Annotated in this window: 50 protein-coding genes (2 of these 50 running past the window's edge); 29 read left to right on the top strand and 21 right to left on the bottom strand. The window is 75.1% G+C overall.

Annotated features, from left to right (window positions below; translation table 11 throughout):
* On the top strand, nucleotides 1-94 hold the end of the coding sequence (locus tag AC3EVP_RS16255) for a DUF6296 family protein (protein ID WP_335972315.1). Its footprint begins 134 nt before the window's first position; the window shows 94 of its 228 coding nt (coding positions 135-228); the start codon falls outside the window, past its left edge; it ends in the stop codon at nucleotides 92-94.
* 75 nt (nucleotides 95-169) lie between these two features.
* On the opposite strand, the gene nhaA is transcribed toward AC3EVP_RS16255, so the two are convergent.
* Complete coding sequence (gene nhaA / locus AC3EVP_RS16250) at nucleotides 170-2,161, bottom strand: Na+/H+ antiporter NhaA (RefSeq protein WP_435130675.1); 1,992 nt, start codon at nucleotides 2,159-2,161, stop codon at nucleotides 170-172.
* Between the two features lie 295 nt (nucleotides 2,162-2,456).
* On the opposite strand from nhaA, the gene AC3EVP_RS16245 reads away from it, so the two are divergent.
* From AC3EVP_RS16245 to AC3EVP_RS16235, 3 genes are all read left to right on the top strand, one after another.
* Nucleotides 2,457-2,690, top strand: a complete 234-nt coding sequence (locus tag AC3EVP_RS16245) for an NfeD family protein (RefSeq protein ID WP_335972313.1) — start codon at nucleotides 2,457-2,459, stop codon at nucleotides 2,688-2,690.
* A gap of 90 nt (nucleotides 2,691-2,780) precedes the next feature.
* On the top strand, nucleotides 2,781-3,983 hold the full coding sequence (locus AC3EVP_RS16240; protein WP_435130674.1) for an SPFH domain-containing protein: 1,203 nt from the start codon (nucleotides 2,781-2,783) through the stop codon (nucleotides 3,981-3,983).
* Between the two features lie 209 nt (nucleotides 3,984-4,192).
* Complete coding sequence (locus AC3EVP_RS16235; protein ID WP_335972311.1) at nucleotides 4,193-4,447, top strand: DUF6480 family protein; 255 nt, start codon at nucleotides 4,193-4,195, stop codon at nucleotides 4,445-4,447.
* Nucleotides 4,448-4,477: 30 nt separating this feature from the next.
* On the opposite strand, the gene AC3EVP_RS16230 is transcribed toward AC3EVP_RS16235, so the two are convergent.
* The gene (locus AC3EVP_RS16230) at nucleotides 4,478-5,278 is read right to left on the bottom strand and encodes an IclR family transcriptional regulator (RefSeq protein ID WP_435130673.1); all 801 of its coding nucleotides are present in this window, start codon (nucleotides 5,276-5,278) and stop codon (nucleotides 4,478-4,480) included.
* 478 nt (nucleotides 5,279-5,756) lie between these two features.
* Here AC3EVP_RS16230 and AC3EVP_RS16225 point away from each other — a divergent pair, with 478 nt between their 5' ends.
* Genes AC3EVP_RS16225 through AC3EVP_RS16195 form a run of 7 tightly spaced genes read left to right on the top strand, consistent with a single transcriptional unit; the run spans nucleotide 5,757 to nucleotide 12,777 of the window.
* Nucleotides 5,757-6,806 carry an ABC transporter substrate-binding protein gene (locus tag AC3EVP_RS16225; RefSeq protein WP_335972309.1) on the top strand — a complete coding sequence of 350 codons (1,050 nt, stop codon included), beginning with the start codon at nucleotides 5,757-5,759 and terminating at the stop codon, nucleotides 6,804-6,806.
* A gap of 42 nt (nucleotides 6,807-6,848) precedes the next feature.
* On the top strand, nucleotides 6,849-7,871 hold the full coding sequence (locus AC3EVP_RS16220) for an NrtA/SsuA/CpmA family ABC transporter substrate-binding protein (protein ID WP_435130672.1): 1,023 nt from the start codon (nucleotides 6,849-6,851) through the stop codon (nucleotides 7,869-7,871).
* Nucleotides 7,868-8,728 (top strand): ABC transporter permease, encoded by an 861-nt coding sequence (locus tag AC3EVP_RS16215; RefSeq protein WP_335972307.1) that lies wholly within the window; start codon nucleotides 7,868-7,870, stop codon nucleotides 8,726-8,728. The genes AC3EVP_RS16220 and AC3EVP_RS16215 overlap by 4 nt, the downstream gene beginning before the upstream one ends.
* The gene (locus AC3EVP_RS16210) at nucleotides 8,725-9,582 is read left to right on the top strand and encodes an ABC transporter ATP-binding protein (RefSeq protein ID WP_435130671.1); all 858 of its coding nucleotides are present in this window, start codon (nucleotides 8,725-8,727) and stop codon (nucleotides 9,580-9,582) included. Before AC3EVP_RS16215 ends, AC3EVP_RS16210 begins: the two co-directional genes overlap by 4 nt.
* On the top strand, nucleotides 9,579-10,493 hold the full coding sequence (locus AC3EVP_RS16205; RefSeq protein ID WP_435130670.1) for an ABC transporter substrate-binding protein: 915 nt from the start codon (nucleotides 9,579-9,581) through the stop codon (nucleotides 10,491-10,493). Before AC3EVP_RS16210 ends, AC3EVP_RS16205 begins: the two co-directional genes overlap by 4 nt.
* Nucleotides 10,490-11,578, top strand: a complete 1,089-nt coding sequence (locus tag AC3EVP_RS16200; protein WP_435130669.1) for an LLM class flavin-dependent oxidoreductase — start codon at nucleotides 10,490-10,492, stop codon at nucleotides 11,576-11,578. Before AC3EVP_RS16205 ends, AC3EVP_RS16200 begins: the two co-directional genes overlap by 4 nt.
* On the top strand, nucleotides 11,578-12,777 hold the full coding sequence (locus AC3EVP_RS16195) for a M20 metallopeptidase family protein (RefSeq protein WP_435130668.1): 1,200 nt from the start codon (nucleotides 11,578-11,580) through the stop codon (nucleotides 12,775-12,777). Before AC3EVP_RS16200 ends, AC3EVP_RS16195 begins: the two co-directional genes overlap by 1 nt.
* On the opposite strand, the gene paaK is transcribed toward AC3EVP_RS16195, so the two are convergent.
* Nucleotides 12,743-14,059: a phenylacetate--CoA ligase PaaK gene (gene paaK / locus AC3EVP_RS16190; RefSeq protein ID WP_435130667.1), complete on the bottom strand. Its 1,317-nt coding sequence runs from the start codon at nucleotides 14,057-14,059 to the stop codon at nucleotides 12,743-12,745. The genes AC3EVP_RS16195 and paaK overlap by 35 nt on opposite strands.
* A 136-nt stretch (nucleotides 14,060-14,195) precedes the next feature.
* Nucleotides 14,196-14,957, bottom strand: a complete 762-nt coding sequence (locus AC3EVP_RS16185; RefSeq protein WP_435130666.1) for a CGNR zinc finger domain-containing protein — start codon at nucleotides 14,955-14,957, stop codon at nucleotides 14,196-14,198.
* A gap of 126 nt (nucleotides 14,958-15,083) precedes the next feature.
* On the opposite strand from AC3EVP_RS16185, the gene AC3EVP_RS16180 reads away from it, so the two are divergent.
* From AC3EVP_RS16180 to AC3EVP_RS16170, 3 genes are all read left to right on the top strand, one after another.
* Nucleotides 15,084-16,091, top strand: coding sequence for a quinone oxidoreductase family protein (locus tag AC3EVP_RS16180; RefSeq protein WP_435130665.1), 1,008 nt, complete (start codon nucleotides 15,084-15,086; stop codon nucleotides 16,089-16,091).
* Nucleotides 16,092-16,282: 191 nt separating this feature from the next.
* Complete coding sequence (locus AC3EVP_RS16175; RefSeq protein ID WP_435130664.1) at nucleotides 16,283-17,650, top strand: NAD(P)/FAD-dependent oxidoreductase; 1,368 nt, start codon at nucleotides 16,283-16,285, stop codon at nucleotides 17,648-17,650.
* Nucleotides 17,651-17,726: 76 nt separating this feature from the next.
* Entirely contained in the window at nucleotides 17,727-18,440 is a 714-nt protein-coding gene (locus tag AC3EVP_RS16170) for a ribonuclease H family protein (protein ID WP_435130662.1), read from the top strand.
* On the opposite strand, the gene AC3EVP_RS16165 is transcribed toward AC3EVP_RS16170, so the two are convergent.
* From AC3EVP_RS16165 to AC3EVP_RS16145, 5 genes are all read right to left on the bottom strand, one after another.
* Nucleotides 18,397-19,521 (bottom strand): PP2C family protein-serine/threonine phosphatase, encoded by a 1,125-nt coding sequence (locus AC3EVP_RS16165; RefSeq protein ID WP_435130753.1) that lies wholly within the window; start codon nucleotides 19,519-19,521, stop codon nucleotides 18,397-18,399. The two genes, AC3EVP_RS16170 and AC3EVP_RS16165, sit on opposite strands and share 44 nt — an antisense overlap.
* Nucleotides 19,522-19,804: 283 nt before the next feature.
* The gene (locus tag AC3EVP_RS16160; RefSeq protein WP_435130660.1) at nucleotides 19,805-20,710 is read right to left on the bottom strand and encodes a DUF4232 domain-containing protein; all 906 of its coding nucleotides are present in this window, start codon (nucleotides 20,708-20,710) and stop codon (nucleotides 19,805-19,807) included.
* The gene (locus tag AC3EVP_RS16155) at nucleotides 20,694-21,182 is read right to left on the bottom strand and encodes an RNA polymerase sigma factor (protein ID WP_335972987.1); all 489 of its coding nucleotides are present in this window, start codon (nucleotides 21,180-21,182) and stop codon (nucleotides 20,694-20,696) included. Before AC3EVP_RS16155 ends, AC3EVP_RS16160 begins: the two co-directional genes overlap by 17 nt.
* A gap of 83 nt (nucleotides 21,183-21,265) precedes the next feature.
* Nucleotides 21,266-21,949 carry a class F sortase gene (locus AC3EVP_RS16150; protein WP_335972294.1) on the bottom strand — a complete coding sequence of 228 codons (684 nt, stop codon included), beginning with the start codon at nucleotides 21,947-21,949 and terminating at the stop codon, nucleotides 21,266-21,268.
* 14 nt (nucleotides 21,950-21,963) lie between these two features.
* A complete protein-coding gene (locus AC3EVP_RS16145) occupies nucleotides 21,964-22,713 on the bottom strand; it encodes a DUF4232 domain-containing protein (protein ID WP_435130658.1) in 750 nt (249 codons plus the stop codon).
* Nucleotides 22,714-22,927: 214 nt separating this feature from the next.
* Between AC3EVP_RS16145 and AC3EVP_RS16140 the strand changes: the two genes are divergently transcribed.
* The 3 genes from AC3EVP_RS16140 (at nucleotide 22,928) to AC3EVP_RS16130 (ending at nucleotide 26,172) form a co-directional block, all read left to right on the top strand.
* The gene (locus AC3EVP_RS16140; protein WP_435130656.1) at nucleotides 22,928-24,187 is read left to right on the top strand and encodes a VWA domain-containing protein; all 1,260 of its coding nucleotides are present in this window, start codon (nucleotides 22,928-22,930) and stop codon (nucleotides 24,185-24,187) included.
* The gene (locus AC3EVP_RS16135) at nucleotides 24,187-25,023 is read left to right on the top strand and encodes a hypothetical protein (protein ID WP_435130654.1); all 837 of its coding nucleotides are present in this window, start codon (nucleotides 24,187-24,189) and stop codon (nucleotides 25,021-25,023) included. The genes AC3EVP_RS16140 and AC3EVP_RS16135 overlap by 1 nt, the downstream gene beginning before the upstream one ends.
* A 333-nt stretch (nucleotides 25,024-25,356) precedes the next feature.
* Complete coding sequence (locus AC3EVP_RS16130) at nucleotides 25,357-26,172, top strand: VOC family protein (protein ID WP_435130652.1); 816 nt, start codon at nucleotides 25,357-25,359, stop codon at nucleotides 26,170-26,172.
* Here AC3EVP_RS16130 and AC3EVP_RS16125 read toward each other — a convergent pair.
* Nucleotides 26,150-27,064 carry a helix-turn-helix transcriptional regulator gene (locus AC3EVP_RS16125; protein ID WP_435130650.1) on the bottom strand — a complete coding sequence of 305 codons (915 nt, stop codon included), beginning with the start codon at nucleotides 27,062-27,064 and terminating at the stop codon, nucleotides 26,150-26,152. The two genes, AC3EVP_RS16130 and AC3EVP_RS16125, sit on opposite strands and share 23 nt — an antisense overlap.
* Before the next feature lie 229 nt (nucleotides 27,065-27,293).
* Between AC3EVP_RS16125 and AC3EVP_RS16120 the strand changes: the two genes are divergently transcribed.
* Complete coding sequence (locus AC3EVP_RS16120) at nucleotides 27,294-28,064, top strand: SDR family oxidoreductase (RefSeq protein WP_435130648.1); 771 nt, start codon at nucleotides 27,294-27,296, stop codon at nucleotides 28,062-28,064.
* On the opposite strand, the gene AC3EVP_RS16115 is transcribed toward AC3EVP_RS16120, so the two are convergent.
* Nucleotides 28,058-28,678 (bottom strand): TetR/AcrR family transcriptional regulator, encoded by a 621-nt coding sequence (locus AC3EVP_RS16115; protein WP_335972287.1) that lies wholly within the window; start codon nucleotides 28,676-28,678, stop codon nucleotides 28,058-28,060. The two genes, AC3EVP_RS16120 and AC3EVP_RS16115, sit on opposite strands and share 7 nt — an antisense overlap.
* Before the next feature lie 85 nt (nucleotides 28,679-28,763).
* Here AC3EVP_RS16115 and AC3EVP_RS16110 point away from each other — a divergent pair, with 85 nt between their 5' ends.
* Complete coding sequence (locus AC3EVP_RS16110) at nucleotides 28,764-30,311, top strand: MFS transporter (protein WP_435130645.1); 1,548 nt, start codon at nucleotides 28,764-28,766, stop codon at nucleotides 30,309-30,311.
* A gap of 139 nt (nucleotides 30,312-30,450) precedes the next feature.
* Nucleotides 30,451-31,302 carry a helix-turn-helix transcriptional regulator gene (locus AC3EVP_RS16105; protein ID WP_335972285.1) on the top strand — a complete coding sequence of 284 codons (852 nt, stop codon included), beginning with the start codon at nucleotides 30,451-30,453 and terminating at the stop codon, nucleotides 31,300-31,302.
* A gap of 49 nt (nucleotides 31,303-31,351) precedes the next feature.
* Here AC3EVP_RS16105 and AC3EVP_RS16100 read toward each other — a convergent pair whose 3' ends face one another.
* The gene (locus AC3EVP_RS16100) at nucleotides 31,352-31,720 is read right to left on the bottom strand and encodes a VOC family protein (RefSeq protein WP_435130643.1); all 369 of its coding nucleotides are present in this window, start codon (nucleotides 31,718-31,720) and stop codon (nucleotides 31,352-31,354) included.
* Between the two features lie 52 nt (nucleotides 31,721-31,772).
* Nucleotides 31,773-32,546: an oxidoreductase gene (locus AC3EVP_RS16095; RefSeq protein WP_335972283.1), complete on the bottom strand. Its 774-nt coding sequence runs from the start codon at nucleotides 32,544-32,546 to the stop codon at nucleotides 31,773-31,775.
* Between the two features lie 75 nt (nucleotides 32,547-32,621).
* Here AC3EVP_RS16095 and AC3EVP_RS16090 point away from each other — a divergent pair, with 75 nt between their 5' ends.
* Nucleotides 32,622-33,203: a TetR/AcrR family transcriptional regulator gene (locus AC3EVP_RS16090; protein ID WP_435130641.1), complete on the top strand. Its 582-nt coding sequence runs from the start codon at nucleotides 32,622-32,624 to the stop codon at nucleotides 33,201-33,203.
* A 225-nt stretch (nucleotides 33,204-33,428) separates the two neighbouring features.
* Nucleotides 33,429-34,730, top strand: a complete 1,302-nt coding sequence (locus AC3EVP_RS16085; RefSeq protein ID WP_435130639.1) for an RICIN domain-containing protein — start codon at nucleotides 33,429-33,431, stop codon at nucleotides 34,728-34,730.
* 97 nt (nucleotides 34,731-34,827) lie between these two features.
* On the opposite strand, the gene AC3EVP_RS16080 is transcribed toward AC3EVP_RS16085, so the two are convergent.
* The 4 genes from AC3EVP_RS16080 to AC3EVP_RS16065 all read right to left on the bottom strand — a co-directional run bounded on the left by AC3EVP_RS16080 (nucleotide 34,828) and on the right by AC3EVP_RS16065 (nucleotide 40,106).
* On the bottom strand, nucleotides 34,828-37,329 hold the full coding sequence (locus AC3EVP_RS16080) for a hypothetical protein (protein ID WP_435130637.1): 2,502 nt from the start codon (nucleotides 37,327-37,329) through the stop codon (nucleotides 34,828-34,830).
* Between the two features lie 261 nt (nucleotides 37,330-37,590).
* Complete coding sequence (locus AC3EVP_RS16075; protein WP_435130635.1) at nucleotides 37,591-37,842, bottom strand: hypothetical protein; 252 nt, start codon at nucleotides 37,840-37,842, stop codon at nucleotides 37,591-37,593.
* A 200-nt stretch (nucleotides 37,843-38,042) separates the two neighbouring features.
* Nucleotides 38,043-39,137: an NAD(P)/FAD-dependent oxidoreductase gene (locus AC3EVP_RS16070; protein WP_435130633.1), complete on the bottom strand. Its 1,095-nt coding sequence runs from the start codon at nucleotides 39,135-39,137 to the stop codon at nucleotides 38,043-38,045.
* Nucleotides 39,138-39,257: 120 nt separating this feature from the next.
* A complete protein-coding gene (locus tag AC3EVP_RS16065) occupies nucleotides 39,258-40,106 on the bottom strand; it encodes a DUF3626 domain-containing protein (protein WP_435130631.1) in 849 nt (282 codons plus the stop codon).
* Nucleotides 40,107-40,353: 247 nt separating this feature from the next.
* Between AC3EVP_RS16065 and AC3EVP_RS16060 the strand changes: the two genes are divergently transcribed.
* Nucleotides 40,354-40,761: a RidA family protein gene (locus AC3EVP_RS16060; protein WP_335972277.1), complete on the top strand. Its 408-nt coding sequence runs from the start codon at nucleotides 40,354-40,356 to the stop codon at nucleotides 40,759-40,761.
* A gap of 75 nt (nucleotides 40,762-40,836) precedes the next feature.
* Here AC3EVP_RS16060 and AC3EVP_RS16055 read toward each other — a convergent pair whose 3' ends face one another.
* Nucleotides 40,837-44,172, bottom strand: a complete 3,336-nt coding sequence (locus AC3EVP_RS16055; RefSeq protein ID WP_435130629.1) for a lectin — start codon at nucleotides 44,170-44,172, stop codon at nucleotides 40,837-40,839.
* A 493-nt stretch (nucleotides 44,173-44,665) separates the two neighbouring features.
* Between AC3EVP_RS16055 and tdh the strand changes: the two genes are divergently transcribed.
* The 4 genes from tdh to AC3EVP_RS16035 all read left to right on the top strand — a co-directional run bounded on the left by tdh (nucleotide 44,666) and on the right by AC3EVP_RS16035 (nucleotide 48,654).
* A complete protein-coding gene (gene tdh, locus AC3EVP_RS16050; protein ID WP_435130627.1) occupies nucleotides 44,666-45,694 on the top strand; it encodes an L-threonine 3-dehydrogenase in 1,029 nt (342 codons plus the stop codon).
* Between the two features lie 112 nt (nucleotides 45,695-45,806).
* Nucleotides 45,807-47,018: a glycine C-acetyltransferase gene (locus AC3EVP_RS16045; protein WP_435130625.1), complete on the top strand. Its 1,212-nt coding sequence runs from the start codon at nucleotides 45,807-45,809 to the stop codon at nucleotides 47,016-47,018.
* A gap of 4 nt (nucleotides 47,019-47,022) precedes the next feature.
* Complete coding sequence (locus AC3EVP_RS16040; RefSeq protein ID WP_435130623.1) at nucleotides 47,023-47,943, top strand: LysR family transcriptional regulator; 921 nt, start codon at nucleotides 47,023-47,025, stop codon at nucleotides 47,941-47,943.
* Nucleotides 47,944-48,258: 315 nt separating this feature from the next.
* On the top strand, nucleotides 48,259-48,654 hold the full coding sequence (locus AC3EVP_RS16035) for a GNAT family N-acetyltransferase (RefSeq protein ID WP_335972272.1): 396 nt from the start codon (nucleotides 48,259-48,261) through the stop codon (nucleotides 48,652-48,654).
* A 43-nt stretch (nucleotides 48,655-48,697) separates the two neighbouring features.
* Here the strand turns inward: AC3EVP_RS16035 and AC3EVP_RS16030 are convergent, their stop codons facing one another.
* Together AC3EVP_RS16030 and AC3EVP_RS16025 are read right to left on the bottom strand one after the other, a co-directional pair.
* A complete protein-coding gene (locus tag AC3EVP_RS16030) occupies nucleotides 48,698-49,654 on the bottom strand; it encodes an aldo/keto reductase (protein WP_435130621.1) in 957 nt (318 codons plus the stop codon).
* Nucleotides 49,651-51,549, bottom strand: coding sequence for a DUF8034 domain-containing protein (locus AC3EVP_RS16025; protein WP_435130619.1), 1,899 nt, complete (start codon nucleotides 51,547-51,549; stop codon nucleotides 49,651-49,653). The genes AC3EVP_RS16030 and AC3EVP_RS16025 overlap by 4 nt, the downstream gene beginning before the upstream one ends.
* 218 nt (nucleotides 51,550-51,767) lie before the next feature.
* Between AC3EVP_RS16025 and AC3EVP_RS16020 the strand changes: the two genes are divergently transcribed.
* Nucleotides 51,768-52,589, top strand: a complete 822-nt coding sequence (locus AC3EVP_RS16020; protein WP_435130617.1) for an amidohydrolase family protein — start codon at nucleotides 51,768-51,770, stop codon at nucleotides 52,587-52,589.
* Nucleotides 52,590-52,796: 207 nt separating this feature from the next.
* Nucleotides 52,797-53,555 carry a GntR family transcriptional regulator gene (locus AC3EVP_RS16015; RefSeq protein WP_335972268.1) on the top strand — a complete coding sequence of 253 codons (759 nt, stop codon included), beginning with the start codon at nucleotides 52,797-52,799 and terminating at the stop codon, nucleotides 53,553-53,555.
* Between the two features lie 143 nt (nucleotides 53,556-53,698).
* Here the strand turns inward: AC3EVP_RS16015 and AC3EVP_RS16010 are convergent, their stop codons facing one another.
* Nucleotides 53,699-55,530, bottom strand: partial view of a right-handed parallel beta-helix repeat-containing protein gene (locus AC3EVP_RS16010; RefSeq protein ID WP_435130615.1) — the 3' portion only. 190 nt of this gene lie beyond the right edge of the window; 1,832 of the gene's 2,022 nt are visible here — the last part of the coding sequence; its start codon lies off the right edge, out of view; its stop codon occupies nucleotides 53,699-53,701.

The raw sequence follows: 55,530 nt of genomic DNA, 5'->3' as shown, positions 1-55,530 counted from the left end.
GCGTGCCGAGATCAGCGCCGAGGGCGAGGTCCGGATGATGGCCAGTGGCGGCCACCAGCAACCGGTGCCGCCGCACGCGGTCCGGGCGGCCTGAGGCCCGCCCCCGACGGCCGGGCCGGGCACGGCAACAGCGCCGTGCCCGGCCCGGCCGTCGGCATGCCGCCGCCGCTCACCCCTGGCGCCCGGCGCCGTCCACCAGCACCGCCCGGTCGCGCGCGGCCACCACGGCCGCGGACAAGCTCGCGATGTCGTACGCGCCGTGGTGCCGGCGGCCGTTGATGAAGAACGTCGGCGTGCCGGAGACCCGGCTCAGGTCCGCCGACTCCACGTCCCGCGCGACCCGCGCGGCGCCCTTGCGGGCCTTGAGCGCGTGCCGGAACCTGTCCACGTCCAGTCCCAGCCGGTCCGCGTGCCGGAGCAGGTCCTTCACGCCCAGCTCGTCCTGGCTGGTGATGAGCAGGTCCCGCATCTCCCAGAAACCGCCCTGGAGCGCGGCCGCCTCCGACGCCTCCGCGGCGAGCTGCGCGTGCGGGTGCACATCGGTCAGCGGCAGGTGCCGCCAGACGTAGCGCACGTCCCCGAAGTCGGCGAGCAGCTCGCGCACCACGCCCTCGGCCTGCCCGCAGTAGGGGCACTCGAAGTCGCCGTACTCGACCACGGTCACCGGCGAGTTGAGCGGGCCGCGCACATGGTCCAGCTCCGGGTCGACCGGCTCGGCCAGGTCCACCACCGACTGCGCCGTGCCCAGCAGCGCCCGCGCCCGCCGGGCCGCCGGCAGCCGCGAGGTGACCAGCGCGACCACGGACGTGCTCAGCATCGCGAAGACCACCGCGCTGAGCACCCCGATCTTCGCCTCGTCCAGCTGCTGGCCGGTGAACGCCAGCGTCGCGATCAGCAGCGACACGGTGAAGCCGATCCCGGCGATGGTGCCACCCCCGGTCACCGCGCCCCAGCCGACCGGCGGGCGCATCCGGCCCCGGCTGAGCCGGGTGGCCAGCGCGGTGGAGCCCACGATGCCGATCGGCTTGCCCAGGCCGTACGCCAGCAGGATGCCCAGCGTGATCGGGGAGGTGTACGCCCGCGCCAGCAGCGAGCCGTTGATCTCGATCCCGGCGTTGGCGAGGGCGAACAGCGGCACGATCACATAGCTGGACCAGGGGTGCCACAGCCGCTGCAGCCGGTCGTTGGGGGACAGCGCGGAGGCCAGGCCGAGCCGCGCCTCCCGCTCCAGCTCGGGCGTGGGCTGCTCGCGGAAGGACCGGAACAGGCCGCTGGCCCGCTCCAGCGCCTCGCGCGGCGCCGGATACGCGAACGCCAGCAGGCCGATCACCAGGCCCACCACCACCGGGTCCACCCCGGAGTGCACGAACGCCGTCCACGCCGCGATCCCGAGCACCGCGTACGGGCCGCCGCGCCGTACCCCGGCCCGCCGGATCACGGCCACCACCGCCAGCAGGCCGATGCCGACCGCCAGCGGGGTCCAGGAGATGTGCTCGCTGTAGGCGACCGCGATCACCGCGAGCGCCACGAAGTCGTCGACCACGGCCACGGTGAGGATGAAGGTGTGCAGCCGGCGCGGGAAGCGCGCGCCGAGCAGCGCGAGCATGCCCAGCGCGAACGCGGTGTCCGTGGACATCGCGGCGCCCCAGCCGTGGCCGGCGTGCCCGCCGGAGTTCACCGCGAGGTAGATCGCCACCGGCACGACCATGCCGCTGACCCCGGCCAGCAGCGGCAGCGCGATCCGGCGCCGGTCGCGCAGCTCGCCCATGTCGAACTCGCGCCGCGCCTCCAACCCCACCACCAGGAAGAACAGCGTCATCAGGCCGCTGTTGACCCACTCGCGCAGGTCCAGGTCGACGCCGTGGCCGCCCCACTGCACCGACAGCCGGGTCGCCCACACCGAGGCGTAGTCGCCCGGCGCCGCGTTGACCCACACCAGCGCCGCGACGGTCGCGGCGAGCAGCACCGCGGCGCTGCCGGTCTCGGTGCGGATGTACGCCCAGGGCGACGCGGTGCTGTCGCGGTCGCGCTCGCTGCGGTCCGCGTCGTCGTCCTGGTCCGGCGGACCGGCCCGGTCCGCCGCGTCCGGCAGATCCGGGCGGTCCTGCTCCCGCGACCGGTCCGGATCATCCGGCGAGGGAGCCCTGAAGCTCCGGAACATCCAGCCTCCCACTGTGTGAACTGCGCTGATCTCACCCTGGCACGTCCGGGTGCCGTCCGGCACGCGCACACCGCGCCGGCGGCATCCGGTGCGCCAGACACCCGAACCGGCCGGGCCCGCCGATCATTCCAGCCGCCCGCGGCGGGCTGGCGGCAACTGCCGGCTCCGGGCGGGAACCGCGCGGGCGCGGCGCGCGTATTCCGTAGCGACCGCTGGTGATCCCCGGGGGGTCCCAGGTGGGAGGATGGTCACGGTCGGAATTCGCACCACCACGACGACAAGGGGGCGGCCGGGGATGGCACGGGACGACGCCGTGATCGGCCGCACGGGGGAACTGCTGATCGGCACCCGGGGACCCGCCGGTCCAGGCGAGGTCCTGGTGCGGGTCAGAGGCGGCTCCGAGACCTTTCTCGCCTGGTCGGACGAACCCCTGCCCGAGGGGGCGACCGTGCTCGTGGTGGAATCCCGCGGCAGCCGCCAGGTCGATGTCATCCAGTGGCTCGACGGAGTAGACGCACCGGCGGGCTGAGCCGGGTGCGACGGGGGCACGTGCCGCGCGTGGGCCGCGCGGGTGCGCACCCGGGGCGCCGGTTCGGCCGCGCACAGAAGGGGACTATGGATGTTGGGATATCGCGTACCCGCGCCCGATGAGGCGATGCTCATCTCGGGCGGCCGGCGGGGGTTGGGAGGTGCCCCCTTCCGGGTGGTGACCGGCCACGGCAAGTTCGTCCTCCCCGTGTTCCGCAAGACCCGGTTCCTGACCCTCGCCATGTGCGAGGCGGAGGTCTCCGAGAAGTGCGTGACCCGGCAGGGCATCGCGCTGACGGTCAAGGCGGTCATCGCGTTCAAGGTCGGCAACGACCACGAGAGCATCGTCAACGCCGGGCAGCGCTTCCTGTCCGACCAGGACCAGATGGCGGTCCTGACCGGCCGGATCTTCGCCGGCCACCTGCGGTCGATCATCGGCTCGATGACGGTCGAGGAGATCGTCACCGAGCGGCAGAAGCTGGCCACGGAGGTGCTGGAGACCTCCAAGTCCGAGATGGCCAAGATCGGGCTGACGGTGGACTCGCTCCAGATCCAGTCGATCGACGACGGGGACACCGGCTACATCGACGCGATGTCGGCGCCGCACAAGGCCGCCATCCAGCGGCAGGCGCAGATCGCGCAGGCCCAGGCCACCCAGGCGTCGGTGGAGGCCCAGCAGGTCGCGGCGCGCAACCAGGCCGAGTACGCGCGGCAGACCGCGGTCGTGCAGGCGGAGTACAACGCCGAGGTGGACCGGGCGCAGGCCCAGGCCGCCCAGGCGGGGCCGCTCGCCCAGGCACACGCCCAGCAGGAGGTGCTCGCCGCGCAGACCGAACTGGCGCTGCGCGCGGCCGAGCTGCGCCAGCAGCAGCTGGTCGCGGAGATCGTCAAGCCGGCCGAGGCCGAGGCGGAGCGGATCAGGGTGCTGGCCGTGGCCGACGCCGAGCGGATGCGCATCCAGGCCGCCGCGGCGGCGTCGCACGACCGGGTCGCGCTGGACCGGATGCTCATCGACCAGCTGCCGCAGATCGTCAAGGAGGCGTCGGCGGGCCTGTCCGGCGCCAACGTCAATGTGCTCAACGGCGCGGACGGCCTCAGCGAGATCGCGGCGGGGCTGGTCAGCCAGGGGCTGACGATCCTGGACTCGGTCCGCAAGAACCTCGGCGGCGAGCAGGGCGGCGAGGCGCCCGGCGCCGGGCTGGCGCTGCGCGGGCAGGTCGGCGGGAAGGGCGGGCGCGGCGCGTCCTCCTCGTCCTCCTCGTCGTCGTCCGACGGTCCGGTCGACATCGACTGAGCTGCCGAGCAGCCGGCGCCACGGGTACGGCGTCCGTCCGCCCCTGCACGGGGGAGGGGCGGGCGCCGTACCCGTTCGCGGGGGCGCGCGGTATGGCGCCCGGTGGTGGGATTCGTGTGGTTTGTCCGGCTTTCCCGGGGTACGCGCCTGGGGGTACGACCTTCCCGGGGTCCCTCCCGCGGACCCGCGCGACCGGACGGAGCGGCGACATGGCGACCACCACTGCCCACGGCAACCCGCACGTGGCCGACGAGGGGCTGAGCATCTCCGGGGACGCCCGGCCGCGGCCCGGCGAGACGCCGCCGGCGGAGTCGGGGGTCTCGGACCTGGACGGCCCGGAGCGCGAGGCGCTCAGCCGCGGGTGGGGCGCCCTGCCGATCAGCCTGATCATGGCGGTGGTGGTGCTCTTCGTCGCCGGGCTGCTGGGCTGGGCGCTCCAGATGATCATCTGGCCGTCGAGCTGACCGGTCCGCCCGGCGCTCGGGGCTGACCGGTCAGTCGGCCAGTGCGGAGCGGCGCTGCGCGGGCGGCAGCAGCAGGACCTCGAGCGCCGCGGCGCAGGCCCGGGCACGGGCGACGAACCAGGGCAGCCGGGCGTCGGTGAGCACGTCGGGCGTGGAGCGCACCGCGAGCGCGGCGTGCGCGTGCCCGTCGGCGTCCAGCACCGGTACGGCCGCGGTGCGCACCCCGTACGCCGACTCGCCGTCGTTGAGCGCGTAGCCGGCCGCTTTCGCCCGGTCCAACTCGGCGCGCAGCGTGTCCAGTTCGGTGATGGTGCGGTCGGTGTGCGCCCGCAGCGGGGGCAGCGCCGCGAGGTCGGGCCCGCCCGGGGGCGCCCACGCCAGCAGCACCTTGCCCAGGGCGGTGGAGTGCAGCGGGCGGCGCAGGCCCAGGCCCGCCGTCGGGTTCACCGAACTGCCCACCAGGATCACCGCGTGGTCGCCGCTGCGGATCGCGAGGTCGGCCGTGGTGCCCGTGGCCCGTGCCAGCGCGTCGAGTTCGGGCTCGGCCAGGTGCATCCCCCGCTGGTGCAGGGAGAGTTGGCCGAGTTCGGCGACGGACGGGCCGAGCCGGTAGCGGGCGGTGTGCGCGTCCTGCTCCAGGAAGCCGGCCGCCACCAGGGTGCGGGCCAGCCGGTGCGCGGTGGACACCGACAGGTCCATCCGGCGGGCGAGTTGGGAGGCGCTCAGCTCGCCCGCGTTGTCCCGGAAGCAGTGCAGCAGCCGCAGCGCGCGGGTGACCGCCTGGGCTCCTGGGGGCGCGTCGGCGGCCTTGGGGCGCGCATCCGTCGTCATGGCCCAAGCATGCGGAGGCTGCCACCATCTGGCAACTGTTGCCAGAACATTGCGCCATGTCTCCCGCGGTGAACTCTCGCCGACAACCGCATCCCACATCGTGGGAAGTGTTGCCCGCGGCGGCATCGGTGTGCCAGCCTCCGTTGCAGACCGCACGCCGCACACCCAAGACGGAAGGGAGCCACCCGTGACCAGTACGTCCGGCCTGCTCAGCGCCTTCCGCCCGACCCTGTGCGCGCGGCTGTACCTGGACCTCGGCAGGTCCCGCGGCGCCAGCTGTCGCTGACCCCGGCTGCCGTACCCCTTCCCGCGTTGCGGTGCCCCGGGCCCGCCCGGCCCCCGGCCGAGCCCGGCCGCGCGCCCCCCGTCAGACCCCCGCGGCGCCCCCGCCGCACCCCCCGCCGAAGCACCCCGCAGGCCCGTGCACGCCGTGCCCCGGTCCGCCGCCTCCCGCGCCCAACTCCCGCCTGGAGCCCCCATGTCCGCAACGGACGAGATCTGGTTCACCCGCTGCCCCGTGCCCACCGCCACCGGCATCGCCGCCGACCGGGGCACCCTGGCGGCCGAGTTCGCCCCCGACGGCATCGCCGTACGCTCGCTGCGCGACGCCGCCGCGGACAAGGACGGCGACGGGCTGCCGCTCAGCCACTTCACCCACGAACTCGCCGCGCTCTTCCGCGAAGGCGGCAACGTCCCCGCGCTGTGGGCGCGTTCACGCGGCGAGGCGACCCGGGTGATCGCGCTGACCTGGATCGAGGAGCGGCAGTCCATCCTGGTGCGCGCCGGCAGCGACCTGCGCGGCCCCGAGCAGCTGCGCGGCCGGAAGCTGGCCGTGCCCCGCCACGACATCGCGATCGACTTCTGGCGGGCCATGGCGCTGCACGGCCACGCCGGAGCCCTGGGGCTGGCCGGACTGACCCTTGACGACGCCCGCCTGGTCGACGTGCCCGGCGTCAGGCAGGGCCAGTGGGAGGGGGAGCTGGCGGCGCTGCGGGACGGCGTGGTCGACGCGGTCTACGTCAAGGGCGCCCTCGCCGTCGAGGCGGCCCGCCGCTACGGCGCCGAGGTCGCCGTCGACCTGGACGCCGCGCCCGACCGCCGCAGCCGGGTGAACAACGGCACGCCCCGCCCGATCACCGTCCACCAGCGGCTGCTGGACGAGCGGCCCGACCTCGTCACCCGCTTCCTCGCTGTGCTGCTCGACGCCGCCGAGTGGGCCGCGGGCCACCCCGGCGACCTCGCCCGCATCCTCGGCGCCGAGACCGGCGCCGGACCCGACGGGGTGGCCGGCGCCTACCGCGCGGGCACCGCGGGCAGCCTCGGGCTCGACCTGAGCCCGGAGCGGCTGGAGCTGCTCGCCCAGCAGGAGCGGTTCCTGTCCGCGCAGGGTTTCCTGCCCGAGCCGGTCGACGTCGCCGCCTGGGCCGACCACGAACCGCTGCGCCGGGCCCGGGAGCTGCGCGCGGCCCGCGCCCAAGGCGCCGCCACCTCCGCCACGGCCGCCGCACCGGCCCCCGCCACCCCCTGAACCCGTGCCGCCCGCGGCCACGCCCCTTCCTGGAGACCTCCCGTGAACGTCCGTCAACCAGCTCTCGCCCTCACCGCCCTGATCGCCGCGCTGTCCCTGGCCGCCTGCTCCTCGTCCTCCTCCGGTTCGGCCCGCGCGGACGCCGGCGGCAGTGGCGCGACCGTCACCGTCCGCATCCCCGACGGCGGCAACTCCGGAGTGCTCGCCCTCGGACGCAAGGACGGCTCGCTCGCCAAGGCCCTGGCCAAGGTGCACGCCAAGGTGGCCTGGACCGGCACCGCGGGCGCCTTCGCCCCCGCCGCGCAGGAACTCGACGCCAACGCGCTGGACTTCGCCGAGGGCTCCATCACCTCCGCGATCGCCGCGCTCGCGCAGACCCCCGGCTTCAAGCTGTTCTCCGCCGTCGACCCCGACGAGCTGGGCGAGGGCATCCTGGTGAAGAAGGACTCCGGCATCAACAGCGTCAGCGACCTGGTCGGCAAGAAGGTCGCCGTCTGGCACGGCGGCACCAGCGAGTACCTGCTGCTCAAGGCGCTCCAGCAGAACCACATCCCCGCCGACAAGGTCAAGCGGGTCTACCTCCAGCCCAACCAGGTCGGCCCGGTCTTCAACTCCGGCCAGGTGGACGCCTGGTCGACCTGGGCGACGTACTCCGTCCCCGCCCTCGCCAACTCCGGCGCCCGCTTCCTGACCACCGGCGGCCAGGTCGGCTCGGACAACTACGCGGTCTGGGCGGTCCGCAACGGCTTCGCCACCCAGCACCCCGAGGTCGTCAAGGCGCTCTACGCCTACCTGCACGACGCCGGGCTGAAGCAGCAGCAGAACCCCGCGGCCTACCTCAACGTCAAGACCAGCTCGGGCCCCGAAGCCGTCAGCCCGGCCCAGCGCGCCGTCGAACTGCCCATCGACAAGGCGCTCGGCACCGCCCAGCCGATCGGCGCGACCCAGCTCGCGCACTTCGCCACCGTCGCGCAGTTCTTCGCCGCACAGAAGATCACCAAGGGTGTCTTCGACGTCAAGCCGTACGTCATCGACATCGACACGACCGCTGCGAGCGCGAAGTGAGCGGCGCGCTCGCCGACACCCCTCTCGGCACCTCCACCGACCCGGTGGCGCCCGGGCTGGTCGCCCCGCGCCCGAAGACCGTACGGCCCAGGCCGCGCGCGCTCAGCCTGGGCCTGCGGCTGCTCGGCCCGGTCGCGCTGCTGCTGGTCTGGATCTGGGCGTCCGCCTCCGGCACGCTGAGCCCGTCGCTGCTCGCCTCGCCCCGCCAGGTGCTCTCCGCGTTCAAGGAGCTGTGGACCAGCGGACAGCTCGGCGACGCGCTGTCGGTGTCGCTGACCCGCGCCGGGCTCGGCCTGCTCATCGGCGCCTCGGCCGGACTCGTCCTCGGCGTGCTGACCGGCTTCTCCCGGCTCGGCGAGGAACTCCTCGACTCCTCCATGCAGTTGCTGCGCACCATCCCGTTCCTGTCCCTGGTGCCGCTGTTCATGGTCTGGTTCGGCATCGGCGAGACCGCCCGGGTGGTGCTGATCGCGGTCGCGACCAGCTTCCCGATGTACGTCTCGGCCGCCGGCGGGGTGCGCAACACCGACCGCAAACTCGTGGAGGCCATGCGCAGCTTCGGGATGGGCCGGCTGGCGCTGGTCCGCGAGGTGGTGCTGCCCGGGGCCCTGCCCGCGCTGCTGTCCGGGCTGCGGCTGTCGATGACGCTCAGCGTGATCGCGCTGATCGCCGCCGAGGAGATCAACTCCACCGCCGGCATCGGCTACCTGATGTCCACCGCGCAGGAGTACAGCCGCACCGACATCCTCACGGTCTGCATCCTCATCTACGCGCTGATCGGACTGGTCGCGGACGGCAGCGCCCGGCTGCTGGAACGGGTGCTCATGCCGTGGCGGACGCAGGGGGCCGCGCGATGAGCGAGCCACTGACGTCCAAGACGTCCAAGGCACCCGGCGGGCCCGGCGGCCGCGCCGCCGCCGTCCGCATCCGCGGCCTGCGCCGTACCTTCGGCGGCCGCGACGTGCTCGACGGCCTCGATCTCGACATCGCGCAGGGCGAGTTCCTCGCGCTGCTCGGCGCCAGCGGCACCGGAAAGACCACGCTGCTGCGGATCATCGGCGCCCTCGACCGCCATGACGGGGGCAGCGTGCTGGTCCCCGAGTCGCGCACCGTCGTCTTCCAGGAGCCGCGCCTGGTGCCGTCCAAGCGGGTGCTGGCCAATGTCACGGTCGCGCTGCCGCGCGGGGCGCGCACCAAGGAGACCGGGCGGCGGGCCCTGGCCGAGGTCGGGCTCGACCGGCACGAGGACGCCTGGCCGGCCACCCTGTCCGGCGGCGAGGCCCAAAGGGTCGCGCTGGCCCGCGCGTTGATCCGCGAGCCGGAACTCCTGCTGCTGGACGAGCCGTTCGCCGCGCTCGACGCGCTGACCCGGCTGCGCATGCACGAGCTCGTCGGCGAACTCTGCCGCCGCCACCGGCCCGCCGTCCTGCTCGTCACCCACGACGTCGACGAGGCGATCCGGCTCGCCGACCGGGTGGCCGTCCTGCGCGACGGCCGCCTCGCCTCCGACGAGCGCATCACCCTCGACCACCCCCGCGACAGCGCCGACCCCCGCTTCGCGGCCCTGCGCACCCGTCTGCTGTCCACCCTCGGGGTCCATCCCGCCACCCCGCCCGCCGCTGCCCCCGAGCCGCCTCCCGCGGACGGTCCGGCGGGCGGCGGACCACGTACCGGCTCAACTTCCCTCGTGACCAAGGAGCGTTCCGCATGACCGTCAACATCGGTGTCCACAAGGCCAATCCGTCGCTGTACTACCTGTCGCGGCTCGGGCTGCTCGAAGAGGCGCTGGGGGAGGCGGGGGAGAGCGTGGTGTGGCACCAGGCGGGTGGCCTGGCGACCGCGGGCGCGCTGGCCGACGGCACCATCGACTTCGGCGGGACCGGGTCGACGCCGCCGCTGTCGGCCCAGGCCGACGGGCACGACCTGGTGTACGCCGCGGTGTCCGCGCCGCGCCCCGGGCACGGTGCGCTGCTGGTGCGCGCGGACAGCGACATCGCCTCGCCCGCGGACCTCGGGGGCCGCACCGTGCAGCTCGCGATCGGCTCGTGGCAGACCCACTTCGTCGCGAAGTCCCTGGCCCTGCGGGGCCTTTCCTACGGCGCCGACATCACCGCCCAGCGCTCGGACGACGGTTCGTACGCGCGGCTGCTGGACGGCGGCATCGACGCGTGGGTGGCGCAGGGCGCGGAACTGACGGCGGCCCGCCGGGACAGCCGGCTGCGCATCCTGGCCGAGGCGGGCGACCTGATCGCCGACCGCTCGGTGTTCTTCACCCGCCGCGAACTGGCCGACACCCGACCGGAGCTGGTCGAGACCATCGTGCAGGCGCTGCGGGCGGCCGACAGCTGGGCCGCCGAGCACCTGGACGAGGCCGCCGAGATCGCCGCGGCCGACCAGGGCGGCAGCGCGCCGGACTGGCGGGAGGCACTGGCGGCACTGCCCTGGCGGCTGGAGCCGGTCTCGGACGCCTTTGTCGCCGAGCAGCAGGAGGCCGCCGACATCCTCGCCGCCGCGGGCTTCCTGGCCCGCCCCATCACCGTGGCGGACGCCCGCCACCCCGGCCTGGACGCCGCCGCCGCCCGCGCCCTGGCCGCCGCGCCCGCCGCATCCTCGGAGAAGTGACCGTGCCCAGCCCCGAGATCCTCTGGTACATCATCCCGCGCGAAGGCGCCTACCCCTGGGAGCCGGCCGGCCGCCGCACCACCGACCTGGCCTACCTCCAGCAACTCGGTGTCGCCGTCGACCGGTCGGGCTACGACGGCGCGCTGTTCGCCACCGACCTGTACGACGTGTGGCCGCTGGCCAGCGCGATCGCCGCCCAGACCCGGCCGAGCTTCAAGCCGCTGCTCGCGGTCCACCCCGGGCTCATCTCGCCCACCGTGCTCGCCAAGATGGCCCTGACCTTCGCCCACCTCTTCGGCCCGGACCGGCTGCGCTTCAACGTCGTCAACGGCTCCACCGAGGCCCTGCGCCAGGCGGGCCTGAACCTGGAGCACGACGAGCGGTACGAACTCAGCGCCGAGTACTGGGACATCGTCAAACGGCTCACCGCCGGCGAGGTCTTCGACCACAAGGGCCGCTTCTACGACCTGACGAACGCCGGCGCCGCCCTGCGCGAACTGGCCCCGCTCCAGGGCGGCGTGCACACCCCGCTGTGGTTCGGCGGGTCCTCCGCGCCCGGCATCGAGATGGCCGCGCAGCACGTCGACGTCTACCTCACCTGGGGCGAGCCGCCGCACCTGCTGAAGGAGAAGCTCGACCGGGTGCGCGAGCGCGCCGCCCACCACGGCCGCGAACTGCGCCTGGGCCTGCGGCTGCACCTCATCGTGCGCGACACCGAGGAGCAGGCCTGGGCCGCCGCCGACCGGCTGCTGGACGTCACCAGCCAGGCGACGTACACCCGGATGCTCGGCGACCCCGGGAGCAAGGACGGCGAGGGCTGGGCCCGGCAGTTCCGGCAGCACGGCGGCCGGGTGCCCAAGCACGCACGGGAGTTGGAGAAGCACCCCAACCTGTGGCCGGGCATGAGCCTGTTCCGGCCGGGCCCCGGCACCGCCGTGGTCGGCTCCACCGCCCAGGTCATCGAGCGGCTGCGGGAGTTCCAGGAGCTGGGCGTGGACACCTTCATCCTGTCCGGCAACCCGCTGCTGGAGGAGTCCTACCGCATCGCCGAGACGGTACTGCCCGCGCTGCGGGGCAGCGCCTGATGAACGACCTGGTGGCGCAGGCCCGTTCGCTCGGCCTCGACCGGCTGCGGCGGCAGCTGCACGCGCACCCGGAGACCGGGCTGCACCTGCCCCGCACCCAGCAGGCGGTGCTCGCCGCGCTCGACGTGCCGGGCGTGGCGGCCACCCCGGGCAGCGCGCTCAGCTCGGTGGTGGCGGTGGTCTCCGGCGCGCGCCCGGGACCCACGGTGCTGCTGCGGGCCGACCTGGACGCGCTGCCGTTCCCGGGCGGGCCGCGCCACGTGTGCGGCCACGACCAGCACGCCGCGATGCTGGTCGGGGCCGCGCACCTGCTCGCCGCCCGGCGGGAGGACTTCGCCGGCGACGTCCTGCTGATGTTTCAGCCGGGGGAGGAGGGGCACGACGGCGCCCGGCTCATGCTCGCCGAGGGCCTGCTGGAGACCACCGGCAGCCGCCCGGTCGCCGCGTACGCGCTGCACTCCAGCGCGTCGGCGCCGGCGGGCGTCTTCAGCAACGCTGCCGGGCCCGCGCTGGCCGCCAATGGCACCCTGACCGTCACCCTGCACGGGCGCGGCGGGCACGGGGCCTGGCCGCACCGCGCCCGCGACCCGATCCCGGCGCTGGCCGCACTCGTCACCGCGCTGGGCGCGCTGCCGGCCCGGCGCTTCGACCCGTTCGACCCGGTGGTCCTCACCGTCGGCGCCCTTCACGCTGGCACCCGGCCGAACATCATCCCGGCGCAGGGCAGCCTCGAAGCGACCCTGCGGGCGCTGTCGGACACCGCGCTGGCCCGGCTCGCCGAGGAGGCCGGGCACGCCGCCCGCGGCATCGCCGCGGCCCACGGGCTCCAGGCACAGGTGGAGTACGTCCCCGGGTACCCGGCCACGGTGAACGACTCCGCCGAAGCCGACCTGGTCGGCCGGGCCGTGGCCGACCTGTTCGGCGCCGATCGCTTCACCCGGGCCGCCCGCCCGGCGCTGGTGTCCGACGACATCGGCCGGGTGCTCGCCGAGGTGCCCGGGGTGATGACGAGCCTCGGCGCCTGCCCGCCCGGCCGCGACCCGGCCACCGCCCCGGGCAACCACGCGCCCGACGCGGTCTTCGACGACGCCGTGCTGCCCGACGGCGCCGCCCTGCTCGCCGAGGTCGCGCTGCGCCGCCTGTCCGCGGCGGCGGGCGGAGCGCTCACGGCGCCTCGCGCGGCTCCCGCAGGTCCCTGATCCGCTGGATCTTGCCCACCGACCGCTCCAGGCTCTCCGGGTCCACCACGCTGACCTCGACGCTCACCCCGACGCCGTCCTTGACGCCGCGGGCGATCGCCGCCGCCGCGGCCGCCCGCTGCTCGGGGCCCGCGCCGGGGCGCGCCTCGACCAGGACCGCCATGCGGTCCATCCGCGCGGGCCGGGTCAGCTCGATCCGGAAATGCGGCGCGACCGCCGGGGTGCGCAGCACGATCTCCTCGATCTGGGTGGGGAAGACGTTCACCCCGCGCAGGATGATCATGTCGTCGCACCGCCCGGTGACCTTCGCCATCCGCCGCATCGCCGGGCGGGCGGTGCCCGGCAGCAGCCGGGTCAGGTCCCGGGTGCGGTAGCGGACCACCGGCAGCGCCTGCTTGGTGAGCGAGGTGAACACCAGCTCGCCGCCCTCGCCCGGCGCCGTCACCTCGTCCGTGATCGGGTCCACCACCTCCGGCAGGAAGTGGTCCTCCCAGATGTGCAGGCCGTCCTTGCTCCCGGCGAACTCCTGCGCCACGCCCGGGCCCATCACCTCCGACAGCCCGTAGATGTCGACCGCGTCGATCCCGAACCGCTCCTCGATCTCCGCGCGCATCCCCTCCGTCCACGGCTCCGCGCCGAAGACGCCCACCCGCAGCGAGGTGCCGCGCGGGTCGACGCCCTGCCGCTCGAACTCCTCCAGCAGCGTCAGCATGTAGGAGGGGGTGATCATGATGATCTCCGGCCGGAAGTCCCGGATGATCTGCACCTGCCGCGCCGTCATCCCGCCGGACGCGGGGATCACGGTGCAGCCGGCCCGCTCGGCGCCGTAGTGCGCGCCCAGCCCGCCGGTGAACAGCCCGTAGCCGTAGGCGACATGGACCTTGTGGCCCGGGCGGCCGCCGGCCGCCCTGATCGAGCGGGCCACCACCTCCGCCCACACCGCGAGGTCCTGCTCGGTGTAGCCGACCACCGTCGGCCGCCCCGTGGTGCCGCTGGACGCGTGCAGCCGCCGCACCTCCCGCATCGGCACCGCGAACATCCCGAACGGGTACGCCGCCCGCAGGTCCGCCTTCGTGGTGAACGGGAAGTGCGCGAGGTCCGCCAGGCTCCGGCAGTCCTCGGGCCGTACCCCGGCCGCGTCGAACTTCTCCCGGTAGGCGGGCACGTGCTCGTACGCGTGCCGCAGGGTCGCCTGGAGGCGGCCCAACTGGAGCGCGGCCAGCTCGTCGGGCCCCATCCGCTCCGCAGGGTCCAGCAGTTCGTCCGGGACGCTCCCGCCCATGCCACTCTCCCTCGCGCTCCACGCCGAGCCGCAGCGCCGGACCGACCGATCGTTCGGTCCGGCTTTGCTGCCAACGAATCAGCAACGGCTCGCGCTGTCAAGGGCTTGTTCCGCACCTCGCGCCGATCGCCGCAGCTCAGCGCGGCGGGCCGCCCTCCGCGTCCTGCGCGGCGCCCGCCTCCTGCGCCGTGTCCCTGCGGCGCGCCCGGGCCCGGTACCCGGCGACCTTCGCGAGGTTGCCGCAGCGCTCCATCGAGCACCAGCGGCGCCGCCCGGCCTGGGAGTCGTCCACGAACAGCAGCGAGCACACCGGGTTGCCGCACTCCTTGACCCGGCCCGCGACCGGCCCGCCGAGCAGCAGCACCCCGTCGCGCGCCACCGTCGCCAGCGCCGCCCCCGCGACCGGCCCGCGGTGCTGCCAGCGCACCTCCGCCCCGCCCGCCTCCGCTGCCTGGTCGCCCACCGCGAGCTGCGGCGCCAGATCCGGCAGCACCGCGACCCGGTTGACCACCGCGATGTCCGTCCTGCTGTACGGCCGGCCGGCCATCGCCGCGCGCACCAGGCGGTTCAGCGCCTCCCGCAGCACCCTCGCCTGGGCGAGCCCGGCCGCACCGACCTGCGGCGCCGCCGCGCCGGTGGGCAGCAGCCCGGCAGCGTCGAACCAGCGGGCCAGCGCGGCGGGCTCGGGCAGCCGCTCGACCGGGTCGGTGTGACGCTTGCCGAGGGTGGCCACGAAGTCCAGGCACACCCGGCCGCCCACGAAGCGGAAGCCCGGCCCGCTCTCGCCGCTCGCCGCGTCCGGCACCTCGGACCCGCCCCCACCGCCCCCGCCGCCCACGCCGCCCCCACCCCGCCGCCCGCCGCCTGCCGCGCCCGCTGCCGAACCCGTCGTCGCCATGTCCCGACGGTAGCAGTTGACACTCGTTGAAGCAGTGTCACACAGTAGGGGCAGCTCACTGAGCGCCGCGCGCCCTGGCGCCGGGCCGCGCGCCTGAGACACCGACACGAGACAGGTGACTGCACCATGCGCGCGGTACGGATCGACACGTTCGGCGGCCCGGAGGTCCTCACCCCGGTCGAGCTGCCCGACCCCGTGCCGGGCCCGGGCGAGGTCCTGGTCCGGGTCGAGGCGGCGGGCGTCAACCGCGCCGACGCGCTCGCCCGCGCCGGGACCTACCACCGCGCCCGCCCGCTGCCGCTGATCCTCGGCCTGGAGGCGGCCGGCACCGTCGCCGCCCTCGGGGAGGGCGTGACCGGCCCGGCGCCCGGTACCCGCGTGATGGCCATGAGCGGCGGTGCCGCGGGCCTGTACGCGGAACTCGCCGTGGTGCCCGCCGGCCGCGTCGTCCCGCTGCCGGACGGTGTGGACACCGTCGCGGCCGCGGGGATGCCCATCGCCTGGGTCACCGCCTGGTACTGCCTGCACCGGCTCGCGCGGCTGGCGGAGGGCGAGACCGTCGTCGTACAGGCCGCCGCGAGCGGCGTGGGCAGTGCCGCGGTCCAGATCGCCGCACACGCCGGCGCCCGGGTGATCGCCGCCGCCCGCAGCAGCGAGAAGGTGAGCTGGGCGGCGGGGTTCGGCGCCCACGCCGTCCTGGACACCTCGGCCTTCCCGGGCGAGGCCGCCGTGGAGGAGGTGCTGCGGCTGACCGGCGGGCGCGGCGCCGACGTCGTCCTGGACGCCGTCGGGGGCGACGTCTTCGCGCAGAGCCTGCGCCAGGTCGCCTTCGCGGGGCGGGTGGTCGCCCTGGCCAACGTCGCGCTGCGGCCCAGCACCGTGGACACCCGCGACTTCTACCCGAAGAACGCGTCCATCCACGGCTTCCAACTCACCGGCCTGGTCGAACACGGCTACGACCCCCGGCCCGACCTGGGCGGGATCGCCGCGCGCGTGGCGGCCGGCACCTACCGGGTGCCCGTGGAGGCCACCTTCCCGCTGGAGGAGGCCGCCCGCGCCCACGAGCGCCTGGAGGACCGCCTCAACCGCGGCAAGATCGTCCTCACCGTGCAGGACCACCCCACCCGGCCCTGACCGCCCCGCCCCGACCCCTCCGGCCGCCACCCGGTATCCGGGCGGCGGCCGGTGCCGACCCCCGCCGCGCAGCCGTTCCCTCCGCTGGCGGACACCCCCGGCGCGCGGTAGGACGGAAGTGCGAAGCCGCGATCCGCGGGCAGCCGACCGCTCAAGGACGAAAGCCAGGCCGCCAGAAGGGAAGGGCTACCGTGGCACGACCGAAGATCCTCGTGGTGGGCGCCGGCTTCGCCGGAGTGGGGTGCGTACGGCGGCTGGAGCGCAGACTCGGCGCCGAGGAAGCCGACCTCGCCCTGGTGACGCCGTTCTCCTACCAGCTGTACCTGCCCCTGCTGCCGCAGGTCGCCTCCGGCATCCTGACCCCGCAGTCCATCGCGGTGTCGCTGCGCCGCAGCCACCGCTACCGCACCCGGATCATCCCCGGCGGCGCGATCGGCGTGGACACCAAGGCGAAGGTCTGCGTGGTCCGCAGCGTCACCGGCGAGATCGTCAACGAGCCGTACGACTACATCGTGCTGGCCCCCGGGAGCGTCACCCGCACCTTCGACATCCCCGGGCTCGCCGACCACGCGCGCGGCATGAAGACCCTCGCCGAGGCCGCCTTCATCCGCGACCACGTGATCGCGCAGCTCGACCTCGCCGACGCCAGCAACGACGAGGCCGAGCGCGCCGCGCGCCTGCAGTTCGTCGTCGTCGGCGGCGGCTACGCCGGCACCGAGACCGCCGCCTGCCTCCAGCGCCTGACCACCAACGCGCTGTGCCGCTACCCGCGGCTGGACCCGCGGCAGATCAAGTGGCACCTGATCGACATCGCGCCGAAGCTCATGCCCGAGCTCGGCGACAAGCTCGGCCGCAGCGCGCAGCAGATCCTCCGCGACCGCGGCATCGACATCTCGCTCGGCGTGTCCGTCGCCAAGGCGGGCCCCGACGAGGTCACCCTGACCGACGGCCGGGTGCTGCCCTGCCGCACCCTGATCTGGACCGCGGGCGTCACCGCGAGCCCGCTGATCGGCACGCTCGACGCGGAGACCGTCCGCGGCCGGCTGGCGGTCACCGCCCAGATGACCGTGCCGGGCCGCTCGGGGGTCTTCGCCCTCGGCGACGCCGCCGCCGTACCCGACCTCGCCAAGGACGAGGAGGGCGCGGTCTGCCCGCCCACCGCCCAGCACGCCATGCGCCAGGGCCGCACCGTGGCCGACAACGTCATCGCGACACTGCGCGGCCGCCCGCTCCAGCCCTACGTGCACCACGACCTCGGCCTGGTGGTGGACCTCGGCGGCCGCGACGCGGTCTCCAAACCGCTCGGCATCGAGCTGCGCGGCACGGTCGCGCAGTCCGTCGCCCGCGGCTACCACCTGTCGGCGATGCGCACCAATGTCGCCAAGACCCGGGTGCTGACCAACTGGCTGCTCAACGCGGTCGCCGGGGACGACTTCGTCCGGATCGGCTTCCTGGCCCGCACCCCGGCCGCGATGCGGGACTTCGAGTACACCGGCGCCTACCTGACACCCGAGCAGGTCCGCGAGCACGCCGCGGGCGCCGGCCTCCAGCAGAAGTGACGCCCGGCCCGGCCCCGGGCGGCGCATCCGGCCCGCCCGGGTCCGCGCCGCCCGCGCCGGGTGGCATGATCGGAGCGTGGCAGACCGCATCACCGCCGCTTGTGACGGCGCGTCCAAAGGAAATCCCGGCCCGGCCGCCTGGGCCTGGGTCATGGCCGACGCCTCGGGCGAGCCCGAGCGCTGGGAAGCGGGCCCGCTGGGCACCGCGACCAACAACGTCGCCGAACTCACCGCCCTGGAGAGGCTGCTGACCGCCGCCGACCCGGCGGTGCCGCTGGAGGTCCGGATGGACTCCCAGTACGCGATGAAGGCGGTCACCAGCTGGCTGCCGGGCTGGAAGCGCAACGGCTGGAAGAACTCCGCCGGCAAGCCCGTGGCCAACCAGGACCTGGTGGTCCGCATCGACAACCTGCTGGCCGGGCGCACCGTCGAGTTCCGCTACGTGCCCGCGCACCAGGTCGACGGCGACCGGCTCAACGACTTCGCCGACCGGGCCGCCAGCCAGGCCGCCGTCGCCCAGCAGCCGGCCGGCAGCGCCGCCGGCTCCCCGGCGCCGCCGCCCGCGCCGGCCGCCAGCCGCAAGCCGCCCAAGGGCGGCGCCCGCGCCGCCAGGGGCGCCGCCCCGGCCGGCGGCGGGTCCGGCGCCTCGGGCGCCTCTTCCGGCGGCGCGGGCGCGGTGCGCACCCTGAAAGCGAAGTACCCCGGCCGCTGCCGCTGCGGGCGCCCCTACGCCGCGGGCGAGCCGATCACGAAGAACCCGGACGGCTGGGGCCACCCGGACTGCCGCTGACGCCGTCGGGCCCCGGACCGAGCGCGGCCCGCGGCTCCCGGTAGCGCAGCAGCAGCATCGCCGCGTCGTCGTGCAGCGGCCCCCCGGTGTGCGCGATCAGGTCGGCCCGCAGCGCCTCCAGCGCGCGCTGCGGGTCGGGGTCGGCCAGCAGGTGCGCCCGCTCGCCCAGCGGGTAGAACGCCCCGGCCGGATCGCGCGCCTCGGTGACGCCGTCGGTGTACAGCAGCAGCTGGTCGCCCGGGCGGAAGTCCACCTCGAACGGCGGCGGCAGCTCCGTCGGCCGCAGCCCCAGACCCAGCGGCAGCGCGTACTGCGGCGGCTCGGGGAAGTCCACCTTCCCGCCGGGGCGGACCAGCATCGGCGGCGGGTGGCCGAAGTTCAGCAGCGTGGTGCGGCCGAGCGGATCGATCTGCGCCATCACCGCCGTCACGAACTTCTCGCCGCTCAGCGTACGGTCCGCCGCGCGCCGCACCCGGCCGCCGACGCCCTCCAGGGTCGGCTCGTCATGGGCCGCCTCCCGGAACGCGCCCACCACCACCGCGGCCGTCTCCACCGCCGCCAAACCCTTGCCCTGCACATCGCCGATGACCACCCGCACCCCGGCCGGCGTCGGCACCACCTCGTACAGGTCCCCGCCGATCCGCGCCTCGGTCACCGCCGAGGTGTACGACACGGCAGCCCGCAGCCGCCCGGCGCTGCGCGGCACCGGCCGCAGCAGCACCCGCTGCGCGACCTCCGCGATGGACCGGACGTTCGCCAACTCCGCCTCGCGCCGCTGCCGGGTGACCGCGGCGATCACCGCGGCCACGGTCACCCCGACCACGGCGCCGATCGAGGCGAAGCCGCGCCGCTGGCCGAAGAGGCCGTCGACCTCGCCCAGCGCGCACACCACGGCCACCGCCAGCGCGCCGATCACCGCGGTGCGCTGCCAGGAGCCGACCAGCCCGGCGAAGGCCGGGCCGAGCGAGACCAGCGGCAGCACCCCGACGCTCTGCCCGCCGATCCCGTCGGCCAGGGCCACCACGGCCATCACCGCGTACGGCAGCACCGTCAGCGGCAGCGGCGCCGACGGCCGCTCCATGCCGGCCGGCAGCCGGCTGCTGCCGCTGTCGTCGAGCAGGTCCGCGCCGCCCTCGGCGCCCTCGGGGCCGACGACGGCGCCGCCGTACGCGTCCCCGTCGGTCCGCGGGGCGTCCGGCGTCTCCTGCGGGCGCCCGGCCCGGCCTCGTCGCAGCACGCTCACCTCACCTTCCCCGTCCGCCAGGTTAGGCCCGTACCGGCCGGTCGGCCCGCCGGTCCCCACCTGCCGTTACCGCATCGAGCCCTGCTCCGGGCGCCGGGCGCCCCGGGGCGTACGCCGCGGCTCAGGACGGCGGATTGCCGGTCCGGCCCGCGGTGAAGGGGGTGATCTCGAACATGTCGTCGCAGTCGGTGACCTGCCCGGCGAACGTCAGGGACGCCTTGCTGCCCGGCGGGTACATCTTCAGCCGCGCCGAGGTGGCCAGGCAGGTGCCCTGCTGGTCGACGGTGTGGATGGTGGCGCTGGCGGTGCCCCCGGGCGCGAGCACGACGGGGGAGTAGTCCAGCGTCCTGCGGGTGGCGGGCCGGCCGATCTGCGTGCCGTTCGCGTCGAGCATCGACAGGCCCGGGTAGCCGGTGACGTGGCAGGACGCCGTGCCGGTGTTGGTGATCACCAGGTAGCGGTAGAGGTTGCCCGCGCCCGCGTCGCTGCCGCCCAGGCTCGCCGACAGCTGCGCGGCGGTGCACATCGGGGTGGCATCCGGCGTGGTCGGGGAAGCGCTCGGTGCGCCGCCCGCGGCGCCCGGCGGGGTGGCGGTCGCCGACGGTGTGGACGTCGCCCGGCCCGCGGACGGCGTGGGGCGCTGACCGCCGGTGGCGCTGGGCGCCGCGGCGGTGTGCGTGGGCTTCGGCGAGAGCGCGGGGCCGCTGCTGGCCAGCGACCGGTCGGCGGGCGGGCCGACCACCTGCCCGTCGCCGCCGGGGGAGACCACGCCGGTCAGGAACAGCGCGCCCGCGACCACCGCGGCGGCCGCGGTGCCGCCGGCCAGTGCCCGCACCCGGCGCCGGCGCGCGGCCCGCCGCCGGACGCGCTCGAACGCGCCGGGCGGAGGCGCCAGATAGCCGCCCGCGGGCCGCAGCAGCCGCTCCAGGGGGTCGTCGGCCCCGTCCGCGCCGCGGGCCGGCCCGTCCGGCCCGCCGGGGCCGGTGCCGTCCGGGGGAAGCGCGGGGCCGTCAGGAAATCCGGTCATGGTGCTCCCCGAGCTTGGCGCGCAGGTGTTCGCGGGCGGCGTGCAGATCGGCCTTGACGGTGCCCTCCCGGCGGCCGAGCAGGGCCGCCACCTCCCGGACCGGCAGGTCGGCGAAGTAGTACAGCAGCGCAGGGTCGCGCAGCCGCTCCGGCAGCGACTGCACCAGCATCCGCACCGTGGGGTCGGCCGCCTCCGGCTGCTGCTTCACCGCTTCCTCCGTCTTCACCCGGCGCAGCGCGCGCCGTTCGCGCTCCAGTCTGCGCCAGTGGTCGCGCACCAGGTTGGCCGCGGTCACGTAGAGGAAGCCGCTGGGCTCCTCCACCTTCGTCCAGCGCGCCCACAGCCGGGTGAACGCCTCGGCGGCGATCTCGTGCGCGGTCCCGTCGTCGTCCACCAGCTTGCGCACCCAGCCCGCCAGCCGCGGGTACAGGGCCGCGAACAGCTCGGAGGCGGCGCGCTCTTGAGACCGGATGGTCGCTCCTCCTGCTTCTCGTCGTGGCTCCGCCGACCGTACCGGTCCCGTGAGGCCGAGCGGACCGGCGGGCGCCATCCGGCTCACGCCCCGGAGACCAGTGAGGCGTACACGATCACGTTGTCCGGGTAGCCGCCGCCCCCGCTGATCCGGGTGCCGCCGCAGGTGATGAGACGCAGTTCGGGGTGGTCGACGTTCCCGTACACCGACGACGTCGGGAAACGGGACTTCGCGACGGTCTGCACCCGGTCGACGGAGAAGGTCGCCACGGAGCCGTCCGCCCGGGTCACCGCGATGGTCTCGCCCGCGCGCATCCGGTCCAGGTGCAGGAAGACGCCGTCGCCGTAGGCGCCCACCGTGACATGGCCGAGCAGCACCGACGGGCCGAGCTGCCCGGGCGTCGGCGAGCCGTCGTACCAGCCCGCGGGCGCGTCCTTGGCGATCGGCGGGACCTGCACCTGGCCGTCGGACGCCAGGCCCAGCGCCATGACGGGGGTGTCCACGCCGATCGACGGGATGCGCAGCCGCGAGGGCACCGAACGCGCCATCGGGCCCGGGGCGTTCGCCGCCGACGGAGTGCCGCCCGCGCCCGGGGCGGTGGCCGCCGGGGCGGTGGCGGCGGGCGTCACCGAGCCGCCGTCGGACGGAGTCTGCGCGGGCGCGGTCGACTGGCACCCGCACAGCAGCGCCAGACCCGCCGCGAGCGCGCACAGGGCGCCCCCGCGGCGGTTCCGGCGGCCGGCGGCCCCCTGGCGTACGGCGGTCACGCCGGCCGGACCTTTCAACGGCCGGCCCGCACCTTGCGGCGCAGCGCCACCGCGACGCCCGCGGCACCGAGCGCGGCCACACCCGCGCCGGTCGCCGCGAGCACGGTGGAGTCGCTGCTGTGCGAGCCGGTCGCCGCCAGGCCCGTGTCGGGGGCGCCCGAGGGCACCGTCGGCACCTGCGCCCCGCCGCTGGTGCCCGGGGTCGGCGCGGCGGTGGGCGCCCCGGTCGGCGCGGACGTCGGGGTGCCGCCGTCGTTGCCGCCCGTGCCCGCGGCCAGCGGGGTGATGGCGAACGTGTCGTAGCAGTCGGTGATGACGCCGGGGATGGTCAGCGACGCGGTGTTCCCCGGCGGGTAGACCTTCAGCTTCGTGGACGCCGGCAGGCAGGTGCCCTGGTGGTTGACGGTGTGGATGGTGTCGCTCGCCGAGCCGCCGGGCCGCAGCACGACCGCGGAGTAGGTGCGCGCGTCCCGCGTGGCGGGCCGGCCGATCTGCGTGCCGTTCGCGTCGAGCATCGACAGGCCCGGGTAGCCGGTCAGGTGGCAGGTGGCGGTGCCGGTGTTGGTCAGCACCAGGTAGCGGTAGAGGTTGCCGGCGCCCGCGTCGCCGCCGCCGAGGGCGGCGCTGAGCTGCGCGGTGGCGCACATCGGGGTGCCCGAGGCGTCGGCTGGGGGCGCGGTGGCCGTCGCGGGTGCGGCGCCCAGCGCGGTCAGCGCGAACACCGCGGCCCCGGCGGCCCCGGCGGCGAGTGAACTCCTGCGCATGTCCTGCTCCTTGTCTCCCCGGTTGTCGTGCCCAGGCCCCTCCCGGGGCGGTCTCCCCGGGCGACTCGCGGAACCCGTCGTCCGGAATCGGCAGCAGAGACGACAGAGCCCGCGGCCGGGTTGTAAAGAACTGTCAAAGTCGCTCCGGCGGCCCCAACGACCTTGCTGACCAGGCGACTTCGGGATTCGGCCGACCCTCACTACGATCAGTGCGATGATCATCCGAAAGCTACTGGCCGTCGGTACGGCCTGCGGGCTGACGGCCGCACTGGCCTGCGGCCTCGTGCCGGCCACCGCCCACGCGGGGGAGCCCGTGCCCGGGGCCACCGCCAAGGTCGAACTCGTCCTGGACGTCAGCGGTTCGATGAGCGCCAAGGACATCGACGGGCAGTCCCGGATGTCCGCTGCGAAGCAGGCCTTCGACGACGTGCTGGACTCCACCCCCCAGGACGTCGACCTCGGCATCCGCACCCTCGGCGCGAACTACCCCGGCGACGACCGCAAGACCGGCTGCAAGGACACCCGGCAGCTCTACCCCGTCGGCGCCCTCAACCGCGACCAGGCCAAGAGCGCCGTCGCCACCCTCCAGCCCACCGGCTGGACCCCGATCGGCCCCGCGCTGCTGGCCGCCGCCCAGGACATCAAGGGCGGAGGCGGCACCCACCGCCTGGTGCTCATCACCGACGGCGAGGACACCTGCGCCGCCAACCCCTGCGACGTCGCCCGGCAGATCGCCGCCCAGGGCGTCGACCTGACCATCGACACCCTCGGCCTCGTGCCCGACACCCACACCCGCAGCCAGCTCAGCTGCATCGCCGAGGCCACCGGCGGCACCTACACCACCGTCCAGCACCGCCAGCAGCTCACCACCAAGGTCACCCAGCTGGTCAAGCGCGCCACCGACACCGCGGTCACCCCCACCGCCGTCCAGGGCGCCGACACCTGCCAGGCCGCACCGGTCCTCAAGCGCGGCCTGTACACCGACCGCGAGACGTTCTCCCAGAACCGCTGGTACCGCGTCCAGGTCGAGCCCGGCCAGGAACTGCGCGCCTCCGCCACCGTCTCCGACGACCGCACCGTCAACGCCGACTACGGCGTGCTGCTGCGCGGCGTCACCCTGCACGGCCGCGAGATCGTCCGCGACGACGAGGGCGGCACCGGCCGCACCGACGCCGTCTCCGCCGGCATCCGCTACCCGAAGCCGGACGCCGACGACGACACCCCGGCCGAGACCGTGTGCCTCCAGGTCGGCAACTCCTTCTCCGCGCCCGCCTCGGTGAAGACCACCCCCGGGCTGCCGGTCGAGCTGTCCATCGACCTCGTGCACAGCCCCGACCAGCCCTCCGACGTCGCCTTCTACGGCCTGGGCCGCGGCTGGTGGCTGCTGGGTCTGCTCGCCGCCGTCGGCGCCGTCGCCGGACTGCTCACCGGCTGGGCCGCCCGCTGGCGCATGAACACCGGAGGGACCCGCTGATGCGCACCGCACGGCTGCTGGGCGCCGCCACCTTGCTGGCCGCCGCCGCACTGACCGCACTGACCGGCCCGGCCGCGGCCGACGACGGCACGGCCACCCCGGACCCCACGGCCACCGCGACCGGGTCCGACGCGCCGCCCACCCAGGCCGGCACCGACTTCCGCACCGCGACCGTCATCGACCAGGGCGTGCGCGCGACCGCCGACGCCTCGGCGGGCGACTACCTGTACTGGCAGTTCCCCGCCGACACCGGCCAGCACGTCACCGTGCACGCCACCGTCACCTTCCCCACCACCGCCACCCGGCACGGCGCGTCCACCTGGCAGGTGGACGTCTACGACGGCCTGCGCCGCCACCAGTCCTGCCGCTACGGCAACCAGACCGTCACCGCGGCCGCCGACGCGGCCTCCGTCGACCTCGTCTGCCACCTGCGCACCATCCGCTCCTGGTCCGAGCCGTGGGCGAACGACCCGCTGCGCGGCGCCTACTACGTTCGGGTGACCGTGCTCGACCTGCCCTCGACCGACCTCGGCCAGCCGGTGCAGGCCGCGGTCGAGGCCACCTCCGACGGCACCGCGGGCAGCCAGGCCGTCGACGGCTCGGTGGCACCTGTGGTCACCGCCAACGGCCCGCGCGTCGCCCCTTCGGGCGGCTGGGCCGGCACCTGGTGGTCGCCGCGCTGGCTGTGGACCGGCGGCGGCGGCCTGCTCGCGGTCCTGCTCGCCTTCGGCGCGCACCGGCTCGCCCGCGGCCCGCTGCGCCCGCCCGCCCCCGCCCGGCCGCAGGCGTACGACCGCCCGGACCGGCCGCGGGAGCCGGCCGGGTACGGCGACTGAGGCAGCCGCAGTACCCGTCCGGAGCACCGCCCCGGTCCCCGGTGAGGGCCCGCCGCACCCGGCGGGCCCTCACCGCTGTCCGCCCGCCCGCCCGGGCCGGACCGACCCCGCCCGGTCACGCACCGCCCGGAACCGGTAACGTCCTGCACACGCCGCCGGTGCCGGCCGGACCCGTCCGCGCACCCGGCACCGACCCGGCCGCCCCGCGACCCGCGCGCGATCCGCGAACCGGGGCGCACCACCAGGCATGATCACGCCGTACCGGGGAAGGCGAGGCGACGCACCAGGCCGTCCCCGGGCAGTGCCCAGTCCCACGAACGGAACGACACCACAGTGACGAGCGAGCAGCCAGCCGCGCCCTCCACCGCCCCGACCCCCCGCGACGCGCCCCGCGGCGCGCCGTGCTGGGCCCACCTGACCGCGCGCGACCTCCAGGCCGCCGAGAAGTTCTACGGCAGCGTGCTCGGGTGGGAGTTCCGCAACACCACCCTCGGCGACCACTTCGCGTTCGCGCTCGGCGACGGCCGCCCCGTCGCGGGCATCGGCGCCCTCGCCGCGGACCTCCAGGTCGCCGTCGGCTGGACGCCGTTCTTCTCCGTCCCCCAGGTGGACGAAGCCGCCGCCCGCATCCGCGAGCGCAGCGCCACGGTCGCGCTCGGCCCGGTCGCCTTCGCCACCGGCCGCGCCCTGGTCGCCGCCGACCGCGACGGCGCCGTCTTCGGCGTGTGGGACGGCAAGCTGCCCGCCGGCTGGGAGACCTGGCACGACCAGGGCCCGGTGGTGCTGCGGCTGCGCACCCGCGACGCCTTCGAGGCCGCGATCTTCTACGGCGGCGTCCTCCAGTGGGCCGACGGCAGCCCGGACGGCTGCACCGTGGACTACGAACACGAGGAGGTCGTGGTGCGCAGCGGCGAGGCCGTCGTGGCCCGGCTCGGCTCCGGCGCCGTCGAGGCCGACCCCGACCCCACGCTGCGGCCGCACTGGGACGTGCAGTTCCCGGTGCCCGACACCGAAGCCTGCGTGGCCGCCGCCCGGGGCCTGGGCGGCCAGCTGGTCGGCCAGGGCACCACCCACGCGGGCAGCTATGCGGAACTGCGCGACCCCGACGGGGGCCTGTTCACGGTGATCAGCCCGCGCCGCCGGGCCTGACGTCCCCACCACCGGCGCCCGGCGCGGGCCGCCAGGCGGCCTCGGTGTCGGTGGCGGCGTCAGTTTCGGTGTCGGGCGCGGCGGCGGCCAGGGAGGCCAGCAGCCGCATCTTCTCGTCGCTCTCGCTGTCCTTGTCGGGGTAGTAGACGACGAGGATCACGTCCTCGACCGGGAGCTTGTCGCGGTGCAGGCGCATCTCGCCCACGACCGGGTGCACCACGGTGGTGGTGCCGCCGTTCAGCTCGCGGACGTCGTGCCGGGCCCAGAGCGTACGGAAGCGCTGGCTGGACAGCGCCAGCTCGCCGACGACCTCCACGAACCGGGGGTTGTCGGTGTCGTCGCCGATGGTGGTGCGCAGCGCGGCGATGAACCCGGCCGCCGCCTGCGCCCAGTCGCGGTGGAACGCCTGCTCCTCGGGGTCCAGGAAGAGCGAGCGCAGCCGGTTCTCGCCCGGCCGCAGCCGCGGGGACAGCGCCAGCGCCATGGAGTTGGACGCCAGCACGTCGAAGGCGCGGCCCTCCACGAACGCCGGGACCGTCAAGTGCGCCAGCAGGTGGTGCAGCCGCGCGGGCACCTGCTCCGGCCGCCTGCGCCGCGGCGCCCGCGGCCGGGCGGCGGCCAGCCCCAGCAGATAGGCCCGCTCCACGTCGTCCAGGCGCAGCACGCGCGCCAGCGACTCCAGGACCTGCACCGAGGGGTTCTTGTCCCGGCCGCGCTCCAGCCGCAGGTAGTAGTCCGCGCTGATCCCCGCGAGCAGGGCCACCTCCTCGCGCCGCAGCCCCGGCACCCGCCTGGTTCCGCCCGGCGGCAGCCCGGCCTGCGCCGGGGTGACCAGTTCGCGCCGGGCCCGCAGATAGCTGCCCAGCCGGTTGTCGGACGCGACGTCCTTCATCCCGCCACCTCTTCTCCCGGTCCGGTTCTCCCGGTCATACCGCCACCGTAATGCGGACGGCGGCCGCCAGAGGGGGCCCTGCCAGGACCCCGGATGTGCGGGGCTCTGCCAGGCCCGGCCCGCCCGGCCGAGACTTGCGGTGTCGCCGTCGCCGAACGACGGTGACCATGGCAGAAGGGGCGCCGCGGACCTGACCGCCGCCGACGCTCCGGATTCGAAGGGACATCTCATGGAACTCGCCCACCGCACCGTCCTCGTCGTCGGGGGCACGTCCGGCATCGGCCGGGAGCTGGCCCGGCGGTTCGCCGCCGCGGGCAGCACCGTGGCCGTCGCCGGGCGCAACGCGGACGCCCTGGCCGAGCTGGCCGCCGAGGGCTTCAGCACCTTCGAGGCCGACGTCACCGACGACGCGTCCGTCACGGCCGTCCGGGACGCCGTCCTGGCCCTGCACCCCGACCTGGACACGGTGATCACCATGTCCGGCGTCATGCTGCTGGAGGACCTGCGCGACCCGGCGCACTTCGAGGCGGCCCGGACGACGGTCGACACCAACCTGCTCGGCACCATCCGGGTCGTCGACGCCTTCACCCCGCACCTGGTCGGGCGCGGCGCCGGCACCTTCATCACGGTCACCTCCGGGATCGCCTTCCTGCCCTTCCCGCCGATGCCGACCTACGCCGCCTCGAAGGCCGCGGTGCACGCCTACTCCGAGGCGCTGCGGGTCCAGCTCGCGGGCACCGGCGTCGGCGTCGTGGAACTCGTCCCGCCGGCCGTGGCCACCGCGGGCCAGGAGCAGGTCAACCCGCACGCGCTGCCGCTGGACGGCTTCGCCACCGAGGTCATGGGGCTGCTCGCCCAGGAGCCCACCCCGGACGAGATCCTGGTGGAGAAGGTCCTCATGCACCGCTGGGCCGAGCGGGAGGGCACGTACGACGGGCTGGTCGCGCAGCGCGCCCAGGCCCTGTCGATGCTCCCGGGCCGGCAGGGGGCCGGTCAGTAGATCATCCGCAGGACGACCGTGGCCAGCTCGTCCAGGGCGCCCTCGCGCTGCCGCGCGGGCAGGTCGGTGATCTCGGAGATCCGGTGGTCGCGGACGACGGCCACCATGCGGGCGAGCGCGGCGGCGTCGACGCCCTCGGGCGCGAGGCCGGCCGCGCGGTCGCGGCGGATCTTGTCGGCGAGCCCGTCCACGAACCGCTGCTTGGTGCGGCCGACGAACTCCTCCAGCGGCTGGTAGCCCACCGCGAAGCCGCCCGGCATGGCGCAGGCCAGCACCTTGCTGTTCTCCTGCCACATCTCCGCCACCCGCCGCAGCTGGTCGCGCAGTTCGGCCGGGCTCGGCCCGCTGCTGGCGAACCACCCGTGGGTCTGGCCGAAGCGCTCCCAGACCTGCTCCATCAGCGCGGCGAGCACCGCCTGCTTGGTCGGGAAGTAGAAGTAGAAGCTCGTCCGGGAGATCCCGGCGGCCGCGGCGATGTCGTCGATGGTGATGTCGGCCATCGAGCGCTCGGTGACCAGGCGCCGGGTCGCGTCGAGAATCCGCTCCTCGCGCAGCGCGCCCTTCGTCGGCCCGCCGCGGCGCCGGACCGGGCTGCCGGTGGTGTCTGCTGCCATGCCGCCAGCCTACGGCCTCGCGCGGAATATCCACGGGCGTCGGCAATAATCGACATGTGTCGAGTCGGCTCGCTATGGTGGGTACATGCCTCATGAACGAACCTCGACCGAGGTCGCAGGAGTGGTCTCGGCGCGCCTTGTCGTGGTGACCATGGCGGCGGCGGTCTTCCTCCTCTCCATGATCCAGACGCTCGTGGTCCCGGTGCTGCCGGAGATCGGCACCCAGCTGGGCGCCTCGGCCACCGCCGTCGGCTGGGTCACCACCTCGACGATGCTCACCGCCTCCGCCGTGACCCCCCTGCTCGGCCGGATCGGCGACGTCTTCGGCCACCGGCGGGTCATCCTCGCCGCGCTGGTCGTCACGCTGGCCGGCAGCGTGCTGGCCGCGGTCACCCACAGCATCGGGCTGCTGATCCTCGGGCGGGTCCTCCAGGGCGCCAGCTTCGGCCTCTTCCCGCTGGCGATCAGCGTGCTGCGCCAGTCGCTGCCCCGGGAGAAGCTCACCGGCGCGATGGCGATCACCGCCTCCGCGCTCGGCGTCGGCAGCGGTATCGCGCTGGTCGCGACCGGCCTGCTCACCCAGGGCGACGCCGACTACCGGCGGATCTTCTGGCTGTGCGTCGGCATGACCCTGGTCGTCCTGGCGCTGTCCGCCGTCGCGATCCCGCGCCACCCCGGCCAGGGCGGGCGGGTGGACTACCGGGGCGCGGCGGTCCTCGGCGTCGGCCTGGTCTGCCTGCTGCTGCCGCTCTCCCAGGGCCACACCTGGGGCTGGGGCTCGCCGAAGGTCATCGGGCTGTTCGCCGCCGCCGTGGTGGTCCTGGCCGGCTTCGTCGCGCTCCAGCGGCGCACCCGCGAACCCCTGGTCACCTTCGACCTGCTGGTCCGCCGCCCGGTGCTCGCCACCAACATCGCCGCGCTGTGCATAGGCTTCGCGATGTTCAGCGTCTTCCTCGGCGTCACCTACTTCGTCGAGACCCCCGACGCGGTCGCCGGATACGGCTTCCACGCGTCGGTGCTGCGCACCAGCGTGCTGTTCATGCTCCCCGGCGCCGTCGTCTCGATGTTCACCGGCCCGCTCGCCGGGCGGCTGGTCTCCCGGATCGGGCCGCGCCTGGTGCTGCTGCTCGCCTGCGTCATCGGCCTGGTCGGCATGGTGCTGCTCGCCTCGCTGCACGCCACCACCGCCGAGATGATCATCGGCGTCGTCATCTGCAACGCCGCCATCGCCATCGCCTACGCCGCGATGCCCGCGCTGCTGGTGATGAACATCGGCGCCCACGAGACCGGCGTCGCCAACTCCATCAACTCGATCATGCGGACCGTCGGCGGCGCCATCGGCAGCGCGCTCGTCGTCACGATCCTGGCCAGCCAGGTCGCCACGCACCGCCTGCCGTCCGGGCCGGTCACGCTCCCGACCGAGGGCGCCTTCGTCCTGACCTTCGGCCTCGGCGGGCTGTTCTTCCTCGTGGCCGCGCTGATGGCGCTCTTCGGCGTCCCCCGGGCCGCCGCCGGCGGCGGCACCCTCACCGCCGCGGAGATCCGCGAGGACGAGGCGCTCGGCCTCGCGGGGGAGTTCGCGACCTCCTCGATCGACCTGAGCGAGCCGCCGCCGGCGCCCAGCCGGTCCTGACGCCTGCGCGCCCCGCCGCCCGTCCCGCCCCCACCCGGGCGGGACGGGCGGGCGCCGGCGCCCGGATGCGCGGGCCGCGGGCGCAGCCAGGGCCTGGCGGTACCTGGCTACGGGGGCCGCGGGGGCGGAGACTGGCGGCATGGACCGACACGAACTTGCCGCCTTCCTGCGGAGCAGGCGGGAGCGGATCAGCCCGGCCGAGGTGGGGCTGCCGTCGGGGACACGGCGGCGCACCCCCGGGCTGCGCCGCGAGGAGGTGGCGCAGCTGGCGTTCATCTCCACGGAGTACTACACGCGCCTGGAGCAGGCCCGCGGCCCGCGCCCCTCGCGCGAGGTGCTGGCCGGCCTGGTCCGCGCCCTGCGGCTGACCGACGCCGAACGCGACCACCTCCACCACCTGGCCGGCGCCCCGCCCATCCCCTCGGCCGGGCCGCCGCGCGCGGTCCGGCAGAGCATCCTGGACCTGCTGCGGCGGCTGCCGCAGGCCGCGGCGATCGTGACGTCCGCGACCACCGAGGTGCTGGCCTGGAACGACCTCGCGGCCGCGCTCATGGAGGACTTCTCCGCCGTGGCGCCGCGCGACCGCAACCTCGCGCGGCGCGCCTTCCTCGGGCCGGGGGGCCTGGGGCAGCGGCTGTACGGCGTCTCGGACGCCGAGGAGTTCGCCCGCAACACGGCGCAGCGGCTGCGCGCCACCGCCGCCCGCTACCCCGACGCCCCCGAGATCTCCGGGCTGGTCGGCGAACTCCTCGCCGGGAGCGAGGAGTTCCGGCAGCTGTGGGACGCCCACGACGTCGCCGTCGAACCCACGCTGCGCAAGACCTTCCAGCACCCGCTGGTCGGGCCGGTCACCGTCAACTGCGACGTCCTCGACATCGCCGACCGCGACCAGCAGCTGGTGATCTACACCGCCGAGCCCGGCTCCTCCGCCGAGGAGGCGCTGCGCCTGCTGGCGGTCGTCGGCACCCAGCGCATGGACGCGCCCCGCTGACCCCTTCCGCCGCCCACGGTTTCGGCGGTCGCACCGGAAGCCGCAGCACCTACCCCGCGCGCAGGCAGAAGGGGTGCCCGGCCGGGCTGGCGTACACACGGGAGCCGGTGGCCGGCTCGTCCGGCGCCGGGTGCGGCGGCCGCAGCCGGCGCGCCCCGGCCTCGACCGCCCGCCGGTCGGCCGCCGGCAGGTCGTCGACCGCGAGGTCGACGTGGACCTGCTGCGAGCGGCCGTCGGGCCACTGCGGCGGCAGCTGGCCCGGCGCCGACTGGACGACGAGCACCGGCAGCCCCTCGGCCCGCAGGAAGTGGTGGGTGGGGGTGCGCATGAGGGTGCCGCCGAGGAGCCGGTGCCAGAAGGCGCTCTCCGGCTCGGGGTCGGCGGCCTCCAGGAGCACCGCGGCCAGGGTGAACTTCATTCGGATGGCCTGCTTTCGCTGGATGTGACGCGTTCGGGGACAGGCAGGGGATTCAGACCGCGGGCACGATGCCGCCGTCGACCCGGAACTGCGCGCCGGTCAGCCACTTGGCGCGGGGGGAGGCGAGGAAGGCGATCATCTCGGCGACGTCCTCGGGCTCGCCGGGGCGGCCCATGGGCACGCCGAGGTGGTCCACGATCTGCTGCCGCATCTCGGCCAGGCCGACGCCCTGGTCCTCGGCGAGCTGCCGCAGGTGCGCGTCCGCGCCCTCGGTGACCACGAACCCGGGCAGCACGCACACCACGCGGACGCCGTCCTTGCCCACGGCGGTGGCCAGTTCGCGGCTGTAGGCGTTGAGCGCCGCCTTGGCCGCGGCGTATGAGGCGTCGGCCGGCTGCGGCAGGCGGCTCGCGATCGAGGAGACGTGCACGACCACGCCCGAGCCGCGCTCCACCATGCCCGGCACCAGGGCCCGGTCCAGGCGCACCGCGGCGAGCAGATTGACGTCCAGGTCGCGGCGCCAGAGCTCGTCGGAGCGCTCCAGGGTGGGCACCGCGCCGGTGGTCGCGCCCGCGTTGTCCACCAGCACGTCCACACCGCCGACGAGGTCGACCACCCGGCGGGCGAGGTCGGCGACGCCCTGCCCGGTCGCGAGGTCCGCGGGCAGGAAGGTCGCCGGGAAGTCCTGCGGGGGAGCGGTGCGCGAGGCGGTCAGCACCTGCGCGCCGGCCGCCGCGAAACGGCGGGCGGTGGCCGCCCCGATGCCGCGGCTCGCTCCGGTGACCAGCACCCGCAGGCCCGCAAGCTCGTTTTCGGACATGGTCATGTCTGCCGCTCCTTCGATAAGGTGAACCGGACTCCGGTAACTATAGTGAACCAGATTCACCTTATGGAGGCAGTGTTGCCCGCATCACGACCCCTGCGCGCCGACGCCCGGCGCAACCGGGACGCCCTGCTCGCCGCGGCGCGCGAGGCGTTCCTCGCCGGCAGCGGGGACGAAGACGCACACATCGAGGACATCGCCCGCAGCGCCGGGGTCGCGGTCGGTACCCTCTACCGGCACTTCGAGACCCGCGAGGCGCTGGTTGAGGAGGTCTACCGGCAGGAGGTCGCCGACCTGTGCGCCGCGCCCGACGCGCTCCTGGAGCGGTACACGGCGGACGAGGCCCTGCACCGTTTCCTGCTGCTGCTCGTGGAGCACGCGGCGGTCGGCAAGGGCATGGCCGGGGCGCTCGCCGGGATCATGGCGACGGACTCGCCGGTCTTCGACGACGCGCGCTCGCGGATGGCCGGCTGCCTGGACCACCTGCTCGCCGCGGGCGCCGCGCAGGGCACCGTACGGGCCGACGTCGACGGCCGGACGGTGCTGCGCGCGATGGGCGGCGTCTGCAACCTGCGGGCCACCGGCGCCTGGCGGGAGGAAGCCGCGCGGATCACCGAGCTGCTCTACGACGGCCTGCGGTACCCCGCCGCCGCGCGCTGAGCAGGCCGGGACTACGCTCCGGCGCAAGGGCGTCATCTCGGTGCGCCGCAGGGGCTGTTGGGGGCGTGCACGCCGGAGCCGGGCCGCAGGGCGCGGAGTCGGCGGGTTCCCGGGCCGGGGCGCCCCGCCGTGGGGGAGGATGGCGCCGAACCGCGGCCGGTCGACGGCCGCGGCCAGCGCCGTACGGCCCCGCGCGGGCCGTCTGAGACCTTACGGAGACGACGCATGCCCACCTCACGGCCGCCGCGCGACACCGGTTCCGACGGCCCCGGGACGGACGGCGAAGACGACGCGCCGGTGGTACCCGTACGACGGGCGGTCGTGCTGCCCACTGCGCCCACCGCGCCCGCCGGGTCCCCGCCGGCCGCGCCCGGGGCGACACCGCCGGGCGCGGGCTCGGGTGCCGGGTCAGGTGCCGGCTCGGGCACGGAGCCGCCCAGGGCGGCGCCGCCGCGGTCGGTGCCCGTGCGGACCGCGTCCAGCAGCGGCGCGCCCGCGGCGGCCGGGCCGGCGAAGGCGGGGGAGGCGGCCGGGGCGAGCGAAGCACGCGGCGCCGGCGGTGCGGCGGGTACCTCCGCGTCCAGCGGCACACCGGGCACGGGCACGCCGGGCACGGCCGGGGCCAAGGCGGGCGCCGCGGCCGGACCGGGCGGCGCGCCGCCCAGGCAACGGCGGTCGGCGGGGCGGTCGTTGCCGATCCTGGTCGCCGCGGGCGTCGTCGTGGCGCTCGCGGGCGCGTTGCAGTACGCCGTGACCTCCGCGCACCACGGCTCGGCGCCCACCGCCCAGGCCAGTGACGTCGCATCGGGCAACGACGCCGCCCCGCAGACGCTGCCGGTCGGCGCCCCCACCACCACCGCGCACAGCGCCAAGCCCTCCGCGCACGCCTCCGACAAGGCGTCCGCGCACCCCCACGCCACCGCGACCACGCCCGCCGGCGCCCCCGCGACGACCGCGCCGAAGGCCGAGGCCACCGCCAAGCCCAAGGCCACGGCGACGCCCACGGCGAAGAAGACGACGTCGGCCGCCGACCTGCGGGCACGGGCGAACGCCGCGTCCAGTGCGTCCCAGGTGCTGCTCTTCAATGTGACCACCGGCCTGTGCGCCGACGTCCCCGGCTACGGCAACGGCACCAGCGACGGCCCGGTCAACCAGTACGACTGCGACGGCACCTCCGGCGACAACCAGCTCTGGGACCTCCAGGTGGCGTACAAGACCGGCGGCCCGGGCGGCGCGAGCCTGTTCGTGATCGTGAACCACAAGGACGGGCTCTGCATGGACCTGCCCAACTACGGTGCCGAGCCGGCCGGCACGCAGATCGAGGAGTACCCCTGCAACCGGACGAAGAACGACAACCAGCTGTGGTGGCTGGACCCCCGCCCGGACGGCACCTACTGGATACGCGACTACGCCAGCGGCCTGTGCGTCGATGTGCCCGGCGTCGGCACCGGCCGCGAGGACGCCCGGCTTGAGCAGTACGGGTGCAGCACGAACACCAAGGACGACTTCCGCTGGCGCCTGAAGTGAGCGGCCCCCGCGGGCGTGCGGGGGCCCGGGCCCGCGGGCGCAGGAGCTGACGAACGGCCGCCCGCCCGGCGGCCGTTCCCGCCCACTCCCATCCCGCTCACTCCCAGCCGGCCGGTCCCGAGCAGCGCGCCGGCCAGCTGCGCACCCGGCCCTTGCTGCCGGACGGCACACCCTCGTCCAGCGCCTCGGCGAGCGCGCGCAGCGCGGCCCGGTCCAGCTCCGGCGCCGAACCGGACGCGGGCCCCGACGCGTCCCGCAGCAGCACCACGTCCGAGCCGCGCACCTCGCGCACCCCGAGCACCCGGAAGGTGGTGCCCGGGGCGAAGAGCACCTCGTCCGCGCCTTCCCCCTCGCTGCCGCGGGAGCGCTCCAGGTGCACCCGCCGGCCGCTCTCCGACCAGATCGCGTACCGGGTCGTCTCCGACGGGCCCCGCAGGTTGACCGTCAGCGCGCTGACCGGGCCGGGCGCGCGCAGCTGCCGGCCCGCGGCCGTCCGCTCCGGCGCCAGCGCGTCACCGCTCCGGAACACCGGCCCCTCGTACGGCCGCATGCGCCCCAGCCCCGACGCGAGGCAGGCGGCGTAGGGCAGCACGCCCCGGTCGCCCGCGCGCAGGGCGGCCGTCAGCGCCTGGTGGCCGAGCGGGCCGTCCGACGTGGTCAGGTAGAGGTGGACGGCCAGCACGTCCACGGGGTTCGGCGCCCACTCGGCCATCTCCCCGGTGAGCGCGGGGCCGAGCATCCGCTCGACCGCCTTCTCCTGCTTGCGCCAGACCTCCGGCGGCACCATCGCCCGGAAGGCGTCCCGCTCGGCCGCGGAACTGCGGTGCCCCAGCCCGATGGAGCGCACCGGCCGCGGCATCGACGGCGGTACGAAGGCGGGCGGCTTCGTGCCGCGCGCCTTGGCCGCGGGGCCGTCGGCGCCGAGGACGTCCTGCCCCGGCAGCGGCGGCATCTCAGGTGCCGCGGCGGCCGCCGGGCGGGGCTCCGGCCGCTCCGGCACGGCGGTCGCCGGCTGGACCGGCGCCGCGGGTACGGGAGCGGGCTGGGCCGGCGGCGCCGGCACTGCGGTGCGGGCCGCCTCGACGGCCGGCGCGGGCGCGGCGGTTCGCGGGCCGGGTGCCGCCGCGGCGGCCGGCGGCGGGGCGCCGAGCACGGGCGGGGGCGCGTCGTGCGGCGCAACCGGTGCCTTGGGCGCCGCACCGCGCGCGGCGGCCGGCGGCAGGGACGTGCGGGCGACCGGCAGGCGCGGGGCCTGCTGCGGGGGCTTGGTCCGCAGCCGCTTGACGCCGAACTCCGTGAGCAGCCGACTGAGTTCGCGGGCCTGCTCGGTGCCGCAGTCGCCGTACAGGTGGAGCACGGCGCGTTCGCGCACCTCGGGGCTGAGCGCGGCCAGGAGGGTGCGCAGGGCGGGCAGCGCCTCCGGGCCGATCGGCCGGCCCGGGGTGCCCATCTCGATCGCGGGCGCGTCGGCGTCCACCGGGCGCTCGGCGAGCGCGGGCGCGCTGCCGCTGACCCGGGTGACCCGCAGCCCGGCCCGGGTCACCGCGACCTGCCAGGAGTCCGACAGCCGCAGCACCCCGGTGCGCGCGGTGCCGATGCCCCGCAGCGGGGGCTGCCAGCGCAGCAGCAGGGGCGGCCGGGGCGGGCCGTCGCCGCGCGGGCGGCACACGACCGCCTCGACGAAGGGCCGCCACGCGGGCGTGCCGTCCCGCCCGATCAGCACGGTGCGCACCTGGTGGGTGTCGCCGTCGGGGGTCAGGTTGTCGGTCATCAGGGGCGCGCCGGTCAGCACCTCCACGTCGACGGCGAAGGTGTCGGCGGCCAGTTGCGCGGCCTGGAGCAGGTCGCTGTTGCCGCCCGGCGCGAGCCGCACCGCCGGGCGCAGCGGCGGCGGCAGCAGCGCCAGGGCGCCGACCACGTCATGGGCGGTCAGCTCCACCTCGTCGCCCGGCGCCCCCACCAGCACCACCGGCCGGTCCGGACCGACCGGCACCGCGAACGCCAGGTCGCCCGGCAGCGGCGGCGGCGCGTCCAGCGGGCGTACGGCCAGCCCGGCCGGAATCCGGTGCACCACGGTCTCGCCGGTCACGCTCCCGGCCAGCCGGTCCAGCTCCGCCTGCCAGGACGGCGCCGGCAACTGCCGCCCCATCGACCGCGGTTCGCTCCCGGGGGCGAACCGCCACCAGCCGCGGCCGGGGTCCGCGGCGCCCTCGCCGGGCTCGGCCGGACGGCCCGGCACGAACAGCGACCCGCCCGGGACCAGCAGCGCCGCGCCGTCCGGCGCGATCACCCGTACACCCCACCGCTCGACGATCCGGCGCGCCACGGCCGGCCGGCCCCCGCGCGCCACCGCGGCGTACGACAGCACCAGCAGCACTTCGTGGAAGGAGCCGGGCCGCTGGCCGTCGAGCACCTCCTCCAGGCCCGTCCAGGCCCGGTCGCTCTCGGTGCCGACCACGATGGTGATCGTGGTGCCGTCCTGCACGGCCATGGCGTAGCCGAGTTCGGCCACCGACATCGGGTCGAGGGCGGGCTCGCCCGCGGTACGCACCACGTGGACGCCGTCGATCTCCTCGACATGGATGGCGTCCGGGTCCACCGCGTCCGCCCCGCCTGCCGCGCCGGGACCGCTACCGGGTGCCGCGCCCGCCCCGGCCCGCTCTCCCCGGCCCTCGTCCGCCCCCCGGCCCGAGCGTGCGCCGATCCACCGTCTCACCAACCGTCACCGCATCCTGCTCGCCGACATGTACCCATTACCCGACCATCACGTGATTTCCGCACAGTAACGCAGCCGGGTGACATCCTGCCGCCACCCAGGCCACACCCGCCGCAACAGCCGGACACCCCTCACCGTCACCGGTCACCCCCCGTCGGGTCCCTCGGCGGCGCCGGGCGGTCGGTCTCCCGCGTGCTTCAGCACCACGAACCCCGGCCTCCCCCTGGAGGTGTTGGCGGCGGGCGCTTTGCCGCGCCGGTCGGCGTCGTCCAGTGTGCCGTACGCGGTGCCGCCGGTGCGCATCCCGCCGAGCAGCGCGCCCGTGGGGGCGGGTCGCACCGGCCGGCCGGCCGGCAGCGCCGCCGTGACCGGCCGTGTTCCGTGCAAGCGTGCCATTCCTCCCCCTCGCGCCTCGGCAGCGGGTTGCACCGGGCCCGCAGCCGTCCCCCCGGTCCGGCGCCGTGCCCGTCGCGGGATGATCCTACCAACGCGGGCCCGGGCGGCTGCCGGACAACTGGCGCCGCGGGACCGGCCGTTGGCTGCGCCGGCACGCAGGCCCGCCGCTGGTCAGGCGGCGCTCGCCGGCATGCGGCGCCTCACGCGTCGGGAGCGGCGGCCGGCGGCGGCAGGTGGAGCCCGTGCGCGGCGGTGCCCAGCACCCGGCGCGCCACCTCGGCCTCGGACGCCGGCCCGAACACGGCGTCGTCCGCGGCCGTACGGGGCCGCGCCCGCCCGGCCGCCGCGCGCTCGGCTCCCGCAGTGACCAGGTCCATGGTGATCGCCGCCGCCGCGGCGACTCCCGCGGCCGCGGCCGCCGCGACGTTCGCGACCAGGTCGCTGACGTTGCCCGCCGCCCAGATCCCGGGCACACCGGTGAACCCGGCGGCGTCGACCGCGAGTTGGCGTCCCACGCCCATCGGGTGGTCCCGCAGCGCAAGGCCCAGGCCGTCCAGGAACGACGCCCGCGCCGCGAGGTAGGGCATGACCGCCAGATGGCGCACCGGCACCACCGGGCCCGAGGCGAGCCGCACCCCCGACAGGCGGTCCTCCCCGTCGATCCGCAACCCCGCCACGGGGCCGTCGACCACCGCGACGCCGAGCCCGGCCAGCTGCTCCCACTGCGCGTCGGACAGTTCGGTACCCGGGTCCCGGAACAGCGTGACGTCGTCCGACATCTGGCGGAACATCAGCGCCTGGTGGAAGGCGCCCAGCACGCCGATCGCGGTGTCGCGGACCTCCCAGCCGTGGCAGTACACGCAGTGGTGGACGTCACGGCCCCACCGCTCGGCCAGCCCCGGCACGTCCGGGAGTTCGTCGACCAGCCCGGTGGCCACCAGCAGCCGCCGCGCCCGCACCCGCGCGCCCTCGGCCCGGACGTCGAATCCGTCGCCGTCGCGCACGATCCGCGTCACCCGGCCCGCGACGACCCGGCCGCCGTACGAGGCGACCTCCGCGCGGCCGGTGCGCAGCAGCTCCAGCGGGGAGACCCCCTCGCGGCCGAGCAGGCCGTGCACGCCGGTCCGCTCGGCCGGGGCGTTGCGCGGCTCGCCGGAGTCGACCACCAGGACCGACCGGCGCACCCGGGCGAGGGTCAGTGCCGCCGACAGGCCGGCCGCGCCGCCGCCGACCACCACCACGTCCCAGCCGGTGCCGTCGACGCCGGCCACCTCTGCCATCCGTTCTTCGCTCATGCGCCCACCGTCCGCCCGCCGCGGTGCCAGGGGCAAAGGTGCGTGCCGAAACGGCAAAAAGGCGCCGAGGGATGCCGCCCCGTGCGCCCGTACGGACGCCGCCGGTGCCGGGCGCGCGGGTCAGGGCGCGGGCGGCGCCCCGAACCGGGCGAGGCAGTGCCAGACCTTCTTCAGGTCCTGCGGGTCGTGCTCGCCGCTCGCGGCCGCCGCCGCGATGACCGACGGGTCCAGCCGCCCGCCGACCGCGATCCGCGCGCCCAGCGCCACGAACCGCGGCCCCCGGAAGTCCGGGTGGCGCCGCAGTTCCGCCACCGTCAGCCGGAAGCCGGCGTGCCACTGAAGCGGGCACGGCAGCGCCCGGGCCAGCTCCTCCACCTCGGTGCCCCGGTAGCAGGAGTCCAGCACCAGCGCCTCGACGTCCCGCGCCAGCAGCACCGGGCCGTGCACGTGCGCCTCCACGTAGTCGTCGAGGGCGTCCCGGCGGTCCGTCGCGGCCAGCGCCACCAGCGCCATCCGCTCCGCGACCCCGAAGTCCGCGGGGTCGGTGGAGCTGTCGGGGTAGCAGAACGTGGCGCGCGCCAGGACGCCTGCGGACAGCCGGAAGTGCGCCGAGCCGAAGCGCGGGGCGCCGCCGGTGGTGCGCCCGCGGAAGTCCAGCGCGCCGTACACGGGCCGCTGCTCGGCCGGCGCCTCGTCGTACGCCCCGCCGAAGATCCGGCTCTCCCAGTGCCAGCGGTCACCGCCACGGTACGCGGTGAGGCCGCCGTTGCCGGTGCCCGTGGCGAACTGCGAGCGGTAGACGCCGTCGGCGGCCAGCCCGGACAGGATGTGCCGGCCCTGGTGCACCCGGTCCGGGTGGAAGTTGAGCGTCACCCGCAGCCGCGGGTCGACCGGGCCGCCCGCCGAGCGCGCCGCGACATGCCGCAGGGCCCGCTGCGCGGGCAGGTACGGCGGGTGGCTGGTCGTCATGCCGGTAGTGTGCCGGGGCGGTGCGGGCCGGACGCAACCGGATTCACCGCCCGCGCCCACCGGCGGGAGCGCCCCCGCCAGGGGTGCGGCATCTCTCGGCGGCCTGCTCCAGCGGCAGTTCGAGGTCGAGGGCGCGGCCCGGGCCGCAGCCCGTCCGCCCCCGCCGCACCGCCGCCCCCGCCGCGCCCGGCCGTACGCCGCGGGAAACCAGGTGCGCGCGGCGGGCGGCTTCGCCAGACTCGCGGCCATGCCTGCGAAGATCACCCGCCTCAACCCCGACCGGCTCCACCCGACCCCCGGCTACCACCACGTCACCGTGGCCGAAGCCGGCCGTACCGCCTACCTCGCCGGGCAGTGCCCGCTCGCCCCCGACGGCTCACTGGTCGGCGCCGGCTCCCTGGACGCCCAGGTCGACCAGGTCGCCGCCAACGCGCTGACCGCGCTCGCGGCCGTCGGCGCCCGGCCCCAGGACGTCGTCCGGTCCGTCGTCTACGTGTGCGCCGAACAGGCCGACGCCCTCGGCGCCGCCTGGCGGCGCCTGACCGCTTCCGCGCTCGGCCCGGCCTTCACCACCGCGAGCACCCTCCTCGGCGTCACCCGCCTCGGCTTCGCCGGACAACTGGTCGAGGTCGACCTGACCGCCGCGCTCCCCTGACCCCTGGGTGCCCCCGGCACGGCCCGGGCGCGCTCCTGGTGGGAGCGCGCCCGGGGGGTTGGAGGAGGGGAAGGGCTACTTCGCGAAGGTGAGGGCGAAGAGGTGGACCGTGCCGGACGCGGAGGTGACCGGCAGGGTGACGGAGGCGACGGTCTTGGCGGCGTCTATGGGGACCTTGACCGAGAAGACATACGCCTTCACGGTGTCCTTGCCGCCGCTGCCGGTGTCGCGGTAGTCGGTGGTGACAGCGGTGGTGTCGCCGGCGACCGGCTTGGTGCCGCCGCCGTTGAGGGTCCAGTCGGAGAAGGCGACCGACGCCTTCGTGGTGCTGCCGTCGGTGTAGGTGACCGTCAGGTCGCCGGGCACGCCGCTGCCGTCGGTGGGGGCGTTGGCGGCCGCGCCGAGCAGCCCGAGGTAGGCGCCCTGCGTGCCGGCCGGCTCCGGCAGGGTCTGGCCGGCCACCTCCAGGTTGTCCGGCTGCCCGGAGGCGATGGTCGGCCAGGTGTAGTCGAGCCCGTCGGCGCTGACCGTCGAGCCGCTGGTCACCCCGTTCGCGGCGAGCGCGTCCTGCGAGTACGCCCAGCCGCCGTCGTCGAACCCGCCGGAGAAGTGCGTGCCGTCGGGGTAGACGCCCTCGTTCGTCTCGTAGGGCCACAGCTCCCCGGGCGCCGCGACCGACACCCGCAGGGACGCGCTCGTCAGGGCCGCGCCGCTGCCGTGGTCGGTCACCGCGAACGCCACGGCGTAGGTGCCTTCCTTGTCACCCGCGCTCACCGCGACCTTCGCCTGCGCGCTGCCGCCCGCCGGCACCGTGACGGTGCCCGAGGACGCGCCGAGAGTGACACCCGAGGGCGCGGAGGCACTCCAGTCGGCGGTGACCGCCTTGTCGCCGAGGTTGGTCAGCTGGAGGGTGGCGTCACCCGACCCGCCCGGCGCGACGATCAGCCCGTCGCTGCTCGGCCCGGTCGCCGCCAGCACCCGGCCGCCGCCGGTGGTGTCGGACGGCGGGACGTCGGCGGCCGCCGCGCCCCAGGAGGTGTTCGCCTTGGTGCCCAGCGTGTAGTCCAGGGTGCCGGCCTGCGCGAACTGCCCGAAGGTCAGCCACGACTTCTGCCACGCCTTGCCCTTGACGTCCAGCGACTGCACGTACGGCGCGTCGGTCGCGGCCTGGGGCGCGTCGATCGTGACCTGCCGGCCGCCGACGGTGACCTTCGCGACCGGGAAGACCGGGCTGCCCAGCACCAGCGTGTCGGTGCCCGGGGTCTCCGGGTACATCCCCAGCGACGACCACACGTACCAGGAGCTCATCGCGCCCAGGTCGTCGTTGCCGAACGACCCGACCGGCGCGTTGAAGTAGAGGTCCTGCTGCGCGGTGCGCACGGCCGCCTGCGTCTTCCACGGCTGGCCCAGGTAGTTGTACTCCCAGGGGATCTCCAGGCTCGGCTCGTTGCTCAGATCGGCGTTGGTGCCCGACGGGTTCGCGATGTCGCTGAGCAGGCTGTCCAGGTACGACCCGTACGCCGCGGTGCCGCCGCGCGCGGTGGCCAGCTGCTCGATGTTGAACGGCACCATCGGGGTGTACTGCGCCGAGGTGCCCTCCACGAACCCGTTCGAGGTGCCCGGGGTGAAGCCGCCGGCGAACTGCCCGTCGGAGTTCTTCGCCTGGAGGTAGCCGGTCTGCGGGTTGAAGACGTTCATCCAGTCCTGCGCCCGGGTGGCGAACTTCGTGTAGTCCGCGGTCTTGCCCAGCGACTTGGCGAACGACGCGAGCGCGTAGTCCGCGCTGTCGTACTCCAGCTGGGTCGAGACCGGGCCGTAGAAGTTGCAGCAGGAGTACGTGCCGTCCAGCGGCAGGTAGCCCTTCGCGTCGCGCACCGCCTCGCCGGGGCGGTCCTGGTTGGGCACGGTCGCCTCGTGCTCCATCGCCGACAGCGCGTGCGCGGTGTCGAAGTTGCGCACCCCGAAGGCGTAGGCGTCGGCGATGATCGCGGTGCCCGGGTCGCCGACCATGACGTAGCTCTCGCCGTTGTTCGACGCCCACTTGGGCAGCAGACCGGTCTGGTCGTAGCCGTTGAGCATCGAGGTGACGATGTCACCGGTCTGCTGGGGCGCGACCATCGCCATCAGCTGCGTCTGGGAGCGGTAGGTGTCCCAGCCGGAGTAGTTGGCGTACTGCGCCTGCTGGCCCTTGGCGAGGGCGTGGACCTGGTCGTCCATGCCCATGTACTGGCCGTTGTCGTCGGAGAAGACGTTCGGGTGCAGCAGCGCGTGGTAGAGCGCGGTGTAGAACTGCACCTGCTGGTCGTGGGTGCCGCCGCCGATCCGCACCTTGTCCAGGACCTTGTTCCACGCGGTGTGGTTGGCCTGCCGCATGGCGTCGAAGTTCCAGCCCTTGACCTCGGATTTGAGGTTGGAGGCGGCGTTGTCGTCGCTGGTGTAGGAGATGCCGACGGCCGCGGTCACCGTGGCGGCGCGCGCGGTGTCGAAAGTGAGGTACATGCCGTTGGCGCCGGTCACGGGGGCGTCCGCGGCGGAGGCGGCGGAGGTGGCGCCCTTGGTCGACGCCGTGCCCTTCGCGGCGGACGAGGAGGTGGCGCTGCCGCTGGGGTGGACCTTGGGCGCGGTGGTGCCCGGCACCGTGAAGTGCTGCTCGTGCAGCGGCGTGTTCGCGTGGGTGGCGAGCTTCTGCTCCGGCCGCCCCTCGCTCAGCTTCGTGGCGTCGGCGTTGATGGTGCTGCCCACCCAGGTGCCGCTGGCGGTGAACGGGTGGTCGAAGGTGATGTCGAAGTGCAGCGTGTAGCGGTTGGCGGCGCCGCAGAAGTGGCCGCTGTCGACCGACCCGCTCACCTCGTGGTCGCTGACCACCTTCACCCGGGTGCCGTCCACCTGCGAGGCGCCGCTGCTCAGCTTCAGCAGCAGGTTCGACTGGGTCGAGCCGGCCGGGAAGGTGAAGCGGCCCAGACCCGCGCGCGTGGTGTCCGTCAGCTCGGTCTTGATCCCGCTCGCGTCGGTGACGCCGTAGTAGCCGACGCCGGTCTGCTCGTCGTCGTGGCTGAACTGGGCCGAGGTGTTCGACAGGTTGCCCGACAGGGCGCCGGTGACCGGCAGGATCGGTACGTCGCCGGCGACGTCGCAGCCGGGGCCGGAGACGTGCGTCAGGCTGTAGCCCGAGATCTTGCTGTCCTTGTACTCGTAGCCGCCGCCCTGCGTCCGGTCGGGCGTGGTGTCCGGGCTCCACTGCATCATGCCGAACGGCGTGTCCGGGCCGGGGAAGGTGTTGACCGCGCCCGAGGTGCCGATCAGCGGGTTGATCAACGCCGCCGGGTCCGCGACGAGTTGCGGACCGGACGCCGCCTGGGCGCCGGCCAGGGACTGGAACGGGAGCGCCGCGATGCCCAGGAGGGACACCACGGCGAGGCGATGACGGAATCTGCTGGTGAAACGGGGCCCGTCGGGGCGCCGTCGTCTGACCATCGGTTGCCTCCGCGATACGTGCGTCACACAGGGGTGTGCCAGGGACTGGCGTCCTCGATCGACAGCGGCGTCGTGGGTCCGACAAACTGACAACGTTGCCAATCTGCACGAGGCACGAGTAGAGCGCGGACCCTGATGGCCTGTCAATGACCTCGCGCCGATCTTCACTTGCGTCGCTCGCACCACCCGCGCCTCCCCGGGGGCGCTCGCCCGGGGAGCGGGCGGCGGCCGCCGGCAGCCGCGCCCGCGCGTCGACGGCCGGCCGGGCGGCCGCACAGTGCGGCGGGCCGATCATGAAGCCCAGCTTCGGGCGGGCTTAAGAAACCCTCGATGGACCCGGCGCCGGGTCGGGGGAACAGTGGGAGCGCCACCGCGGCCGCGCCGCGCCGATGGCGCCCCCGCAACCTTTTTTGAGGCTCAGGAGTCCGCCGTGAAAGCACTGGTCAAAGCAAAGGCGGAGCCCGGTCTGTGGCTCACGGACGTGCCCGAGCCCGTGCTCGGCGCGGGCGAGGTGCTGATCAGGGTGCTGCGCACCGGCATCTGCGGCACCGACCTGCACATCCGCGCGTACGACGGGTGGGCGCGGCAGGCGGTGCGCACCCCGCTGGTGCTCGGCCACGAGTTCGTCGGGGACGTCGTCGAGGTGGCGCCGGGGGTGAGCGGCATCGCCCCGGGCGACCGGGTCAGCGGCGAAGGGCACCTGGTGTGCGGCGCCTGCCGCAACTGCCTGGCCGGGCGGCGGCACCTGTGCCGCTCCACCGTGGGCCTGGGCATCGGCCGGGACGGCGCCTTCGCCGAGTACGTCACGCTGCCGGCGGCCAACGTCTGGGTGCACCGCACCCCGGTGGACCCCGATGTCGCCGCGATCTTCGACCCGTTCGGCAACGCGGTGCACACCGCGCTGTCCTTCCCGCTGGTCGGCGAGGACGTGCTGATCACCGGCGCCGGCCCGATCGGCATCATGGCCGCGGCCGTCGCCCGGCACGCCGGGGCCCGCCACGTGGTCATCACCGACGTCAGCCCCTACCGGCTGGAACTGGCCCGGCAGGTCGGGGTGAGCCTGGCGGTGGACGTGCGCACCTCCAGCGTGGAGGAGGGGCAGCGCGCCCTCGGGCTGCGCGAGGGCTTCGACGTGGGCCTGGAGATGTCCGGCCGCCCCGAGGCGCTGCGGACGATGGTGGGGAACATGACGCACGGCGGCAAGATCGCCCTGCTCGGCCTGCCCACCGAGCAGTTCCCGGTCGACTTCGCCCGCATCGTCACCTCGATGATCACCCTCAAGGGGATCTACGGGCGGGAGATGTACGAGACCTGGTACGCGATGTCCGTGCTGCTGGAGGGCGGCCTCGACCTCGGCCCGGTGATCACCGGCCGCTACCCGTACCAGGACTTCGACGAGGCGTTCGACGAGGCGGCGAGCGGCCGCTGCGGCAAGGTCATCCTCGACTGGACCGCCTGACCCCTCGATACACCCGTTCCCTTACGCCTGTTGCCGTACGTCCGTTGCGGCGCGCCCGTTCTCTTACACCTGTTGCCTTACGTCCGCTGCCGTACGCCCCGAGGAGACCCCCGTGTTCGACTCCGTCCGCGCCGACCTGCGCGCCACCCTCGACGAGATCCGCGCCGCGGGCCTGCACAAGCCCGAACGCGTCATCGGCACCCCGCAGAGCGCCACGGTCGACGTCACCGCCGGCGGCCGCCCGGGCGAGGTGCTCAACTTCTGCGCCAACAACTACCTGGGCCTGGCCGACCACCCCGACGTGGTGGCCGCCGCCAAGGACGCCCTGGACCGCTGGGGCTACGGCATGGCCTCCGTCCGCTTCATCTGCGGCACCCAGGAGGTGCACAAGGAGCTGGAGGCACGGCTGTCGCAGTTCCTCGGCGCCGAGGACACGATCCTGTACAGCTCCTGCTTCGACGCCAACGGCGGCGTCTTCGAGACGCTGCTCGACGAGCACGACGCGGTGATCTCCGACGCCCTCAACCACGCCAGCATCATCGACGGCATCCGGCTGTCCAAGGCCCGCCGGCTGCGCTACGCCAACCGCGACATGGCCGAGCTGGAGCAGCGGCTGAAGGAGGCCGACGGCGCGCGCCGCAAACTCATCGTCACCGACGGCGTGTTCTCCATGGACGGCTACGTGGCGCCGCTGGACGAGATCTGCGACCTCGCCGACCGCTACGGCGCGATGGTCATGGTCGACGACTCGCACGCCGTCGGCTTCGTCGGCCCCGGCGGCCGCGGCACCCCCGAACTGCACGGCGTCACCGACCGGATCGACATCCTCACCGGCACCCTCGGCAAGGCGCTCGGCGGCGCCTCCGGCGGCTATGTCGCCGCCCGCGCCGAGATCGTGGCGCTGCTGCGCCAGCGCTCCCGCCCCTACCTGTTCTCCAACTCCCTCGCCCCGGTCATCGCGGCGGCCTCCCTGAAGGTGCTCGACCTGCTCCAGGACGACTCGCCGGCCGGCCCCGGGCCCCGGCTGCGGGCCCGGCTCCAGGAGAACACCGCGCTGTTCCGGGCCCGGATGACCCAGGAGGGCTTCGACCTCGCGCCCGGCGACCACCCGATCGTGCCGGTCATGATCGGCGACGCCGAGCGCGCCGGACAGCTCGCCGACCTGCTCCTGGAGCACTCCGTCTACGCGATCGGGTTCTCCTACCCCGTGGTACCGCACGGCAGGGCCCGGATCAGGGTGCAGCTGTCCGCGGCGCACTCCGCGCAGGACGTCGAGCGCGCGGTCACCGCGTTCGTGGCCGCCCGGGCGGCCCTGGCAGGATGACCAGGTGATCGACACGCGCCGACTGCGTACCCTGCGGGCCGTGGCGGACCACCGTACGGTGACCGCCGCGGCCGCCGCGCTGTACCTGACGCCCTCGGCGGTCTCCCAGCAGCTCGCGGCGCTGGAGGCCGAGGTCGGCCACCAGCTGCTGGTGCGCGACGGGCGCGGGGTCCGGCTGACCGCGGCGGGGGAGATCCTCGTCACGCACAGCAGCACCGTGCTGGCCCAGCTGGAGCGGGCCGAGGCCGAACTCGCCGCCTACGCCGGCGGCGCGGCCGGCACCGTCACCGTGGCGTCCTTCGCCACCGGCATCGCCACCGTGCTCGCCGGGGCGATGGCCGCGCTGGCCGGCTCGTCGCCGGGCATACGGGTCCGGGTGCGCGACGCGGAGGGCGACGAGAGCCTGGCGATGGTGCTGGACGGCCACGCGGACGTGGCGGTCGCCGTGGAGTACCGCGGCGCGCCCCGCGACGACGACCGCCGGCTGTCCCGGGTCGCGCTGTACGCGGAGCCCTTCGACGCGGTGCTGCCGCGCGGCCACCGCCTCGGCGGCTGCGAACGGGTCCGGGTGGAGGACCTCGCCGACGAGAACTGGGTCAGCCCCTACCCGGGCAACCCCTGCCACGACGTGGTCACCCTCGCCTGCGAACTGGCCGGCTTCCAGCCGCGCGTGGCGCACTCCTCCGACGACTTCCGGGCGGTGGCCGCCCTGGTCGGCGTCGGCGCCGGGGTCGCCCTGGTGCCGCGCTCCGCGCTGCGCGGCGTCCACCTGCCCGACGTCCAGGTCCGCCCGGTCGCCGGCAGCCCCGCCACCCGGCGCGTCTTCGCCGCCGTACGCCGCGGCGCCGAGGACCACCCCCTGATCCGCCCGGTGCTGGCCGCCCTGCGCGAAGCCGCCACCCACCTGCGCCCCGACCCCGCCTGACCGCCTGCCCCTGGGCCGTGTCCGACCGATCCCGCCCCCATGGCCAGGGGGCATGGGGGTGCCCCCAGCCGGCGGGGCCTGGCACACGCGCTCTCCCCTTGCCTTCGGCGTGAGGGGCCCCAGCGTTGCCGGTCGTCGGCGCGACCCGCTGCGCTCTGTTCCCCCCGGGGCTTCGCCGGGGAGGGACCCCCACCCTCCGCCTTGCGATCGGGGGACACCTCCCATGCCCGAGGCCATGGGGGAGCACCAGCCCCGTCGGCCCCCGTCCCTTGGGCGGGACGACGCTCTGTGCCAGACACGGCTTAGGCTCACGGGATGGGGATCGCATACGAGTGGCGCGGGCAGTTCGGCAACGGCGAGGTCGAGGCGCTGCACGCGGCCGGTTTCGGGCACGAGGCAGGGGCGACGGACTGGTGGGGGCGGGTGTGCGGGCACAGCCTGGGGTGGGTGTGCGCGCGGGAGGCGGGGGAGCTGGTGGGGTTCGTGAACGTGGTCTGGGACGGCGGGGAGCACGCGTTCGTGCTCGACACGGTCGTGGCGCCGGGCCGGCAGCGGACAGGGGTCGGGGCGGGGCTGGTCGAGGAGGCGGTCCGGCGGGCGCGCGGGGCGGGGTGCGGGTGGCTGCACGTGGACTTCGAGGAGCGGTTGGCGCCGTTCTACCTCGGGTCCTGCGGCTTCACCCCCACGGCCGCGGGCCTGATCGCGCTGTGAGCGGTCCTCGCCGCCGCGGCGGCGAGGACCCTGCGGGCCGCGCCTACGGCAGCAGTTGCCGCGGCACGAAGCCCTCGTCGGCCAGGCGCTCCCACAGCTCGCCCGGGATCGGCAGCCGCGCCGCCCCGGCGTTCGCGGCGACCTCCGCGGCCGAGCGGCAGCCGACGACGACCGAGGTCACCGCCGGGTGCAGGTAGGGGAACTGCACGGCCGCCGCGGGCAGCGGCACCCCGAAGTCCGCGCAGATCTCCTGGCAGCGCCGGGCGCGGGCCAGCTCCCGCGCCGGCACCGGCCGGTAGTTGAACATCGCGCCGTCCGACGGGTCGGCGAGCAGCCCGGTGTTGAAGACCCCGCCGACCACCACGGCGGTGCCCCGCTGCGCGCACAGCGGCAGCAGCGTGTCCATCGCGTCGTGGTCGAGCAGCGAGAACCGGCCCGCGATCAGCACCACGTCCACCTCGTAGCCGGCGACGTACTCCGCCAGCGGCGCGCAGTGGTTCATGCCGAACCCGATCGCCCTGACCAGGCCCTCGTCGCGCAGGCGGCGCACGGCCGCGTACGCTTCCGCGCGGACCTGCTCGGCGTAGTCGTCCGGGTCGTGCAGGTAGAGGATGTCGACGAAGGAACGGCCCAGCCTCTCCAGGCTGGATTCCAGCGAGGCGCGGATGCCGCGCTCGGACCAGTCGGCGACCACGTCGGTGCCCGAGCCGTCGGCCCGCGGGCGCAGCAGCCAGCCGGTCTTGGTGGAGATCACCGGGTCGGTGACCCCGGCCGGGGCCAGCAGCCGGCCGAGCCGGTCCTCGGCCTGGCCGTGCCCGTAGCGCGGCGCGGTGTCGAAGTAGCCGATGCCCGCCTGAGCGGCGGCCCGGAGCGTGTCGGCCGCGTCCTGCTCGGCGACCTCCTCGAACAGCCCGCCCAGCGGGGCGGTGCCCAGGCCCAGCGGAGGCAGCGCGAACTGCAGCGAGGTACCGGCGCCGCGCGGCGCGGTCGCGGCGCTCACCGGGCCTCCTGCCAGGGGGAGGTACGGGCCGGCTCCGCGCCGCGCAGCGTCATCGCCAGCGTCAGCCGCACCTGGCTGCCGCCGGGCAGCGCCACCTTGACGTATCGGCCCCGCACCGGCAGCGTGTCGCCGTCGTCGGCGCGCACCGAGTGCAGCACGTGCTCGGCGAACGAGCCCGCCTGCACCAGCAGCGTGCGCGGCGCCGTACCGGTGTTGACCAGCTCCACCACGGTGTGCTCCGGGCGGATGTCGCGCACCAGCGCCGCGACGTCCCGAGGCAGCCCGGGCCGCTGCTCCTCCGCGTCGTGGTAGCGCACGTGCAGCTGCGCGAGGCCGCCGTTGTAGAGCACCTGCGGGGAGCCGGTGGTCAGTTGCAGCAGCGCCTCGGTGACCACCGGGTTGAGGTTCTGCCAGTGGTGGATGCCCAGCGCGTCCGGGCCGACCGCCGGGTCCACGCTGTCGCCCTCGATCTGCGCCAGCCGCTGCGCGCACACCTGGAGCGCGCCGGCGAGCATCCGCTCGGGGAAGTCCGCGTTGCGCCCGCCGAGGAACTCGTGCCAGGGCTCCTCATGGCCGCACTCGTCCTTGGTGCGCTGGACGTGTACCTCCGCCCAGTCCCAGCGCGCGCCCGCCCGCAGCTGCTCGATCCGCGCCGCGTCCTCCGGGTCGCGGCTGAAGTGCCACAGCGCCAGCGGGAGTTGGGTGGGCATCACGGTGAAGTCGAACCAGCCCGAGTCGTTGTGCCGCTGCGGGACCATCAAGGTCCGCTCGCCCGGGATCGTGGCCAGGTGCGGCTGCCACCGCTTGCCCAGGGTGCCCATCTGGTCGGCGGTGCGCTGCTCGGCGTGGCGCAGCACCGCGTCCAGCGGGTTGCGGGCCAGCTCCAGGTAGGAGTCGTCGCCGCTCACCGCCACCGCGTTGACCGCGCCGACGATCGCGGCCGAGGCGACCGACGACAGCCCGTGCGGCCACGACCAGCCGTAGTGACCGCCGTACCAGCGGCCCTCCAGGTACGCGCCGACCTCGCCGTCGAGCCCGGCGTTGTCCGGGAGCACCTCGCGCCCGGCCAGCCGCTCCCGCCAGACTCCGGCGTACTCCGCGACCCAGTCGGCGTACCGCCGCTCGCCACCCAGCAGCCAGGCGTTGGTGGCCAGCGTGGTGGAGGCGAGGTTGACCAGGGTGTCGCCGCGGCCCATCCGGTCCCACATCACCCGCCCGTAGGCGCGGGCCCGCGCGGGGTCCGCGGCCAGCTCGTCGAAGGAGGACACCCCCGTGCCCCAGTCCAGCGGCAGGCCGTACGGGCGCAGCGCCAGGCTCCACGGGAAGTACACGTCGTGGTCGCTGAAGCCCGGGCGCGGGCCGCCGGCGCCGTTGTGCGGCGCCCCGATCACCCGGTGCACCGGGTCGTAGTTGGGGCCGCCGGGCAGGTAGACGTCGGCGAAGCGGCAGGCCAGCTCGCGCAGTTCGGCGTCACCGGGGTCGGCCAGGCACAGGCCGTAGAAGAGCAGCATGCCCTCGCCCTGGTGGAACCAGTCGTAGCCGCGCTCCAGGCCGCCGGTGACCAGGCCCATCTCGGTGAGCTGCGCGGTCACCCCGCGCCAGTGCCGCCGTGCGGCGGCCAGCAGGTCGCTGCTGCCGCCGAGCAGGTACAGCGTCGGCCAGTTGAAGAACGGCTCGTAGAAGTCGTCCACGCCGTCCCGGTCGTCCAGGCCCTCGCCGAGCGAGTCGCGGAAGACCAGGCGGCCGTCGCCCTCGGTGTAGCGGTCGGCGAAGACCCGCCACGCCTTGTCCTGCACGGCGAACAGCTCCCGCTCCAGCGCGGCCCACCGGGGGACCTCGGTGACGCGGCGGGTGGCGGTCAGCTCCGGTTGGCGCGCGGCGCCGGGTACGGTCATCGGCCCGCCGCCCGCGCGGCCGGCCCGCCGTCGATTGCTTCAACCCCGAGCATCGGGTACACCCGACCTCCCATAATCGTTCATCGATAGCCGATTTCTAGACTTCATTGCGGGGGCTGCCGTGTCAAGAGCCGCCGCGGCACCGCGAAGACCGCCTCGGGGGCTGCCACCGCCGGCCGCCGGCAGCGCCGCCCACCCGCCTGACCAGGGAGCACGCCATGATCGACAGCCACGCCCACCTGTGGGACCCGCGCCGCGGCTTCCCCTGGATACGGCCGGACTCCCCGCACCACCGGCCCTTCACCGCCGACGACCTGGCCGCCTCCGCCGCCGGCACCGGTGTGCAGGGCACCGTGCTGGTCGAGGCGTCCCGCGGCGACGCGGGGGAGACCGACGCCCTGCGCGCCCTGCGCACCGCCCGCCCGGACCTGGTCGCCGGCTACGTCGGCAACCTCCATCTGCACGGCGGCGCCGGCCCCGAGCGCTTCCGCGCCCTGCTGGGGGAGTGGGGCGCGAGCGGCCCGGGCGGCATGCGGATGGGCGGCCGGAGCTGGGCGGACACCCCGCCGCAGGCCCGCGCCCTCCTCCCGGTGCTCGCCGAGGCCGGCGTCGTGCTCGAACTCAACCTGGGCGAGCGGGCGCTGCGCACCGCCGCCGAGGCGGCCGCGCGCCACCCCGGGCTCGCCGTGGTCGTCGACCACCTCGGCAACCCGCCGCACCTCGACGCCGACCCGGGGCCCTGGTACGAGGACCTGGCGTACGCCGCCGCGCACCCGGGCGTGCACGTCAAGATCTCCGGCCTGCTCACCCAGCAGCACGGCGTGCCCGCCGACCGCGTCTCCCGCCTGGTCCGGCAGGTCGTCGACGCCGTCGGCCCGGCGCGCTGCCTGGTCGGCTCGGACTGGCCGATCTGCCTGCCGCGCGGCACCCGGCAGGAGTCGCTGGCCGCCGCCCGCGCCGGGCTGGCCCACCTGCCCGCGCGGGAGCGGCGCGAGGTGCTGCACGGCACCGCCGTACGCGTGTACGGGCTGGGCGGTTGACAGTGCCCGGCGCCCCTGATTCGATTTGACTGATCGATAGGCGATAGATGAACACCCCGGCGCCCCTCCGCCGCGCGCACGGTGCGGCGAGGGCCGATCGCTCCGGGGTGTCACAGCGGTTACGCGGCAGTGGGCGGTTTTCCATCGATAGACGATGAAAACGCGTACCCTGGACGGACCCGCCCCCACGAAGCAGGATTGGGAATCATGGCATCGAACCCGTCGGCTGAGTTCGTCTCCACGCTGGCCACCAACAAGGACCGGTTCCGCAAGACCCTGATCTCCGACCAGGTCTACGGGCTGCTCCGCCAGTCCATCGTCGACGGCGAACTCGGGCCGAACGACCGGGTGGTCGAGTCCGAGATCGCCCGCAGACTCGGGGTCAGCCAGGCGCCGGTGCGCGAGGCGGTCAAGCAGCTGGCCCGGGAGGGCCTGCTGATGCACGTGCCGCGCCGCGGCCACTTCGTCGTCGAGATCTCCTCGCAGGACGCGGAGTACGCCCGCCAGGTCCGCGAACCGCTGGAGCGGCTCGCCGCGCGGCTCGCCACGCAGCACGTCACACCCGAGCAACTCGCCGCGCTCGACGCCCTGGTCGAGCAGATGCACGCCGCTGTCGCCACCAATGACGTCAGCCGCTTCCGCGACGCCGACATCGAGTTCCACACGCTGATCAGCCAGAGCGCCGGAAACCCGTTCCTGGCCCGCATGTGGGAGGTCATCGAGCCCAGCCTGCGCACCCTGCGGGCCATCGCCGACCCGCTCTTCGAGGGCGACTGGCACGCGATGGCCGACGAGCACGGGCGGCTGGTGGGCCTGCTGCGTGCCGGCGACGCGGAGGCGGCCGCCGAGGCGTTCGCCGACCACGCCGCCGGGCGCGGCCCGGTCCCCGACGCCCGCGCGGCCAAGCAGCCCGCCAAGCCCGCGGGCGCCAAGTCCGGCAGGTCCGCGGCCAAGTCCCGCGCCTGAGCAGCACGTTCGGCCCCGGGGAGCACGCGCGCCCCGGGGCCGACGCATGCCCGCAGCCGCAGCCCGCAGCCCGCAGCCCGCAGCACGACCGTGCCCGGGCCGGAAGTGCGGCCCGGGCACGGTCGATTCAGCCGCGCGACCTGCTAACGGCGCGCGCCCGCCGTCCACTTGGCCGCCCCGTACTGGTAGGCGCCCAGGCTCGGGACGGCGTCGGTCGAGCCGTCGTTGACGCCCGCCAGCGGGATCGCCGCGTTGCGGGCCGGCGAGGCGGCCGTCAGTTCGTAGTCGTGGTCGGCCGCGTCCACGAAGAGCGGGTCGGTCGTGGCGGTGTCGAGGTTGTTCGACATCACCAGCCCGCCGTCCGTGGCGCCGTCGGAGCCGGTGATCGGGCCGATGTTGTTGTAGATCTTCGTCCCGGTCGACTGGTCCGTGCCCTTGACGTACATCATCGTCATGCCGCCGGTGTTGTTGTACACGCCGTTGTTGTACGACCCGGAGCCCAGGCCGTTGAGCATCACCGTGCCCTGGAGGTTGTTCCAGCCGACGTTGTCGGCGATCACCAGGTCGCTCTGCCCGTTGTCGGCGTAGACGCCCGCGACCGCGAACGGGGTGACGCCCGGAGTCGGGGTGCCGTCGTGCAGCAGGTTGTGGTCCACCGAGGTGCCCATCATGTCCGCGCCGCAGCAGGTGTAGATGCCCGCGGTGTCCAGGCTCAGCCGGGCGTACTGCGAGATGTCGTTGTACGCGATCCGGTCCTTGCCGGCGGTCAGCCCGCTGGTGGTGCCCCACTGGAGGTTGATGCCGCTGCGGCCGACCCGGTAGATGGTGTTGTTCAGCACCGTCTGGGAGTTGCCCATCACGGCGATGCCCGCCGCGTAGGTGCCCATGTAGTCCACGTCGTGGATGATGTTGTCGGTCGCGGTGTTGTTCTGCCCGGCCAGCGCGATGCCGTTGCCGGCGCTCAGCGACAGGTCGCTGTTCACGATCGTGTTGTACGTGCCGTTGAGCACGATCCCGGTGTCACCGACCCCGCGGTCCACGCTGGACCCGCAGTCCGTGGCGCCCTGCGTGATGTCGGTGTAGTGCGACAGGTAGGTGCCGGTGAGCGTGTCCAGCGTGTCGTGGGTGCTGGTCGAGCCCGTGGTGATGGTGGACGCGAACAGGTTCAGGCCCACCACCGAGGTGTAGGACGCGTTCGTCAGGTCGAAGGCGCGCTGCCGGGCCTTCGCCTCCACCGTGTGCTGCGCGGGGCTGTCGGTGCTGTACAGGTACAGCCGGTGCGCGGCCGGGTCGTAGAACCACTCGCCGGGGTTGGCCAGTTCGCCGATCTTCCCGGACAGCGCGTAGCGGGTGTCGGTCGGCACCACCTTGTGCACGCACGGCGGCGCCGCGGACAGCGTCACCGAGCCGGTGTCCGAGGCGGCCACCGTGGAGGTCGCCGAGACGTACCAGTAGCCGGTCAGCGCCCGGCCGCCGTTCCAGTAGCCGGCCGGCCGGGTCAGCGCGGCGTCGTCGATGGTGGCGTCCGCGCTGCCGGCGCCGGCGTGCTCGATGGCCGGGTTCAGCAGGTCCAGGCCCGGGTAGGGCCACTGCGCCTCGATGTCCATCGCCCGGTCGGTGAAGACCTGCACCGTGGTCGGGTCGCTGCCCAGGTCCACGTCGGTGCTCCACACATGGCCCGCGGCGACCGCGTCACTGAACAGCGAGTCCTGCGCGTAGGGGTCGCTCTGGGCGATGGCGGTGACATCCGCGCCCGTCACCTGGCTCCAGCCGCTCAGCGCGGAGGTCCCGCTGATCGTCACGTCGGCGCCGGGGGCCGCGCGGTAGGTGATCGGCAGCCCCGAGCTGCCCGAGTGCGCCGGGGTGACCGTCTCGCGGTAGGTGCCCGACTCGATCAGGCAGGTGTCGCCGGCGACCATCACGTCCGCGCACTTCTGGATGTGCTGGAACGCGGTGGCGGCGGCCAGCCCGTCGG

Source organism: Actinacidiphila sp. bgisy144, assembly GCF_057708105.1.
This window is presented reverse-complemented; position numbering and strand designations above follow the sequence as displayed.

Coding starts and splice junctions, on each gene's coding strand:
- AC3EVP_RS16075 (WP_435130635.1), bottom strand. CDS start 37,842: ATGGCACGCTTGCACGGAACACGGCCGGTCACGGCGGCGCTGCCGGCC.
- AC3EVP_RS16195 (WP_435130668.1), top strand. CDS start 11,578: ATGAACGACCTGGTGGCGCAGGCCCGTTCGCTCGGCCTCGACCGGCTG.
- AC3EVP_RS16100 (WP_435130643.1), bottom strand. CDS start 31,720: ATGAAGTTCACCCTGGCCGCGGTGCTCCTGGAGGCCGCCGACCCCGAG.
- AC3EVP_RS16070 (WP_435130633.1), bottom strand. CDS start 39,137: ATGAGCGAAGAACGGATGGCAGAGGTGGCCGGCGTCGACGGCACCGGC.
- AC3EVP_RS16180 (WP_435130665.1), top strand. CDS start 15,084: ATGCGCGCGGTACGGATCGACACGTTCGGCGGCCCGGAGGTCCTCACC.
- AC3EVP_RS16140 (WP_435130656.1), top strand. CDS start 22,928: ATGATCATCCGAAAGCTACTGGCCGTCGGTACGGCCTGCGGGCTGACG.
- AC3EVP_RS16085 (WP_435130639.1), top strand. CDS start 33,429: ATGCCCACCTCACGGCCGCCGCGCGACACCGGTTCCGACGGCCCCGGG.
- AC3EVP_RS16165 (WP_435130753.1), bottom strand. CDS start 19,521: ATGGAGCGGCCGTCGGCGCCGCTGCCGCTGACGGTGCTGCCGTACGCG.
- AC3EVP_RS16025 (WP_435130619.1), bottom strand. CDS start 51,549: ATGACCGTACCCGGCGCCGCGCGCCAACCGGAGCTGACCGCCACCCGC.
- AC3EVP_RS16110 (WP_435130645.1), top strand. CDS start 28,764: ATGCCTCATGAACGAACCTCGACCGAGGTCGCAGGAGTGGTCTCGGCG.
- AC3EVP_RS16015 (WP_335972268.1), top strand. CDS start 52,797: ATGGCATCGAACCCGTCGGCTGAGTTCGTCTCCACGCTGGCCACCAAC.
- AC3EVP_RS16020 (WP_435130617.1), top strand. CDS start 51,768: ATGATCGACAGCCACGCCCACCTGTGGGACCCGCGCCGCGGCTTCCCC.
- AC3EVP_RS16135 (WP_435130654.1), top strand. CDS start 24,187: ATGCGCACCGCACGGCTGCTGGGCGCCGCCACCTTGCTGGCCGCCGCC.
- nhaA (WP_435130675.1), bottom strand. CDS start 2,161: ATGTTCCGGAGCTTCAGGGCTCCCTCGCCGGATGATCCGGACCGGTCG.
- AC3EVP_RS16185 (WP_435130666.1), bottom strand. CDS start 14,957: ATGGCGACGACGGGTTCGGCAGCGGGCGCGGCAGGCGGCGGGCGGCGG.
- AC3EVP_RS16210 (WP_435130671.1), top strand. CDS start 8,725: ATGAGCGAGCCACTGACGTCCAAGACGTCCAAGGCACCCGGCGGGCCC.
- AC3EVP_RS16105 (WP_335972285.1), top strand. CDS start 30,451: ATGGACCGACACGAACTTGCCGCCTTCCTGCGGAGCAGGCGGGAGCGG.
- AC3EVP_RS16125 (WP_435130650.1), bottom strand. CDS start 27,064: ATGAAGGACGTCGCGTCCGACAACCGGCTGGGCAGCTATCTGCGGGCC.
- AC3EVP_RS16235 (WP_335972311.1), top strand. CDS start 4,193: ATGGCGACCACCACTGCCCACGGCAACCCGCACGTGGCCGACGAGGGG.
- AC3EVP_RS16065 (WP_435130631.1), bottom strand. CDS start 40,106: ATGACGACCAGCCACCCGCCGTACCTGCCCGCGCAGCGGGCCCTGCGG.
- AC3EVP_RS16145 (WP_435130658.1), bottom strand. CDS start 22,713: ATGCGCAGGAGTTCACTCGCCGCCGGGGCCGCCGGGGCCGCGGTGTTC.
- AC3EVP_RS16160 (WP_435130660.1), bottom strand. CDS start 20,710: ATGACCGGATTTCCTGACGGCCCCGCGCTTCCCCCGGACGGCACCGGC.
- AC3EVP_RS16115 (WP_335972287.1), bottom strand. CDS start 28,678: ATGGCAGCAGACACCACCGGCAGCCCGGTCCGGCGCCGCGGCGGGCCG.
- AC3EVP_RS16240 (WP_435130674.1), top strand. CDS start 2,781: ATGTTGGGATATCGCGTACCCGCGCCCGATGAGGCGATGCTCATCTCG.
- AC3EVP_RS16035 (WP_335972272.1), top strand. CDS start 48,259: ATGGGGATCGCATACGAGTGGCGCGGGCAGTTCGGCAACGGCGAGGTC.
- AC3EVP_RS16225 (WP_335972309.1), top strand. CDS start 5,757: ATGTCCGCAACGGACGAGATCTGGTTCACCCGCTGCCCCGTGCCCACC.
- AC3EVP_RS16095 (WP_335972283.1), bottom strand. CDS start 32,546: ATGACCATGTCCGAAAACGAGCTTGCGGGCCTGCGGGTGCTGGTCACC.
- paaK (WP_435130667.1), bottom strand. CDS start 14,059: ATGGGCGGGAGCGTCCCGGACGAACTGCTGGACCCTGCGGAGCGGATG.
- AC3EVP_RS16120 (WP_435130648.1), top strand. CDS start 27,294: ATGGAACTCGCCCACCGCACCGTCCTCGTCGTCGGGGGCACGTCCGGC.
- AC3EVP_RS16060 (WP_335972277.1), top strand. CDS start 40,354: ATGCCTGCGAAGATCACCCGCCTCAACCCCGACCGGCTCCACCCGACC.
- AC3EVP_RS16230 (WP_435130673.1), bottom strand. CDS start 5,278: ATGACGACGGATGCGCGCCCCAAGGCCGCCGACGCGCCCCCAGGAGCC.
- AC3EVP_RS16245 (WP_335972313.1), top strand. CDS start 2,457: ATGGCACGGGACGACGCCGTGATCGGCCGCACGGGGGAACTGCTGATC.
- AC3EVP_RS16205 (WP_435130670.1), top strand. CDS start 9,579: ATGACCGTCAACATCGGTGTCCACAAGGCCAATCCGTCGCTGTACTAC.